Genomic DNA, 55,932 nt, shown 5'->3' on the forward strand with positions numbered 1-55,932 from the left:
GGCCGACCACCACCGCCACGTCGCCGCCGGCGGAGATCCGCCCGTCGGCCAGGATGGCGGCGAGGTCGGCCACCGCACCGCGCCGCACGTCGATGTGCAGCGGGGTGAGGATGGTCCGGGCTAGTAGCGGCACGCGATCTCCCGCGCCCGGGCCAGGTCGGCGTGGTTGTCGACCTCGACCCAGGAGACGTCGCCGATCGGCGCGGCCCGCACCTCGCCGCCCCGGTCGGCGAACTCCTGGTAGCCGTCCTCGTAGTAGAGGTTCGGGTCACGCCGCCAGGTCGCCTCCAGGGCGTCGGCCAGCGCGCCGGCCACCTGCGGCTCGATCAGCGTCGCGCCGATGTACTCGCCGTACGCCTCGCCCGGGTCCATGAGCTTGGTGATCCGGGTGAGCTGGCCGGCCGCGTCGAAGGTGGTCTTCATCTCCTCCTCGGCCAGCGCCTTGATGTTGTCGATGGCCAGCAGGATGCCCGGGCCCCGCTCGGCCAGCAGGGTCTTCTCCACGCTCACCGGGTGCACGGTGTCGCCGTTGACCAGCAGCACACCACGGGAGAAGTGCTCCCGGGCCAGCCAGAGCGAGTAGGCGTTGTTCCACTCCTCGGCCTTGTCGTTGTGCACGAGGGTGATCGTGACGCCGTACTTCTCCTCCAGCGCGGCCTGCCGCTGCCGGACGGCGTCCGCCGCGTAGCCGACCACGATCACGACCTCGGTCAGCCCGACCTCGGCGAGGTTGCGCAGCGCGATGTCGAGGATGGTGGTCTCCCCGTCGACCGGCACCAGGGCCTTGGGCAGGGTGTCGGTATACGGCCGCAGCCGGCGCCCCGCACCGGCGGCGAGCACCATCCCGATCATGCCGGCACCATCCTCTTCTCGACTCCGCTCCACTCGGTGGAGGATATCGTCGCGCCACCGGCGGCCGTGTTCAGCCCGGCAGGGCGGCCAGGTCGGCGAGCAGCTCCAGCCGTTCCCCGGCGGCGAGCACGGCCCACGGCGCGGCCGCCCGGCGGTCCGTCTCCTGCTCGATCGCGAGCCGCTCCGGCCCGGCCGGTAGCTCGACGACGCTCGCCGCCGTGTGCCCGGCGGCGGTCCACGCGGCCGCGTGCGCGTCGGCACGGTGGTAGCGCAGGGTGCCCAGCCGGTTGAGCAGCAGCACCCCGGGCGGGGTGCCGTCCGGCTCGTACGGCGGGGCCATGGTCGCGAAGGCGCCGGGCCCGGCCGGGACGGACGCGTGCGCCAGCACCCGGCCCAGCGCGGTGACCAGCCGCGCCACGCGCTCGTCGTGCCCCGCCCACAGTTCCTCGGTCACCTCGGCGTGCACCCCGAACAGCTCGGCCAGGAAGGCGAGCCCGCGCTCGGTGGCGCAGAAGCCGCCGTCCGGGAAGCGCTGGATCATCCCGTACGCGACCTGCTTGTCCAGCGCGCGCCGGCTGGCGGCCGGGTCCCGGTAGCGGGTCACCGCCGCGAAGCCCGGTGCGTCCACCGTGCCCCCCGGTGCGGCCAGGCGGGTGCGGAACTCCACCAGGAAGCCGGTGGCGGCCGGACCGCCGTACCGGGAACTCAGCTCCGCGCCGCCGCCGTCGCGGCCGGCGAGCATGCCCGCGACGAAGGTCCGGTCGACGGCCGGCGCGACCAGCCCCGCGAACCGGTGCGGCGGCAGCTCGACGCCGTCGGCCGAACCGGCTCGTGGCGCCGGAGGTCGCGCCGCGCCGCGACCGGGGACCGTCTCCCTCACAGACCGATCGAACGCAGGGCGGCGAAGCCGTTCTCGGCGATCCGCCGGATCAGCCCGTCGTTGACGTCGCGGTGCTCGTCGAGCAGGTCGACGTCCTGCTCCGCCAGCCAGCGGAACTCGGTGTGCTTGCCCTCCTCCAGCCGGGGCCGGCCCAGGTCGCCGTCCACCCGCACCAGGAAGTCGGTCTCCACCCGGGTCAGCCCGTCGTCGCCGGTGTAGCGGTATTCGCCGACCTGGCCGAGCACGTGCGAGACGGTCCACCCGGTCTCCTCGGTGACCTCCCGGCGCAGCGCGTCCTGCACCTCCTCGCCCGGCTCGAGGTGGCCGCCGACGATGTCCCAGCAGTTGGGGAAGAGGCGTCGCGCGGGGGACCGGCGCTGGATGAAGATGCGGCCGTCGTCGTCCACGATCAGCGCGCCGGCGCAGCGGAGGGGCTCGGTGGGCACCTCACGACAGTAGCGATCCCGCGCCGATCGTGGCGATGCCCGGTCTTGTCCCGTTCCGCATCGATGGCCCACCATGTCCGTACCGAGGCCGCCGTCCCACAGGGGTGATGCGTGATGCAGGTACGGGAAGCGATGTCCAACGAGGTTCTCGTGGTCGGCCCGGAGCACACGCTCCGCCAGGCGGCCCGGATGATGTCGGCCCGCCGGGTCGGGTCGGCGGTCGTGATCGACCCGGATTCCGAGGGGATCGGGATCATGACCGAACGCGACGTGCTCAACGCGATCGGGGCCGGGCTCGACCCGGACGTCGAACGCACCGGAGCGCACCTGACCTGGGACGTGGTCTACGCGGGCCCGGACTGGACGGTGGAGGAGGCGGCCGCGGCCATGGCCCGGGGCGGATTCCGCCACCTGGTGGTGCTCGACGGCCGGGAGGTGGCCGGCGTGATCTCGGTGCGCGACCTGATGCGGGTCTGGGCGCGGGAGCACAGCGCTCCCCGCGTCTGACACCGACCACGGAAAGGGCGATGGCCCGGCCGATACCGGCCGGGCCATCGTCGTGTCGTAGCGCCTTCGGTCAGGGGCCGACGAAGACCGCGGTGCCCCGCCAGTCCACGTTGTCGACGCCCGGGCCGCTGCGCACGGTGGCGGAGCCGGTCGGTGCGCCGTCCGACCACGCCATCGAGGAGAGGTTGCCGGTGCTGCGGGAGACGACGTAGAGGGTGTCGCCGTCGAGGAACAGGCCGTTCGTGTCGGCGAAGGCCGTCGTGCCGGTGACCGTGCTCCGCTCCGCACCGACGACGCCGGTGTCGGGCGCGAACCCGCGCCAGAACAGGGTGCTCTGGCCGGCCAGCGTGTAGTAGAGGCGCCCGGCGCTGTAGAACATGGCGGTCACGTTCGGCAGCTCGGCGGCGAAGTTGCCCGTCATGCCCGCGTAGGTCTGGCCCTCCGGCGCGGAGCCGGTGACGACCAGGTCCCACTTGGCGTCGTGGTACGGGTCGAGCTTCTTCGGGGTGCCGAAGCTCGTGCCGTCGAACGAGCGCTTGTAGAGGTCGCCGTTGACGCCGTAGAACAGGTCACCGCCCACCCAGAAGGCACCCTTGATCGTCGACCACCGGGTGTTGTCCGGGTTGGCCACCGAGCTGGCGTTGCCCACCGCGGTGGCGCCGTCGTACGACCGCTTGGTGATGCTGTCCACCGTGGTGGCCGGCGGCACCGGCGGGAGCTTGACGATCTCGATGCCCTGGACCAGCGGGTTCTCCACCACCCGACCGAAGTCGATGTCGACGTTGCCGTCGCTGGTGACCGCGAAGGCCCGCATGGTGCCCTTGTTGGTGGCGCCGATCGACGCGATCGGGTCGAAGTCGTTCAGCTTGAGCACGCCGTCGATGCTGATGTCGAACTTGCGCTTGCCGGCCGTGGCCGTGCCGGCGTACCGGTTGGCCAGGTAGAGCCGGACCTGGATCGGCGTGCCCGCCGGGACCGGGAAGTCCCACTGCATGTCCGGCGCGGTGGACTGGTCCCAGCGCTCGCTGTTGAACAGCGCGACCGGGGTGCCGGCCGGCACGGTGGCGTCGAGCGTCGCGTCGGTGGTGTAGGTGGTGACGGTGCTGCCCGTGTTGTGCAGGGTGCTCGGCACCGTGAGGCTGTCGGTGGCCCAGGCCGGGCCGCTCGGCGCGGCCAACTGGTCGCCACCCGCGTTGACCCGGTAGAGGACGTCCGCCGCGTCCGGCGTCGGCGCGGTCTTCACGATCTCGATGCCCTGGACGAGCGGGTTCTCCAGCACCCGGCCGAAGTCGATGTCGACCACGCCGTCACTGACCAGCGAGAAGGACCGCATGGTGCCGCGGTCCGTGCCGCCGGCACTGGCCACCGGGTCGAAGTCGTTCAGCTTGAGTACGCCGTCGATGCTGACGTCGAACTTGCGCTTGCCCACCGTGCCCGTGCCGGCCCACCGGTTGGCCAGGTAGAGGCGCACGTCGATCCGGGTGCCGGCCGCGACCGGGATGTCCCACTGCATGTCCGGGGCGGTCGCCTCGTCCCAGCGCTCGCTGTTGAACAGCGTCGCGGGGGTGCTCGCCGGCACCGTGGCGTCGAACGTCGCGTTGGTCGTGTAGGTCGACACGCTGTTGCCGGTGTTGTGGTGCGGGCTGGGCGCGGTGGGGGTGTCGCCGGCCCAGTCCGGGCCGCCGTCGGTCGCCGGGATGGCCGGACCGCCTGCGTTGACCCGGTAGAGGACCTCGGTCTGCGCCGCGCGGCCGGCCTGGTAGACGTCGCCGGGCAGGCCCTTGGTGCTGGTGGAGTGCGGGGCGGCGCCGCCGCTCAGCGGGAAGAAGGCGAGCCGCTTCCGCTGGTAGTCGAAGTTGCCGATGTACTCCTGGTCGCTGCCCAGCCAGAGGCCCTCCGGGGTCACCAGCATCTCGGTGACGCCGTAGCCGCGGGGGTGGCGGCCGGGGTTCCAGGACAGCGGCAGGCCGCTGGCCGGGTCGAGGGCCGCGATGCTGGCCCGCGGCACCGCGCCGGGGCCCGCCTTGTCGCGGGCGAGCGGGTTGTTCGACCAGCGGAAGTGACCGCCGGCGTAGACGGCCTCCTCGCTGATGCCGGTGGAGAGGAAGGTGTCGCCACCGCTGAAGTTGGTCCAGGTCGGCTGCTGCCCGTCACCGGTGGCGGCGGTCTCCCAGCGGGCCGCCGAGTCACAGAGCGTGCCCGGGTAGGACGCGCCGGTGGTCACCACGATGAAGTACTTGCCGCTCGGGGCGAACTGCACGTCCCGCACCCACGAGTCGAACGCGGTGTACTTGCAGGCTCCCGAGTAGCCGTCGGTGTTCCAGTCGGCGACGGTGGCCTCACTGTCGCCCAGGTTGATCCGGACGATCTGGTCGTGGACGACCCCGTTGGCCTTCTTGAAGTTGCCGATGACCACGAGGTGCTTGCCGTCCGGCGAGACGGCCAGCTTCTCCACACCGACACCGGCCGAGGCGCCGCCGTTGGTGCTGGTCCAGTTGTGGTGCTCGGTGAGCGCCACGGTGAGGTATTCGGTCACCGCGCCGGTGGTCGGGTTCAGCGAGGCCAGCCCGTTGCGGGTGGTCGTCGCGGTCACCGTGGTGAAGATGCCGCCCACCAGGAGCCGCCCGTCGACCAGGGCGATGTCGCTCACCGTGCCGTTGAACGCCGGGCCCTTGAAGCCGGCGACCGGCGTGCCGTCGGCGACGTTGAGCAGGGCGATCTTCCGGAAGTTGCTGTCGCCCACCTTGTTGAAGGTGCCGGCCAGGTAGACCGTGCCCGGCGTCGGCCCGGCGATGATCGCGGTCACCTCACCATCGAGCACCGGGGCGAAGGACTCGTCGAGCTTGCCGGTGGCCTTGTCGAAGGCCAGCACGCCCTTCCGGGTGACCTCCGTGGTCGAGGAGCCACGGTTCTGCGCCTTCGTGAACGAACCACCGACGATCACCTTGCTGCCGGCGTCGTAGATGGCCACGACGTTGCCGTCGTTGATGTTCGGCGTCTTGTCCGTCGGCACCTCGCTGACCAGCGTGGTGTGGTCCGGTGCGGGTGCGGCGAGCGCGGGTACGGGGGTGAAAAGGGTGGCGATGCCGAGCACGGCAGCGCCGAGGGCGGACACCGAGCGGTGTCTCAGGATCGAGGAAGGCACAGGCTGCTCCGGGGGAAACGTCGGAGGCGCTGCGGTGGCCGGTGCCGGCGCGAGGTGGGGCGCCGCACGGCCGACCGCAGACGTGAGAGCAATACCTTCTCGCATGGTGCCGTCGCCCGTCCACCCGGGACCGGGGTTTTTGACCGAGCAAACGCCCCAGGTCACACGAAAAGACGAGGGAAGATCATCGACCCGGTACGGAGGGTGGCGCCGAGGAGACACTGAGGTCCGGCGGTGGCGGGTTGAAGTACGGGTCGGTGGCCATCTCGCGGAACACCGCCTCGCTCTCCGGGTCGTTGCCGAAGGTGCTGTCGTACAGGGGTTTCGTGGTCTGCCGGGCGGCGAAGTAGACGGCCGCCTTGATCTGCGGGTGCTTCTTCAGGTACGGCCCGACCTCGCGCATCCAGTTGGCCCGCTGGCCGGGCCGCCCGTCCTGGGTGAGGCCGAACTCGCCGATCACCACCGGCCGCGGGTGCTTCTGCGCGAAGGCCATGAAGTGGTCCATGCGGTCGGTGAAGCTGTTCCACTCCGGGCCGGGGTAGACGTCGGCGCAGAGCCAGTCCACCTGGTCGTCGCCGGGGTAGTAGGCCGCGGCGTCGCGGTCGGGCTCGGCGAAGCCGTCCGCGTGCGGGCACCACACCCAGGCCGCGTTGGTGACGCCGACCTCGGTGAAGATGGCCCGGACGTGCTTCCACGCGGCGATGTAGTCCTCCGGCGAGTGCATGCTGGCGGCCAGGTTCGGCCGGTCCATCTCCCACCGGTAGCGCAGCAGCACCGGCACCCCGAACTCCTTGACGTCCGCGGCCCGCTGCCGGATCAGCGAGTCGTAGACGCCGCTGACCGTCGACCGGGTGTCGGTGCCCTGCCAGGAGATCATCTGGAGCTTCCCCTGGGACTGGAAGGCCCGCTCCGTGGCCCCCGGGAAGGCCTCGTTCCACTCGTGGAACATGTGCGCGATGGTCAGTTCGCCCCCGGCGGCACGGTTGAAGTCGTCGAACGCGGCCGCCCGGCCGGTGGCGTTGTGGAACTGCGGCTTGACCCAGGCGCCCACCCAGGCGCCCTTCTCCGGCAGCTCCGGCCCACGCCCGGTGGTGCGGACCGGAGCGGTCCGGGGCGTCACCGTGGGCGGAGGCGGAGCCACCGCCGTCGTCGTGTCCTCCGGCCGGTCGGTCGAGCCGAAGTCACAGCCCGCCGCCGCCGGAACGAGGCAGGCCAGAGCGAACACGGCCAGCATCGTCCGTCGTAACCGTCGTACCACCGCAACCTCTCCCCAGGATGGTCGCCGGCCCCACGGTCGTCGGCCCCGACGGACCCCGCGTCAGCGGGGTGGCACGCCGGGACGGGCGGGCGACCCCTGGCACTCTACCGGCGCCTCGGCCCTCACGAGGTGTAGCCGAGTTCCCTGAGCAGCGGCCCCGCCTCGGCGAGCACGTCCGCGAGGTCCTGTTCGGTCAGTCGCTGCCGCCAGCGGCCGACCGAGTTCGGCCGGGCCTTGGCGAACCGGGCGTGCAGCGCCTGCCGGCCCGCCGGGTCGCCGACCGCCAGGAAGTCGGCGACCACCTCGGCCGCCTCGGCCGGCCGGCTCACGATGTCCTCGTAGCGGAGATGCCGGACCCGCTCCGCGGGCACCTGGGCTAGCTGGGCCAGCGCGCTGCTGGTGAAACGGCGCCACATCCAGGCCGACCGGCCCAGGTCGGAGACCCGGCTGAACTCCTCGCGTCGCTCCGGCTCCACCCAGAACCGGGGCGCGGCGCCCCACGGCGTGCCGCCCCGGCCGCTCTTGCCGGTGCCCGTCGAGGCCGCGTTCAGCCACGGCTGCTCGGCGTGCGACACCGCCACGTCCCGGCCGTCCCGGTAGACGTGCAGGAAGACCGCGTCCGGGAAGACCTCGGTCAGGAACGGCACGATGAAGCAGTTCTCCGGGTCCTTCTCGGCGAACCGCAGGCCCCCGTGGCCCGAGGCGGCGAGCAGCGCACCGTAGTAGCCGCGGAAGTAGCGGGCCGCGCGCTGCGGGGTCCAGCTGCCCTCGTACACGCAGCGGGCCACGGCCTTCGTGAGCCGGGGCTCGAAGTGGTAGGACACGTCCGGCAGCGCCCCCACGCAGCTGCCCAGGAACGTGGTGCCGGAGCGGGGCGCGCCCAGGATGAAGATCGGCCGCTCGACCTTCAGGCTCAGCTTCCGGTTGGCGGCCTCCACCGGCCGCTCCAGCTCCCGGCGTTCCTTCCGGTCGGCCAGCAGGCCGACGGCGGCGAGCTTCGCGGCCTTCACGGTCGACAGGCCGGAGTGCGCGGAGAGGGGCGTGCTGCTGGTCATCGGGGTCCCATCGGTACGCAGGAACGGGTCAGGACTGGGCGGCCGGGTTCGCGCCGGCGCGGTTGCGGCCCCGCCGCAGCGTGCGCAGCGCGTCGAGGTGCAGGGTGGTCCGCAAGCGCCAGGCGCCGGCCAGGTACGCCGCCACGCCGCCGACGGCCACCAGGGCGACCACGGGCGTCGGGGCGTCGAGCAGGCGGGCCACCCCGAGCGGCAGGCCGAACGCGGCGACGGCCAGCGCCATCGCGGCCCGGGTGCCGGACCCGAACGGGTGCAGCCGCATCGACCACCAGAGCTGGGCCAGCGGCACCAGGTTGGTCACCAGGATCGAGACGGTCCAGGCCAGGGCCGCGCCGAGGATGCCGTACCGCGGGATGAGCAGGAGGTTGGCGACCACGTTGAGCACCGTGCCGGCCATCGCGTTGTAGAACGTCCACGCGGTCCGGCCGGCCATGTTCAGGACCATGTCGACCATGCCGCAGCCGGTGGCCACGAGCATGGTCAGCGCGAGCAGCACCACCACCCGGTGGCCGCCGCCGTAGCCGGACCCGAACAGAGCCAGCATCGGCGTGGCGAACGCCGCGAAGATCAGGTAGGCGGGCCAGGAGAGCAGCACCAGCCACCCGGTGGCGGCCTGGTAGAGCTGCCGTGCCTCGGCCCGGTCGTCGCGGGCGAACGCGGCGGCCAGCCGGTGCTGCACCGAGCTGGAGAGCGCGACGCTGGAGAGCTGGCCGAGCGCCAGGAACCGGGTCGCGGCCGTGTAGAGCGCCGCGTCGGCCGGCCCGCGCAGCGCGCTGAGCAGCACGATGTCGAGCCGCTGCACCACGATCGCGGCCAGGCTGCTGACCGCGCGCGGCCCGGTGAACCGCCAGAACGGCCCGACCAGCTCGCCCGCCGGCACCGGCCGGGCCACGTGCCGGCCGGCACGGCCGACCAGCCGGCCCAGCCAGGCCAGCGCGACCACCGCGGCGAGCAGGTAGGGCACCACCCACGCCAGCGGCAGCGCGACGGTGGCGGAGAGGCCGAGCCAGGCGGCCACCGCCACGGCCAGGAACTGCACCAGGGTGCGGCCGAGCCGTTCCACGGTGAGCAGCGGCCGCATCTGGCCGAAGCCACGGCAGGCGGCCAGCGCGTAGTCGTTCAGCGCGGCCAGCGGCACGAAGGCCAGCAGGACCCGCAGCGCGGTCACCGCGCCCGGGCCGGCCTCCGGCATGGTTGCCTCGGCCAGCGCCGGTGCGGCCAGCCAGCCGGCCAGGCCGAGCAGCACGCCGACCGCCAGCACCGGCAGCAGCCCGGCCAGGATCGTGCCACGGATCCGGTCCCGCTGATCGAGCGTCCGCTGCCGGCTGACGAAGTAGACGGTCCCCACGTCGGTGCCGAGCCGGGCCGCCGACGCGGCGATCATGAAGGCGCTGGTGGCGGCGAAGAACATGCCGGCCTCGCGGACCGACCAGCCCCGGGCGATGACGATGTTCAGCCCGAAGCCGGCCACCGCGGCCAGGCCCACCCCGACCAGGTTGGCGAAGCCCTGCCGGGCCGCGCCGCCCAGGCCCGCGCCGGCTCCCGCCCCGCCCGGGGGTGCGGTCAGCGTCGGGGTGCCGGCGTCCGCCCGGGTCACCGCCGCCACGACGGCACGCGTCCCCACCAGGTGGCCAGCCGCTCGTCGTACGGGGCGAAATGGTCCTCCAGCCGGGTCCGCAGCTCGGCCGACATGGGCGAGCGGGACCGCGAGTTGTGCTTGCCGAAGGCGATGTCCGCCCAGCGGGGCAGGCCGAGGAAGTCGCAGACCGCGTCGAAGGACGGCCGCGGATCGGCGAAGAAGTCGTCGCTGTCGATCACGTGCAGCCGCTCCCGGCCGACCAGCGCCTCCAGCCGCTCCACCTGCTCGATGTAGCGCCCGCGGGCCAGGTAGGCGTTGTGCTGCAGGTGGTGGCTCGCGTACGTCGGGTCGGCGGTCATCCGCTCCCGCTCACCGGCCGTCCGCTCCTCCTCCAGCGCCAGCGCCCGCTCGAAGTCCGGCTCGGTCTCGTAGCCCCGGGCCAGCTCGTGCGAGTGCGCCGAGTAGGCCCGCTCCACCGGGTCGCGCAGCAGCACCAGCAGCTTCACCGAGGGCAGGTCCTGGGCGATCCGCTGCGCCGCCAGCGGGTGGAACATGTAGTAGGGGCTCGACTCGCCGGTGATCCCGCGGACGCCGACCTGCGCCTTCACCGCCTCCGCCTTGCCGGTGGTGGGGAAGTGCCCCAGGTACCAGCTCATCCCCCGGTGGTAGTCCATGTCGAAGTAGTGCACGCCCTTGTGGTAGGCGGGTGGCAGCACCCCGGGGTGCTGCGAGAGCGTCTTGAACAGCGAGGTGGTGCCGCAGCGCTGCGCCCCCACGATCAGGAATCCCGGCACCATCCGCGACCCGGCGGTCAACCGACCGACCGTCCGGCTCACCGACTTCACCGCGCGGAGCGCCTGCTCCTTGGCCAGCGTCACGTCCCCACTCCTCACTCTCACCGGGCCCGACGGGCCAGGTGCTCCTCCACGGCGGGCAGCAGCCAGGTGTCGACGTGCCCCAGTCGCGCACCCGCCTCCGCCTGCCGGTCCCGCAGATAGCGTGCCGCCAGTTCCACCAGGTAGAGCACGGCGACCAGGTCGGCGCCCCGGCCGGCGGAGTCGAACGGCGCCAGGCTCCGGTCCGCGCCGGTGATCAGCGCCCGCGCGGCCTCGGTCGGCTCCACCCCGTCGTTGCCGATCGCGGTCTGCACCGCCCGGTGCAGCGCGTCATAGCCGACCGGCACGTCCGCCTCGAACCGCTCCCAGTCCCAGACCAGCACCCGGCCGTCGGCCAGCGCGGCGCTGTTGCCGCCGTTCCAGTCACCGTGCCAGGCGCCGAACGCCACCGTCGGGTCCAGGTCCGCGACAGTCTTGAGCACCGTGCGCAGCCGCCCGGCCTCCGGGCGTGCGCCGAGCGCGTCCACCGCGTCGGCCAGCCGGGCCGCGTGGTCACTTCCGGCCCAGGACCGCCGGCGTACGCCCAGACAGCCGGCGACCGCCACCATGGCCGCCCGCTCGGCCGCCTCGGCGGCGGTCGGGGTGGCCCGGGGCAGCCGCACCGGCAGCGCCTCCTGCACCAGCAGCGCGTGCCCGTGCCAGTCGCCGTGGTGGCGTACCCCGGCCACGGCGACCGGGCCGAGCGGCAGGTCGGCGAGCCGGCGCAGCGCGGCGGCCTCCGCGTCGACCAGCGCGCGGGTCAGCGGGTCGACGCCGAGCTTCGCGTACCCGAGGGCCCGGCCGTCCGGGGCGAGCAGTTGCAGCACCGGCTTGCGGTTCGCCCGGGCCGGCCCGATGTGCAGGCTGACCAGCGTCGGCTCGCCCAGCACCTCGGCCAGGTACGCGTCCAGGCCACCGCCCGTCACCACCAGCCGGTCGCGGAACACCACCGGCCCCAGCCCGAGCCGGAACGCGGTGGCCAGACCCTGCCGGACCAGCTTCGCCTTGCGGCCGACCGCCTCGGTGGAGTGCCGGACGGCGCTCGCCGCGGCGCGGCCGGAGCCGGTCGGCACCAGCAGCCGGGGGCGGGACGCCGAGGGCACCACCACCCAGCCGGCACCGCCCCGGCGCAGGGCGGGTTCCGCCGGCTCAGGCCAGATCAACCCGGCCAGCTCACCGAGGTAGGCGGAGCGGCCGTCGCCGTCCGGAGGTACGCGGAACACCATCAGTTGTTACCGGCTGCTTCCAGTCGGGCCCGCAGCCCGGCCACGGTGCCCCGCGGTGGCGCCGGCGCGAGCGCCCGGCGGAGCCGGTCGTTGCGGGCGAGCAGGGCGACCGAGATCAGACCGTAGGCGAGGGTGGCTTCCAGTGCCCCGTAGGTGAACTGGAAGAAGAGCATGAGGATGAGCACGAGACTGCCGGCGATCCCGATGGCGCTGTGGTCGCGCCGGTAGCGCCAGAGGCAGAAGAGGAAGAAGCCGTTGTAGGCGATCGCGCCGACGTAGCCCTGGCCGACCAGCAGCGCCCAGAGCTGGCCGTTGCTGCCCAGCTCCCGGTTGCCGCACTGCTTGCAGTCGTCGGACTTGCCGATGGCGATCGACCGGTTGCTGCCGATCAGCGCCCGGTTGCCGCCGTAGCCGAGGATCGGTGAGTGGTTGGCCGCGGTGACCGCGCCCTCGGAGAGGGTGGTGCGGATGTCGTCGCTGTGCCCGTTCTGCAGTCGCTCGTCGAAGGTGCGGCCCAGTGGTGTGGCGACGATCAGCACCCCGATCAGCCCGACCGCCAGAGCGAGCCCGCCGAGCACCACCATCCGGCCGCGCAGGGCGAGCCGGACGGCCACGTAGACCGCGGAGATGCCCAGACCGATCCAGAGGCCGCGATTGAGCGAGTAGATGATCGGGAAGATCGCGGCCAGCGCGATCGCCACGCCGGCCAGCCGGCGCAGCGGCTTGCCCAGCACCACCCAGCCGACGATCAGCCAGATGAGCAGGATCGCCGTGTTCTCGCCCCACGAGTTCGTGTAGGTGAACGGCGCGGACGGCCGGGGCGAGCTGGCCTCGCCCTCGAGCACCTGCTGGACCTGGGCGAACTTGACGTCCATGAGCGAGGCGACGAAGGGCTGGCTGGCGATCGAGTGCGGCAGGATGAACCGCAGCGGCGCGACGAAGCCGAGGGTCGGGAAGAGCGAGCCGAGCCAGCCGCCGATCACCACGACCACGCCCATGAACCCGAAGAGCCGGACGATCCGGCGCCGCGACAGCTCCCGCTCGCCGAGGTTGTAGACGTAGAGCATGACCACGGTCATGCTGACGAAGTTGGCCAGCCGGATGGCCCAGCCGATGTACCGGCCGCCGCCGCCCGGCGGCAGCGTGTTCGGTGCGGTGAGGCCGAGCATCGCGGCGGAGAGCACCAGCCAGAGCAGCAGGACCAGCCAGATCCCGAAGCCCGGTGGCACCCGGACCGGGCCCCGGCGGACCATCTGCACGAGCATCGGCACCGCGAAGATGACGAAGACGAAGCTGGACACCCCGAGCGCCCACCACAGCGGGTAGAGCACGAAGAGCGCGATCAGCGGCCACGCCGTGGGCAACCGCAGTGACCAGCCCTTCGGCCGCACCACGGCCGGCGCGAGCCGGGCCCCGGCGGGCGGCGGGACCGCCGCGTCGACCGGGGCCGACCCGCGCGCCGGGCGGGGCGGGGTGACGGTGCTCATTTCACGCTGACCTTGGCGGTGGTCGGCGCGTAGATCACCCAGGCGTTGCCCGGCTGCGGGTGCAGGAGGTCGCCGCCGGTGTCGGCGAGGGTGCAGACCATGCCCAGGCCCGGCTTCCGCCACCGGCCCTTCGCGCTGGACGGCCCGGAGACCGCGACCACCGCGCCCTCGCCGAAGACGTTCGCCGACGGGAGTGACCGCGGCGACGGGTTCCGGACGTCGAGCGTCCGGTATTCCATGGTCAGCACGATCACCGAGGCGGCGGTCACCGTGGCGGTGCCGACCTTGCCAACCCAATGCGACTTCTGCTGGTCGTACCGCCAGACCATGGGCGGGCCGCCGGAGACGGCGATCGACAGTTCGGTGGCCGGGACGAGGTCCCGCGCGGCCAGCGCGGCGCCGTCAGTGGCGTGGTCGAGGGGCGGCGTCGGCGGTTGGCCACCCTTCGGCGCGGCCTTGAGCAGCGCGGCCGTCGAGGTGTAGCCGTCGTCGATGGCGTCGCCGTCGTCCGGGGTGACCCCGGCCAGCCCGGACTTCTCGAACTGGCTGAGGAAGCCGGTGGGGCCGCCGGCGTAGCCGACGACCGGGCGCAGCACGGCGACCGACCGGATGTCGACCGGGCGGATCTCGGTGACCGGGCCGACCTTGGCGGCGTCGCGGGAGTGGAACACCGCGGTCAGGTGCAGCGTGTCCGACTCGGCGAACTCGGCGTAGACAAGATCGGCCGCGTCCAGCCCGGCGGGCGTCGTCGAGGAACTCACCCGCAGCGGCACGGCGACCGCCTGGCGGCCGGCCAGCGGCGCCGCGCTCACCGGCGCGCCGGTCAGCGGGCCGGCCGGCAGGCTCGGGGTCGGGCTCGGCGGGGGCGTCGCCGGGGCGGTGCCCGGGTCGACCACGTCGACGCTGCCCGCCTCGGGCTGGGGCTCACTGCAGGCCGTGCCGAAGCCGACCACGAGGGCCGGGGCGAGGGCGGCGCGGAGCATCTGCCGACGGTTCACCCCAGGTCCTCGCCGGAGTCGAGGGCGTAGCTGCGGCCGTCGCCGTCGCCCCGGGACCGGTAGGTGCCACCGCTGCCGTTGACCGGCAGCGGCTTGCCCGGCGCCGGCGGCTTGACCGACGCCTTGCCCGGCGTGGGCGGCTTGGCCGACCCGCCGGAGGCGCCGGACGCGGACGGGTGCATCCGGGGCAGCACCATCGTGGACTCGGCGGACGGGCCGGGGCTCGGCCGGGGCTTCGGCCGGTTGGCCGGGGCCGCCGGGCGGGCGGCGGCGGGGCCCGGAGCGGGCAGGCGCGGGGCCAGCACGGCGCCGATCACCGGGGCGTTGACCTGCTCGAACTGCTGGAGCGCCGCGGTGATCTCACCGCTGCGGGTCCGCCCGGTCTCGGCCACGACGATCACCGCGTCGACGTGCCGGCCCAGTGCCTGGGCCTCCACGGCGAGGGTCGGCTGGGCGGTCTCGATGATGACGTGGTCGAAGCGCGCGGACAGCTCGTGCAGGATCTCCAGCAGGCCGGAGACCGGCAGCTCGACCTCGGCGTCCAGGTCGCCCGGGACGAGCACCCGGAGCTGGCCGAGGCCTGGCAGCGGGGCCAGCGCCTTCAGCGCCGGCACGTCCCGGCGGAGCACCGAGGCGAGGCTGTGCCGCCCCTCGGCCACCCCGGTGATGCCGCTCAGTGCCGAGTCCGGCTTGGTGGTGATCAGGGCGACCTGCTGGCCGGTGCGGGCGTACGCGGCGGCCAGGTTGGCCGCGACGAACCCGGCGGCGTTGCCGGCCGAGCCGTCGCAGAGCAGCAGCTGGCGGCCACGGCCGGCCTGCACCGGCTCGGGCACCGCGGAGAGCAGCACGTTGCGCAGGCGGCCCAGCTCGCGGGAGATCTTGTGGGTGGCCGGCAGCACCGCCAGCGACGGGGTGCGCGCGGGCAGCTCCAGCAGCAGCGGCAGGCCGACCCGGTCGGCGATGTCGCGCCCGCGGCGGATGCGGGTGTCGAGCCGGTCCAGCACCAGCGCCAGGACGATGCCGAGCAGCAGGCCGGCGCCCATGCCGCTGGCCAGGTTCAAGGTGCGGTTCGGCGAGCTGGGGCTCTCCGGCAGCCGGGCGTCCGAGATGATCTCGCCGGGGTCGCTCTCGGTGGAGAGCAGCGGGCTGAGCCGGTTGTTCAGCGAGGTGAGCTGATTGGTCAGCACGTTCCGGTCGGCCTCGGCACGCTCCCGCTCGGGGCTGTTGGCCGGCGCCGCGGCGATCCGCCCGGCGACCGCGCTGAGCTGCTTGTTCACCTCGCTGATCTGCTGCTTCAGCGCGGTGGTCTCGTTCTCCAGCGCCTTCTGCGCGGTCGCCTTGCGCAGATCGAGGTACGCCTGCGCGAAGGCGTGCGACCCGGACTGCGCCTGGGCGGGGCTGTCCGCCTCGTAGGCCACCTGGAGGATCTGGCTGTTCGGCGGGACGGTGACCGTCACCGACTTCACCAGCTGGTCGGCCCCGGTGCCGACCTTCATGAGGCCCTTGGCCCGCTCGGCCACGACCAGCGAACGGACCACCTGCGCCTCGGTGTCGAGGTTCACCTTGGCGTTCGGGTTGCTCTCCGCGCCGGCGCTGAGCGGGCGGACCAGCAGCGAGGTGTTCGACGTGTAGCGCGCGTGCTGCAGCTGGCTCACCGCCAGGCCGCCGGCCAGGCCGAGGACCGCGGCGAGGAGCAGGATCCACCAACGGCGGCGCAGCCAGCCCAGGTAGGCCATGAGGGCAAGACCGTCGGAGTCGCTCTCGGCCAAATGGGGTGAGGGCATCAGAGTCTGTCGCTCCCTTTCGACCGAGCCGGGCAGTCCACGGCGCAGCTGGACCTGACCGTGACCTTGAGTGTCCCCGATCCGAACGATGAGGGAAAGTCTGCTCACGTTCCGGTAAGCCTGCCCAGGTGTAGGCAGCCCGCGTAGATATGGCCGATCGGCGCTGGCCATTCGGCGGGTTTCCCGGTGTCGGGCCCGACCTGCCCCCGGGATCGGCGTCGCCGTCGATCCTCGTGCGGAGCGGTGACGGAATCCTGACACATGACGGCCGGCGCGGTAGGCCCGGCCCGCCGCGGTGGGCGTACCCCGGCTGACCTCGGTCGTCGCGCGTCCCGCCGGATCCCGTGCAGAGGATTCCCGGGGTGACCCGACCGGTCGGTGGGGATCCGTCCAACGGCCCCTTCAGTTGTCCACCCCCGCGCCAGTAGGTTGTCATGGCGCGTCCGAGGGTCATTCGCGAAAATCCGGACGCGGTCGCGGCGTACGGGGAGGAACAATCTGGTGAGCGGGTCAATCGACGACTCGGGGCAGGTCCTGCTGGTCGGCTCCAGTGGTGGGCATCTCGCCCAGCTCCTGGCGCTGGAGCCGTGGTACCGGGAGCGCCGTCGGGCGTGGGTCACCTTCGACACCCCGGACGCCCGGTCGCTGCTCGACGGCGAGGACGTGGTCTGGGCCCACCACCCCACCACCCGCAACGTCCGCAACCTGGTCCGCAACGCCTTCCTCGCGCTGAAGGTGATCCGCCGGCGCCGGGTCGACGCCGTGGTCACCACCGGCGCCGGGGTCGCCCTGCCGTTCGTGGTCGCCGCCCGGCTGCGCCGGATCCCGACGGTCTACATCGAGGTCTACGACCGCATCGACAGCGCGACCCTGACCGCCCGGCTCTGCCGTCCCTTCCTCTCCGCGATGCTCGTGCAGTGGGAGGAGCAGCGCCGCATGTACCCGGAGGCGACCGTCGTGGGGAACCTGCTGTGACCTTCGAACCGCCCCGGCAGCGTGACCGGCGGACCGTCCCCTACGTGCTGGTCGTCGTCGGGACCGACGTGCACCGGTTCGACCGGCTGGTGGGCTGGCTGGAGCGCTGGCACGCCGACCGGCCGGGCGTCCGGCTCGTCCTCCAGTACGGCCACAGCCGCCCGCCGGCGCTGCCCGAGGCCACCCCGTTCCTCGGCCACGAGGAGCTCCAGCGGGCGATGGCCGAGGCGACGCTCGTGGTGAGCCACGGCGGCCCGGCCACCATCACCGAGGCCCGGCGCACCGGCCACCTGCCGATCGTGGTGCCCCGCGACCCGACCCACGACGAGCACGTCGACAACCACCAGCAGCTCTTCTCCCGGCGGCTGGGCGCGGCCGGCATGGTCCGGCTCTGCGAGTCCGAGGCCGAACTGGTCGCGGCCCTCGACGAGGGGCTGGCCGACCCGGCCCGGTTCGTCCTGGCCGCCGACCCGGGCCGGCCCGATCCGCGCGCCGAGGCGGTGGCCCGGGTCGGCGCGGTGATCGACGACCTGGTGGCCCGCCGGGTCCGCCAGCGCGCCGGCGGGCGGCGCGGGTGAGCGCCGCGGAGTCGGCCGAGCCCCGCGTCCTCTTCGTCGGCGGCCTCGGCCGCAGCGGCTCGACCCTGCTGGAGCTGCTGCTGGCACAGAGTGCCGACGTGTGCGCGGTCGGTGAGGTGGTGCACCTCTGGGAGCGGGCGCTGGGCGCCGACGAGCGGTGCGGCTGCGGCGAACGGTTCACCGCGTGCCCGTTCTGGCAGCGGGTCGGTGAGCACGCGTTCGGCGGCTGGTCCGCCGTCGACCGGGACGACGTGCTGGCGCTCAAGGACCGGGTCGACCGCACCCGGCACATCCCCCGGCTGGCGAAGAACTCGCTCTCCCCGGAGCAGCTCGCCGACGTCCGCCGCTACGCCGACCTCTACACCCGCATCTACCGGGCCGCCCTCGCGGCGACCGGCGCCCGGGTGGTGGTCGACTCCAGCAAGCACGCCTCGCTCGCCTTCGCCCTGCGCTGGGCCGAGGGGCTCGACCTGCGGGTGCTGCACCTGGTCCGGGACAGCCGGGCGGTGGCGTACTCGTGGGGTAAGCAGGTGCGCCGGCCCGAGGTGGTCGACGGCGAGGACTTCATGCCGACCTTCTCGCCGTTCGAGGTGAGCAAGCTGTGGACCGCGCAGAACGCCGCGTTCCACCTGCTCGCCGCCCGGGCGCAGGTGCTGCGGCTGCGCTACGAGGACTTCACCGCCGACCCGGCCGGCACGGTCCGCCGGCTGCGCGAGTTCGCCGGCCTGCCGGACGACCCCGAGGCGCTGCGCATCCTGACGGATCCGCCCGCCTCTCCGTTCCGGGCGCACAGCATCGCGGGCAACCCGCTGCGGTTCAGTGGTGGGCCGCTGACCGTGCGGCGGGACGAGGCGTGGCGGAGCCGCCTGCCGCGCCGCAGCCGGGCCGTGGTCAGCCTGGCCACGCTCCCCTTCCGAGTCCGCTACGGCTACCTGGGCCAGCGGGGATCCGACGAGTCCGTGGAGAAAGCATGAGTGGGCCGAGCATCTCGGTCGTCGTACCGACGCGGGACCGTCCGGAGCTGCTGCGCGCGGCGCTCGACGCGATCCTCAGCCAGGCGCACCCCGGCCTCATCGAGGCCATCGTGGTCTACGACCAGTCCGAGCCGGACCGGTCGCTGGAGATGGACCGGGGCGACCGGCGGGTCCGGGTCATCACCAACACCCGCAGCCCGGGGCTGGCCGGGGCGCGCAACACCGGCATCGAGGCGGCCACCGGCGACCTTGTCGCGTTCTGCGACGACGATGACGAGTGGCTGCCGGGCAAGCTCGCCGCCCAGCTCGGCGCGCTCGACGTGCACCCCGACGGGGCGCTGGTCAGCTGCGGCATCCGGGTCAGCTACGACGACCGCACGGTGGACCGCTCGCTGGACCGGTCGCGGGTGTCGCTGGAGGCGCTGCTCCGCGACCGGCTCACCGAGCTGCACCCGTCGACCTTCCTGATCCGCCGGGCCGCCCTGCTCGACGCCATCGGGCTCGTCGACGAGCAGATCCCGGGCAGCTACGCGGAGGACTACGAGTTCCTGCTCCGGGCCGCCCGGTACGCCCCGCTGGTCAACGTGGAGAGCCCGTACGTGCTGGTCCGCTGGCACAAGCGGTCGTACTTCGCGCAGCGCTGGGAGACCATCTCGACGGCGTTGCAGTGGCTGCTGCGCCGCTACCCGGAGTTCGCCACGGTGCCGCACGGCGAGGCCCGGGTGGCCGGCCAGATCGCCTTCGCCCAGGCGGCCATGGGCAACCGGCGGGACGCCGTGCGGTGGGCCCGGCGCACCCTCGCCCGCAACCCGCGGGAGCCGCGCGCCTACCTGGCGCTGGCGGTGGCGAGCCGCGCCGTGCAGGCCGACCGCGTGCTGCGCACGCTGCACAAGCGTGGCCGGGGCATCTGAGCCGTACGCGACGGGCGGGCGACCAGCCGGTCGCCCGCCCGTTTCCGTGCGCGGGGTCAGGCCACGCAGAAGGACTTCCACGCCTGGATGCTCGGCTGGTCGAGCAGCCGGAAGTCGCCCTGGCTGACCACCTGGTTGTAGTACGCGACGAACTCCGGCCGCTGACCGTTGAGGTAGCCGGTCATCGAGCGGATCCAGTTGGCCCGCCCGCTGCCCGAGTCGCCCGGCACCAGGTCACTGCCGGTCTCCGCGACGCCCCAGGGCTTGCCCAGCGCCTTGGACTTGCTGATCATCTCGCCGTAGATCTCCTGCGGCGAGGCGTACCGCTTCCACTTGGCGCCCCAGTTGTAGCAGTCCCAACCGAGCGTCTCGATGACGTCGCCACCCGGATAGAAGGAGTCGAAGCTGCGCCCGGACTTCGGGTCGAGCGTCCAGCACATCAGGATCAGCGTGTTGATCAGCTTGGGGTTGTTCGCCCGGTTCGCCAGCCCGGCGACCCGCTTCCAGGCCGTCCGGTACGCCGCCGTGGTGAACGCGCCGCGCTCCACGTCGTCCTCGGGCTCGTGGAAGTAGGACCAGTACACGTTGTGGTCGCGCGGGATCGAGGCGAACCAGGAGGCGAGCCGGGAGTCGTACTTGCCGGAGTTGATCTCCTGCGGGGAGGCCTTGAAGGAGACCACCACGGTCCGGTCCACCACGTCGGCCCGGCTGCCGTTCCAGGCCGGCGGCAGGCCGGGGAAGAAGACGCGGGCCATCCGCAGCTTGCCGAAGGTGCGGTCGGAGCGGCTCAAGGCCTGCCCGAAGGTCTCCCCGTTCTGCACGCCGATCGACGCGCCGGGCAGGGTCAGCCGGGTGCCGGCGAAGCCGGGCACCGAGCCGGCGGAGGTCGACGGCGACACGGAGGGCTTGCCGCCGAGGCCCTGTTCGGCGCTCGGCGTGGCGGCGCCGGGCGAGGTCGCGGCGCTGGGGCCGGCCGACTGCGCCGGTCCGCCGGTCCGCGGCGTCCCGCCGGCCTGCGGGGTCTCGTCGGGACGGAGGGTCGCCACGGCGACGCCGCCGCCCGCGACGGCGAGCACGAGGGCCGTGGCGAGGGCGACCCGCCAGCGCCGGCGGGAACCCCCGGGCGGCGTCGGGGTCGGCGCGACCGGCGGAGGCGGCGGCTGGTCGGCGCCACCGGCGCCGGGCCGCACCCGCGGCTCGGCCCGGACCCCGTCCGGCGGCGGCCCGGGCAGCGTGGCGGTCGCCGTCGGCGCGCCCTCGGCCCAACCGGCCTCCGGGCCCGGGCCGGCCGGCGGCCCCCAGCCGCCCGGCCCGGCCTGCGGCATCGGGCCCGCCGGTCCGTCCTGCGGCGTCCAGCCGCCGGCGCCTCCGGCGTGCGGACCCCAGCCCGCGTCATCACCCTGTGGCGCCCAGCCGGCGTCCGCGCCCTGCGGCGCCCAGTCGTCGGGACCGCCGTGCGCGGTCCAGTCGTCGTCCGTGCCCTGGGCCCAGCCGCCGTCCCCGGGTGCGTCGGGATGTCCGGGCGGGCCGGCCTGCCGCGGCGGGCCGGCGTAGCCACGGTCGGCACCGGCCCACCGGGGATCGGGGTCGGCGTGACCCGCGCCCGGCCCGCTCTCCGGCCAGGGCAGGCCGGGCCGGGCCTCGGCCGGTGGCACCGGCGGCGCGGCCTCGGGCCAGGGCAGGGCGCCCCCGCCCTGCTGGCGCGGGACGTCCTGCCCCGGCCAGAGGCCGGTCGGCTGTCCGAAGGCGTTGTGCTGGTCTCGCTCGGCCGGCATGACCCTCCCTGGCTGGCGGTGGCCCGTCTCTCGGGGCTCAGGTCGGACGTGCATTCCGACCGACGATAGCCTCCGTTCACCTGGGCCGTGCGTACCGCAACACTCAGCCGAACGCCCCACCCGGGGTGTCGGTAACGGTCGAAGCGGGCATCTCGACCCCGGTGCGCGCGATCGCGTCGAGCAGCCGGTCGGCCAGCTCGGGGCGGCAGACCAGCAGGTCGGGCAGGCGCGGGTCGGCCCGGTTGTAACGCAGCAGCGACCCGTCGATCCGGGACGCGTGCATTCCGGCGCCCAGGGCCACCGCCACCGGGGCGGCGCTGTCCCACTCGTATTGGCCGCCCGCGTGGACGTACGCGTCGACCTCGCCGGTCACCACGGCGCACACCTTGACCCCGGCGGAGCCCATGGGGACGGCCTGCGCGCCGAGCAGCTCGACGAGCTCGCCGACGAACGCCGGTGGGCGGCTGCGGCTCACCGCGATCCGGATCGGCCCGTCGACCGCCTTCGGGGTCGGGCAGGCGGTGCCGAGGATGAGCTGGTCACCGTCCACCGTGGTCCGCGCCGGCATGCCCACGGCACCGGCGACCAGGGCGCCGTCCGGCGCGGCGGAGCGCTGCCAGAGCGCCACGTGCACGGCCCAGTCGTCCCGCCCGGCCTCGGAGAACTCCCGGGTGCCGTCCAGCGGGTCGATGATCCAGACGCGGTCGGCGTCGTGCCGGGGCGCCCGCTCGCCGTCCGCCCAGGCCCGGCGCGAGTCGGCCTCCTCCTCGGAGAGCACCGCGTCCGCCGGCCGCCAGCGGGCCAGCGCCGCGGTCATCAGCTCGTGCGACGCGCGGTCGCCGGCGTCCTTGAGCGCCTTCGGGTCGGCGAAGCCCTGCCGGTCCCGCAGCGCGGTGAGCGCCTCGCCCGCACGGCCGGCCAGCCACTGCGCGAACTGCTGGTCGTCGAGCCGTCCGGCCTCGTCCTCGGTCACGAGCCTCACCACCTGTCTCCCCGGGTCTGCCGCGACCCGCAATCCTTCGGCGGCCGGTGGTCCCGGCGCCAGCTTCCGGTCGGATGGTAGACAGCCGTGAACTCGGCTCGGATCCGCGTCGCCCCTGGTGGACGGACCGGCCGCCCGCATGTTGAACTTCGCGTGTATGGCGGTCGTACCCGGCGGGCCAGGCCCTAGGCTCGTGCGCATGACCGCCGAGCAGCTGATCTCCTTCGCCCGTGGCGCTCCCTCGTTGGACATCGTCGATGTCGAGGGGCTCAAGGCCGCCGCCGTCCGCGCCTTCGACGCCGACCCCGCCGGGATCACGGCGTACGGCACCTCCGTCGGTTACCCGCCCCTGCGGAAGTGGATCGCGGAGAAGCACGGCGTCGAGGCCGACCAGGTGCTGATCACCAACGGCTCGCTCCAGGCCGACGCGTTCCTGTTCGACCACCTGGTCCGCCGGGGCGACGCCGTGGTGGTCGAGCGCCCGACGTACGACCGGACGCTGCTCAACCTGCAGCAGATGGGCGGCGAGATCCACGGCGTGACGATCCAGCCGGACGGTCTGGACACCGCCGAGCTGCGCAAGCTGCTGGAGTCGGGCGTCCGGCCCCGGCTGGCCCACGTCATCCCGAACTACCAGAACCCGGCCGGCGTGACCCTCTCCCTGGAGAAGCGTCGCGAGCTGCTCGACCTGGCCGCCGAGTACGGATTCACGATCTTCGAGGACGACCCGTACGCGGACATCCGCTTCCGGGGCGAGCCGCTGCCCTCGATGCTGTCGATGGACAGCCGGGGTGTCGTGGTGCACGCCTCCAGCTTCACCAAGACGGTCTGCCCGGGCGTCCGGGTCGGCTACCTGGTCGGCCCCGCGGACGTGATCGCGACGATCGCCAAGCGGGCCACCAACCTCTACATCTCGCCCGGCATGGTCTCCGAGGCGATCGTGCACCAGTTCTGCGTGTCGGGCGAGATCGAGCGGTCGATCCACACGGTGCGGAGCGCGCTCGGCGAGCGCGCCGTGGTGCTGGCCGAGTCGCTGCGCCGGCACATCCCCGAGGCGCGGTTCGTGGAGCCGGACGGCGGCTACTTCCTCTGGGTCGAGCTGCCCGAGGACGTGGACGTCGACCGGCTGGCCCCGGCGGCGGCCGAGCGCGGCGTCGCGGTGGTCAAGGGCAGCGACTTCATGATCGACGGCGGCCGGCACGCGCTCCGGCTGGCCTTCTCCGCGGTGACGGCCGACCGCATCGACGAGGGCGTCCGCCGGCTGGCCGAAGCGATGGCGGCCGTCCGAGGCTAGTCTTCTGTCGGGTTTCCGACAGAATGGCGATACCGGCCGGTCCGGCTCTCCCGCTGGGCCGGCCGGCGGCCCACAATGCTGCGAGCGCCGCTCACCTTTCCTCGGTGACCGGTCCGCCGACCGGGGAGCCACGGGCCACCCCCGTCCGGGCCGCCGGCGCGCACAGCACAACTCCCGCCCCCAATGGGTGCCGGGTGGGCCGTGTCGCCCCTCACCCCCCTGACGCGGCCGGCCCGCCCGGCGCCGTCACCCGCCCCCGGGCGGGCGTGACGCGGGTCGCAGCCCGGCCGGCCGCCCCGCGCTCGCCCGCGCTGCACCCCGTCCCGATCGGCGTAACCTGCAAGCCGCAGCTTCGTGGAGAGGGGGCGAGATGACGGACCGGGTGGCACGCGACCGCAGCGCCGGGCAGAACGGCGACCGGGCACCCAGACCACGGGCCTGGGCGGCCCCGGTACGCGCCATGTCGCGCATCCTCAACGCCGACGGCACCCCGCGCACGACCCAGCCGGCCGACGCGGGGCGGAGCGGCATCGTCAACTGCGGCCTCTACGTCGACGGCGAGCGCCGGCCCGGCGAGTGGCACTACGCCGAAGCCCTGGCCGCCGCCCGCGAGGAGCGGAACGGCTTCGTCTGGCTCGGCCTGCACGAGCCGGAGCTGGAGGAGATGACGGCGATCGCGGCCACCTTCGGCCTGCACGAGCTGGCCGTGGAGGACGCGGTCAAGGCCCAGCAGCGGCCCAAGCTGGAGCGCTTCGGCGACGTCGCCTTCCTGGTGCTGCGCACCGCCCGCTACTGCGAGCACACCGAGCTGACCGAGAACTCCGAGGTGGTGGAGACCGGCCAGGTGATGCTCTTCATCGGGCCGAACTTCCTGATCAGCGTCCGGCACGGGGACGCCTGCCGGCTGTCGCCGGTCCGGGCCGACCTGGAGGCGAAACGGGACCTGCTGGAGCACGGCCCGTGGGCCGTCGCGTACGCGGTCACCGACCGGGTGGTGGACCTCTACCTGGAGGTGGCCGACCGGCTGGAGGACGACCTCGACGTGCTGGAGGCGGACGTCTTCGACCGGCAGGGCAGCGGGCGGATCCAGCGGATCTACCAGATGAAGCGGGAGCTGGTGGAGTTCAAGCGGGCCGTGGTGCCGTTGCAGCGCCCGCTGCTCACCCTCACCTCGCAGGTCAACCGGGAGGTGCCGCAGGAGGTGCGGCGCTACTTCCGGGACGTGCAGGACCACCTCAGCCGCACCGTCGAGCAGGTGAACTCCTACGACGACCTGCTCAACTCGATCCTCCAGGCGCGGCTGGCCCAGGTCACCGTCGACCAGAACAACGACATGCGCAAGATCGCGGCCTGGGCGGCGATCGGTGCGGTGTGGACCGCCATCGCGGGCATCTACGGCATGAATTTCAAGTACATGCCGGAGCTGGGCTGGACGTACGGCTACCCGGGCGTGTGGGCGCTCATGCTCATCTCGTCGTTCACGCTCTACCGGCTGTTCCGCCGCAACGGCTGGCTCTGACCCCGCAGACGGAAGCGCCGGCCGCGTGGGGCGTACCCCCGCGCGCCGGCGCTTTCCGGTGACCGTCGGGTCAGCGGCGACCGCTGGACTTGGCGGTGCTCCGGCCGTTCTGCGTGGCCTTGGTGACGTCGTCCGCCGGGCGGCCGGAGACGTCCCGGGCGCCCTCGGCGACCGAGGGGACCTTGTCGGTCGGCTGGATCACCGGCTGGCTGCTCGACGTGGCGGTCGAGGCGCTGCCGCTGCCGGCCACCGCCGAACTGCCGGCGCCGGTCGGGCCGGCCTGGGTGACCTTCGCGGTCGCGTCGGGGGTCTCCACCACGATGGTGTCCACGTCCTCCCGCATCGGGTCCAGCTTGCCGGTCGGGTCGTACTCGGCCCATTCCTGCTGCTCGCGGCGACGGCGCATGGCCATCGCACCGGCCAGGCCGGCGACGGTCCCGGCGACCAGCAGGCCGGTCGTCATGCCGCGCGACCTCTTCTGCTTCTTCTTCGCGGCCTTCATGTTCTTCGCCTTCACCTTCTTGCTCATGGCGGCCTGCTTGGCGGTGGCGGCCTTCCGGCTGGTCAAGGCCTTGCCGGCGGCCTCGGCCTGGGCATTGCGCATCGCCATGAGCAGCGGCGCGAGTGCGGCGACCGTCGATGCGACACCGCTCGACGCCCGGTCCCGGACGACGATCGCGGTGGGCCCGACGGCGCCCCGGGCTGCCTGGACCCGCGGGCCGACCGAGGCGCCGGCACCCTTCGCCGCGTGCGTGGCGGCCTGCCTCAGGTGACCGATGCCCTGGTTCAGCTCCGCCCTCGCGAGCTGCCCCTGGGTCTTGCGCCGCCCGATTCCAAACACGGTCCCACCTCCTGGGAGTTGTTCCTCCGTCATCCTCCACCTTCGGATGCCTCCGCATGGCCAGATCGGGCACATGGGAGGATCCGCATGGAACTGACCAACGAGTGAGGAGTACCCGTGGCCGAGGCTGTCTACGCCACCTTGCACACCAACGCTGGCCCGATCCGGTTGGAGCTCTTCCCGAACCACGCGCCGAAGACCGTCCGCAACTTCGTGGAACTGGCCGAGGGCACCCGGGAGTACATCGACCCGCGCACCGGCCAGCCGGGCAGCGGGCCGTACTACGACGGCACCATCTCGCACCGCGTGATCAGCGGCTTCATGATCCAGATGGGTGACCCGACCGGCACCGGTCGCGGTGGCCCGGGCTACAAGTTCGGCGACGAGTTCCACCCGGAGCTGCGCTTCGACCGGCCGTACCTGCTGGCGATGGCGAACGCCGGGCCGGGCACCAACGGCTCGCAGTTCTTCATCACGGTGGGCCCGACGCCGCACCTGAACAACCGGCACACCATCTTCGGGCAGGTCGCGGACGAGCAGTCGGCGAAGGTCGTGGACTCGATCGCCAACACCCCGACCGGCCCGAGCGACCGGCCGCTCCAGGACGTGGTCATCGAGCGCGTCGAGATCGAGCGCAAGCCGGCCTGAGCGTCGCGCGGGTACCTTTGCTCGCATGACTGAGCGCTCCGGGCAGGCAGGCGACGCCACCGGCGGGCCGGCGCCGACCACTCCGGTCTGCTACCGGCACCCCGGCCGGGAGACGTACGTCCGGTGCACGCGCTGTGACCGGCCGATCTGCCCGGAGTGCATGCGGGACGCCTCCGTGGGCCACCAGTGCCCGGAGTGCGTCAGCGAGGGACGCCGCAGCGTGCGGCCGGCGCGTACCGCCTTCGGGGGCGGTGCCGCCGGCCGCCAGGGCTACGTCACCAAGACCCTGATCGCACTGAATGTGCTGGTCATGGTCCTTTCCATCGCCTCCGACCGGGGCGGGGACGCCGCCGCCGGGGGGTCCGGCTTCGGCGGCCTCATGGGCGGCTCGACGCCGCTGACCAACTGGGGCGCCGTGCTGGGCTACGCCCCGTACGTTGCCTTCGGCGAGCCGCACGGCGTCGCCGCCGGTGAGTGGTACCGGCTGGCCACCGCGATGTTCCTGCACTACGGCCTGGTGCACCTGCTGCTCAACATGTGGGCGCTCTGGGTGCTGGGGCGCAACCTCGAGGCGGTGCTCGGCCCGCTGCGGTTCCTGGCGCTCTACCTGATCGCCGGGCTCGGCGGCAACGTCGCCGTCTACCTGTTCAGCGCCCCCAACCAGCCCGCCGTCGGGGCGTCGACGGCCATCTTCGGCCTGTTCGCCGCGATCTTCGTGATCCTGCGCCGGCTGGGCCGGGACACGTCGGCCATCGTGCCGATCCTCGTGATCAACCTGATCTTCACGTTCACCGTGCCGGGCATCTCGGTGGCCGGGCACCTCGGCGGCCTCGTGGTCGGGGCGCTGATGGCCCTGGTCCTGGCGTACGCCCCGCGGATGCGGCGCACCGCCTTCCAGGTCGCCGGCGGGACGATCCTGCTGGTGGCGCTGCTCGGGCTGATCCTCGTCCGCACGGCCACGCTGACCGGCTGACCAGGCGCGGCGGGCTCAGCGCGGGCGGCGGGCTCAGCGCGCGGTGGCGCGGGCGGCCTCCAACGCGGCGGCGACCTCCTCGGGCGGCGCGTCCAGGTCGTAGCGGCCGAACAGGTGCAGCGACTCGCCCGCGTCGATCTCCAGCGTCTCGGCGGTGAGCCCGCGCCGGGTACGCCGCTCCACCCGGATCGCCTCCACGGCCGCCCAGGGCAGCCGCCGGCGGCGGGCGTAGCCCTGGATCACGGTGATCCCCTCCCCGTCGGCGGCCAGCCGGACCGGCGCGACCAGGTCGCGCAGCGCCCAGCCGAGCAGCGCGACCGCGGCCAGGCCGGCGAGCACCAGCTGGATCCGGTCCTCGCCCGCGAACAGCAGGCCCAGCGCCACCAGGACGAGCGCGCCGAGCGCCTTGACCGCCGGCAGCACCGGCGGGACCCGCCACTGCCGGGCCGGGGGTGGAGTCACGGTCCCAGCATGCCAGCCGGACGGCCCCCGGACCGGGGGGAGGACGACCGGCCGGGTCAGCACGTAGGATCGGGGCAAGCCAAGTTACCGGGGAGTAGTCATGAGTGACGCGGTCATCGTCGGTGCGGTACGGACCCCGGTCGGGCGGCGCAAGGGCAGCCTCGCCGGTGTGCACCCGGTCGACCTCTCGGCGCACGTGCTGCGTGCCCTCGCCGAGCGGACCGGCATCGACCCCGGCGACGTCGACGACGTGGTGTGGGGCTGCGTGTCGCAGGTCGGCGAGCAGTCGTGGAACGTGGCGCGCAACGCCGTCCTCGCCGCGGGCTGGCCCGAGTCGGTCCCCGGCACCACGCTCGACCGCCAGTGCGGGTCCAGCCAGCAGGCGCTGCACTTCGCCGCCGCCACCGTCCTCTCCGGCCAGGCCGACCTCGTCGTGGCCGGGGGCGTCGAGTCGATGACCCGGGTGCCGATGGGCTCCAGCGTGGCCGGCGGGATGCCGTTCAGCCCGGCGATCCTCGAGCGCTACCGCGGCGTCGAGGGCGTCGCCGCGGACAGCCCGCTCCCGTTCAACCAGGGCGTCGGCGCCGAGCTGATCGCCCAGCGGTGGCGCTTCTCGCGCACCCAGCTCGACGAGTTCGCGCTGGCCAGCCACGAGAAGGTGGCCGCCGCACAGGACGCCGGGGCGTTCGACCCGGAGCTCGCGCCGGTGGCGCTGGCCGACGGCGCCAAGTTCAGCGCCGACGAGGGCATCCGGCGGGACACCTCGCTGGCCAAGCTCGGCGAGCTGGCCACCCCGTTCAAGGCCGACGGCGTGGTCACCGCCGGCTCCGCGTCACAGATCTCCGACGGTGCCGCGGCGCTCGCGGTCACCACCAGCGAGTGGGCCAGCCGGCACGGCCTCCGTCCGCTGGCCCGGGTGCACACCGCCGTGGTCGCGGCCGACGACCCGGTCACGATGCTCACCGCTCCCATCCCGGCCACCGCGAAGGCGCTGCGCCGCGCGGGGCTGGGCATCGAGGAGATCGGGGTGTACGAGGTGAACGAGGCGTTCGCCCCGGTGCCGCTGGCCTGGCTGGCGGAGACCGAGGCCGACCCGGAGCGGCTGAACCCGCGTGGTGGGGCGATCGCGCTCGGCCACCCGCTCGGCGGCTCCGGCGCCCGGATCATGACCACGATGCTCCAGCACATGCGCGACAACGGGATCCGCTACGGGCTTCAGACCATGTGCGAGGGCGGCGGCATGGCCAACGCCACCATCGTCGAGCTGCTCTGAAATCGCTGGCCGCCGTCCCGGCCAGCGCCTAGCGTCCCGACCGTGACGACACCCGACTGGTCCGATCCGCTGTGGCGGGACGCCGCGCTGGCCTGGGTCGGTGACGCGCTGGGCCGGCACGGCCGCCGGGTGACCGGCCCGGTCGAGCCCCGGGTCCGCCCCTGGTCGCTCGTCTGGCGGGTGCCCACCGACGCCGGCCCGGTCTGGTTCAAGGCCAACAACGCGGGCACCCGCTTCGAGGCGGCACTCCTGGCCGAGCTGGCCCGGCTCGCTCCGGGGGCGGTGCTCGACCCGCTCGCCGTGGACCCCGTGCGCGGCTGGTCGCTGCTGCCCGACGGCGGTCCGAGCCTGCGCGACGTGCTCGCCGGGGACCTGACGCGCTGGGAGCGGGTGCTGCCCGCGTACGCGGCGGTGCAGATCGCCGTCGCGCCGCGGGTCGACCGGCTGCTCGCCGCGGGGGTGCCCGATCACCGGCCGGAGCTGATGCCGGCACTCCTGGACGGCCTGCTCGACGACTCCGGCGCCCTGCTGCTCGGCGAGCCGGACGGGCTGACCCCGGAACTGCACGCACGGCTGCGGGCGTACCGGCCGGAGTTCGCCGCGATCTGCCGGCGGCTGGCCGAGTTCGGGGTTCCGGCCAGCGTGCAGCACGACGACCTGCACGACGGGAACGTCTTCGTCACCGACGCCGGCTACCGCTTCTTCGACTGGGGGGACGCCTCGGTGGCCCACCCGTTCGCCACCCTGCTGGTGACGCTCAACTCGGTGGCGCACGGCGCCGGGCTGGCGCCGGGCGACCCGGTGCTGGGCCGGCTGCGGGACGCCTACCTGGAGGCGTGGACCGACCGGCACGACCGGGCCGCCCTGCGGGAGGCCGCCGGGCTGGCCATGACGGTCGCCACGGTCAGCCGGTCACTGTCCTGGCGGCGCGCCCTGGCCACGCCCGATCCGGCCCGGTCCGAGTACGCGGCCGCCGTGCCCGGCTGGCTCGGCGAACTCTTCGCCGCCCCGCCGGGCTGACCGGACGGGCCGGGCGGAGCGGAATGTCGCACCGCAGGTGCGATTTGCACGGGTGGAAGTTCCAGAAATCGGGAGTGACCCATATCACCCCTGCTCACCTGCTCGTTGCATCTTGCATGGACGTGTTCTCGCGAACGTTCCTTCCGGCCGCCGCCGAGACCGGCCTGGCGACCCAGACCGTCAGCCGGCACATGCCGGTCTTCCGCCGGTGCGTCGGCTCCGGCGACGCGACCATCCTGGTCACCCGCTGCAGCCGCCCGGACCACCCGATCGGCGGCGACTACCTCATGCTGCTCACCCACCGCCGCCTGGTGGTCACCCGGCAGACCCGGGTGCTGCACCGGCTGCGCCTGCACCTCAACACCGAACTGCGCGAGCTGAGCAACGTCACCTGGAGCCCCGACCCCCGGTCGCACAGCCTGGAGCTGGCGGCGACCGCGATCGACGGGGTCCGGGAGCGCTTCCTCATCCGCACCCACCACCCGAAGCAGGTGTGGCAGCTCGACGCCCTGCTCAACCACGCCTTCCGGACCCGGCTCCGGACGCCCGCGGAGCGGCTGGTCGCCACCATCGGCCAGCCGCCGGCCGGCGCCCGCACGGCCGTGCTCCGTCCCGCGACGGTCCGCTGACCGGCTCCTTACCGAACCCGAACATTCCGCCGGCCACCCGGGCGGCCCCCGGTCGGTAATCATGGGCCGGTGACCGCCGACGCCGCACCGCGCGGGCTCGTCCTCGTGGTGGAGGACGAGCCGGCCATCGCCGACCTGGTCCGGCTCTACCTGAGCCGGGACGGGTTCGGCGTACACCTGGAACGGGACGGGGCGGCCGGGCTGGCCGCCGCGCGGCGGCTGCGCCCGGTGGCCTGCGTGCTCGACATCGCACTGCCCGGCCTGGCCGGCACCGAGATCTGCCGGCGGCTGCGCGAGGCCGGCGACTGGACACCGGTCATCTTCCTCACCGCCCGCGACGACGAGGTCGACCGGATCGTCGGCCTGGAACTGGGCGCCGACGACTATGTGACGAAGCCGTTCAGCCCGCGCGAACTCGTCGCCCGGGTCCGGGCGGTGCTGCGCCGGGCCGCCGGCGCGCCCGCCACGGCCGAGCGGCCCCGGGTGGTCGGCGCGGTCACCCTCGACCCGGCCCGCCGCACGGTCACCGCCGGCGGCGCCCCGGTGCAGCTCACCTCCACCGAGTTCGACCTGCTCGCGCACCTGATGGCCCGGCCCGGCCGGGTCTTCACCCGGGAGGAACTGCTGGCCGGCGTCTGGGGGTACGCGGCACACGCCGGCACCCGGACGGTCGACGTGCACGTGGCGCAGGTCCGGGCGAAGCTCGGCCCGGCCAGCGTGATCCGTACCCACCGCGGCGTCGGGTACGCGGCCGATGCCTGAACAGCCCACCGTCGCGCTGCCGGTCATCGGGTCCGGCCCTCCGGCCCCGCCCCGGCGGCGGCGGTTCGCGCACACGCTGACCGCCCGCGCGGTGCTGGTCACCTGCGCGGTGGCGCTGGTGTCGGTGCTGGTCACCGCGCTGGTCGCGGTGCCCCTGGCGGTGCGCGGGGCGGAGCGGCGCGACCAGGAGGCGCTGGCCGCCCAGGCGCGGCTGGCCGCCGAGGTGCTCCGGGTCCGCGCGGCGCGCCAGCGGGACAATGCCGGGGACCGGCTCATCCGCCAGCTCCGCCAGCAGCAGATCGAGGTGTACCTGGTCCGGGCCGGCCAGGCCGACCACGCCGGCCTGCCCCCGCAGGTGGTGAAGCGGGTGGCGGCCGGCCGGGACTTCTCCGGCCGGCGCCTGGTCGGCGGCGAACGCGCCCTGGTCGAGGGGCGGGCGCTGCCCGGCGGGGACGCCGTCGTGCTGGCCCGACCGACCCGCAACGGACCGTGGCGGCAGGTGCTGCTCAGCCTCTGGTTGCCGATGCTCGCCGGGCTCGCCGCCGGGGTGGCCGCCGGCCTCCTGCTGGCGCGCCGGCTGGCGCGGCCGATCCGGACCGCGGCCACCGCCGCCGCCCGGCTGCGGGCCGGGGACCGGGCGGTGCGGGTGCCCGTCGAGCCGCCGGACGAGGTGGCCGACCTGGCGTACGCGCTGAACGGGCTCGCCGCCGCGCTGGCCACCAGCGAGGGGCGGCAGCGCGAGTTCCTGCTCTCGGTCTCGCACGAGCTGCGTACCCCGCTCACCGCCATCCGCGGCTACGCCGAGGCGCTGGCCGACGGGGTCATCGAGGCCGAGGCGGTGCCGGCGACCGGGCGGACGGTGCTCGCGGAGTCCGAGCACCTGGACCGGCTGGTCAGCGATCTGCTGGCGCTGGCCCGGCTGGAAGCCGCCGACTTCCCGCTGGAACCCGGGCCGGTCGACCTGACCCGGCTCGCCGCCGACGCGGCACGCACCTGGTCCGACCGGTGCGCGGCGGTCGGCGTGCCGTTCCGGGTGGAGGCGCCCGACGGGCCGGTGCCCGCGTACACCGATCCGGGGCGGATCCGGCAGGTGGTGGACGGGCTGCTGGAGAACGCGCTGCGGGTCGTACCCCCGGGGGCGCCGGTGGTGCTCGCGGTGCGGGCGGCCGGGGCGGACCCGGCCGCGGGCGGCTTCGTCGAGGTCCGGGACGGCGGACCGGGCTTCACCGACGACGACCTGGCGGTGGCGTTCGAGCGCGGTGCGCTGCACCAGCGGTACCGGGGGGTGCGCAAGGTGGGCAGCGGCCTCGGGCTGGCGCTCGCCGCCGGGCTGGTCCGGCGGCTCGGCGGCGAGATCACGGCCGGGCACGCCCCGGAGGGCGGCGCGGCCTTCACCGTCCGGCTGCCCGGTGATCCTTACCTGACCCGAACATCGGCCTGACGATCCGCTCGCGGCGGCGGGGGAGGCTGACGGCACCACGGACGAGAGGAACACTGATGGCACGTCAGGGAATCGTCACCGGCGTCACCGCGCTGCTCGCGGCGGCCGCGCTCGGGCTCGCCGGCTGCGGCCCGGCCGAGGTCGCCCAGGACTCGGCGAAGGAGACCGCCGTCGAGGTGGCCGCCGCCCTGGGTGCGGACGGCCAGGCGCTGGCCGCGCTCGGCGTCGACGCCGACGAGTTGGACGTCGACCCCGTCGCCGCCCCGGCGCCCTCGGCCTCCGGCACGCCCGGCGAGCAGGCCGGCCCGCGGGGCAAGCGGGGCGAGCAGGCGCAGGAGTGGCGCAAGCGGCACCGCGCCCGGGTGCTGCTGCGCAAGAACACCCTGCACGGCGAGGTCGTGGTGCAGACGAAGGACGGCGGCACGAAGACCGTCGCCGTGCAGCGCGGCCAGGTGACCGCCGTCGACGCGAAGTCGATGACCGTGAAGTCGACCGACGGCTTCACCATGACCTGGACCTTCGACGAGAAGATCCGGGTGGTCGAGCGGCGCGCCACCGTGCAGTCGAGCGACATCAAGGTCGGCACGACGGTCGGCGTGGCCGGCGCGAAGGACGGCGACACGTCCGTCGCCCGCCTCGTCGTCGTACCCCTCAAGCAGCGCTGAACGGAGGGCCCCCGGCGTTGTGCCGGGGGCCCTCCCACTTCTCAGTAGACGCGTGAGCCGATGAAGTCGTCGTGGCCGTAGCCGACCGGGTTCGGGTAGGACCGGGACTCGAAGGACCACTGCTGGCGGGCGCTGGTCGAGCACGCCGCCAGCCGCAGCCGCGGCGTGGTGAGCCAGGGGTTGTCGAAGCCGACGCAGAGGTTGGTCGCGCCGGCCGGCTTGAGCTGGTTGCCGGCGAAGACGAACTTCTGGTTGGCCCCGCCGTGGCAGTCGTGGATGTTGACCGTGGTGCCGGCGGTCAGGTTGCCGCCGCTCACGTCGAGACAGCGGTCGTGGGAGAGCTCGGAGTGCAGCGACTGCCGGGCCGGGTCGTACCAGAAGCCCTGGTTGCGGCCGCCGTGGCAGGCGTACGACTGCTGCGTCGTGCCGTTGCGGGAGTCGTAGCCCCGGCCGTCCACACAGGTCCCGGTGGCGACGTTGCGGAGCTGCCGGAACTCCAGCAGCCCGTCGACCAGCACGCCCTGCCCGGTGCTGGCGGGGTCGACGCAGGTGGCCCGCTGGGCGCCCGCGTTCCAGAACTGGGTGACGCACTGGGCGAACATGCCGTGCCCGCGGTAGTTGGGGTGGAAGGACTGCCGCGCCGCGTTCTCGTCCCAGACCCCGATCTCGATGTAGAGGCCGCGGACCGAGGTGTTGTCGGTGCACACCTCGTGGCCGTGGAAGAGCCGGCTGGCGTCCAGGTAGCGGGTGCCGGTGTCGGCGGCGGCCGCGCGCAGCGCCGACTCGAACATGGGCACCGCCTTGTTGCGGGCGAACGCCATGTCGGCCAGGTAGAGCAGGCAGCCGCCGGAGTACCAGCCGGGGAAGTTCGGGTTGTCCTCGACGTCCGGGCTGCCCGGGCTCGGGTACGACATGAGCACCAGTTCGTAGTCCGAGCGCAGGTAGCCGGCGCCGGTCATGGTCTGCCGGATCGAGGTCAGCGCCGCCTCGACCGCCTGCCGGCTGCCGTCGGTGCGGATCGTCCACTGGTCGGTGTAGGTGGGCCAGCACGCGCCCTGGAAGAAGACCCGGCGGATCGCGCAGTCGGTGGCCACCGGCCCGAACTGGATGGTGCCGTCGCCGTTCGCACCGACCACCACCCAGATCAGCCGGACGTGCGTGTTGCGCGCTTTGATCGCCAACTGGTCGCCCTGGTTCAGCTCGTTGTGCTGGGTCGGCCCGCCGGCGATCAGGTTCCACGGGGTCGCCCCCGAGCAGGCCAGGTTGTACTTCTGGTCGGCCGGGATGCCGGTGCGGAACACCGCCTGGTCGTACGAGCGGTCGCACCAGTTTCCGTCCTGGTGGGTGCCGGGCACGTAGTTGCCGACGCCCTCACCGGAGATCTCGCTGTCGCCCATCGTGACCAGCGCGGTGCGCCGCTGTTCGAGCGGGCGGATGTCGGGGGAGCCGTAGAGGGCGGTGGCCTCGGCGGCGCGGACGGTCTCCAGCGCGGCGGGGAGCGGCTGGACGACGGGCCGGTCGGCGGCGGCTGCGGGGGCAGCCGGTCCGAACAGCGCCGGCAGGGCGAGGGCGGCGGCGGACAGGACGGCCAGGGTGCGGCGTCGCGTCGTCCGTGCGCGCCTGGCGGGGGTACCAGACATCGACGCACTCCTTTCGCCTCAATCGCGGGATGTCGATTGAGTTACCAGAAGGTAACCGCCGCGTGACCGGATGTGAATACGTCTCGGAAACGTTGCGGGCGGGTGCGGAAGGGAACTTCTCCGGCAGAACGGGCGGGCGTGCGCCGGGGGCGTCCGCGAAGGCCGGGCGGGCAGTGGTGACCTCGGCGACCAGCCGGGTTAGGCTAGGCCCCGACTTGCCGTCGCCACCGTGGAGAACCCGTGAAGCTCTCGATCCTCATGCCGGTCTACAACGAGGAAGAACGCATTGCGGATGCCCTCAAGCAGGCATTGGCGGTGGACTACCCGTGCGAGATCGAGCTCGTCGTCGTCGACGACGGCAGCCGCGACGGCACCGGCGAGGTGCTCGGCCGGGTGGACGACGCCCGGCTGCGGGTGATCACCCACCAGCGCAACGCCGGTAAGGGCGCGGCGATCAAGACCGCCGTCGACAACGCCGAGGGTGAGTACATGGTCATCCTCGACGCCGACCTCGAGTACGACCCGCAGGACATCCCGCGGCTGCTCGAGCCGGTGCTCGACGGGCGGGCGACGGTGGTCTACGGCAACCGGACCTTCGGCAGCCACAGCTCCTACAGCTTCTGGTACGTGATGGGCAACAAGGGCGTGACGCTCGCCGCCAACGTGCTCTACAACTCGTACATCGGCGACCTGGAGACCTGCTTCAAGCTGATGCCGCTGGAGCTCTACCGCTCGCTCCAGGTCCGCTCGCGCGGCTTCGGCATGGAGGCCGAGGTCACCGGCAAGCTGCTCCGCCAGCGCATCCGCCCCTACGAGGTCCCGATCAGCTACCGCGCCCGGGGCCGCGAGGAGGGCAAGAAGATCACCTGGAAGGACGGCGTCGAGGCGATCTGGATCCTGGCCCGCGAGCGCGCCCGGCGCCACCCGGTCGGCCCCGCCGCCCGCTGACGCCCCACGCACGACACGGGACCCCGCACCCCGGCCAGGCCGGTGTGGCGGGGTCCCGTCGTTTCGCCGGTCAGGCGGCGGCCCGGGCCGGGGTGAGGAACGCGTCGACCGAGCGGCGCAGGCCGGCCGCGTCCAGGCCGTGCCAGCGATCGTGGTCCTCGGGCGTGCCGTAGCGGCGCAGCTCCGACCGGCCCACCCCCAGGGAGAGCAGCCGGTGCGGCCGGTCGGCCAGCGCGGCGCCCACCACCCGGGCCGAGGTGCCCGCCAGGTACGGCTCGACCAGGATCACCTCGGTGCCGGCGAGGGCCCGCAGCCCGGCCGTGTCGAACGGGCGTGGCCGGTGGGTCCAGGCCACCGTGACCGGCCGGTCGGCCACCGCCGCGAGCGCCGTGTCCAGCACCGGCCCGACCGCCACCAGCAGCGGCGCACCCGGCCCGGCGTTCCGCAGCACCCGCAGGTCACCCGACCCGGGGTACGCCCGCGCGTTGGTCTGCGTGGACAGCCGCAGGTACGCCGAGCCCTCCCCGCAGACCGCGTCCCGCAGCAGCCCCGGCACCTCGTCCGGGTGGCCCGGCACGTACACGGTCCAGTCGCGCAGGGTGTCGATCAGCGCCACGTCGGCCGGCGCGAGATGGGTCCGCCCCGCCGCCGCCCGGTCGTACGACGCGCCGACGCTGGCCAGCACCGCCCCGACCCCCTGGTGGTCGAGGTCCAGCTTGATCTGCTCGTACGCCCGCTCGACGAGGAACGGCGCGTAGCTGTGCACGATCGGCCGCTGCCCGGTCAGCGCCAGCCCGCCGGCCACGCCCACCATCAACTGCTCCCGGATGCCGACATTGACCACCCGGCCCGGGTAGCGCGCGGCGGCCGGGGCGAAGGCGGCCGCCGAGATGTCGGCGAGCACGACCGTGGTGCGGGGATCGGCCAGGACCTCCTCGGCCGTGGTCACGAAGACGTCGCGCATGCTCATGGTCACTCCCCGTCGGTGACGACCGCGACGACGACGTGCGGCCGGTGGTGGTGGTGCCCGGTCAGGGCGGTGTGCAGGGCCTCGTGGTCCCGGCCGTCGACGGTCGCGGCGGTCCACCCGTTGACGGTGAACCGGCTGGCCGCGCCGCCCGGCCAGCCGTGGCTCGCCGACCGGTTGTCCAGCACGATCGCGGTCAGGTTGCCGAGCCCGGTGGCGCCCGCGTAGGCGATCGCCTCGTGGTTCGAGCCCTCGTCCAGTTCGGCGTCGCCGAGCAGCACGTACACCCGGGGGCCGGTGCGACCCTGGGCCCGCAGCCCGAGCGCGGTGCCCACGCCCAGGCCGAGGCCGTGGCCGAGCGACCCGGAACCGATCTCCACGCCGGGCACCAGCAACCGGTCGGGGTGGTCGCCGAGCCGGCTCTCCGGGCCGCCCTGGTCGTCCAACCAGGCCACCGGGATGAAGCCCTTGGCGGCGAGCAGCGCGTAGTAACCGGCGACCGCGTGTCCCTTCGAGAGCAGGAAGCGATCACGGTCCGGGTCGTCCAGGGTCGCCGGGGTGATCCGGAGCACCCGGTCGTAGAGCACCTGGAGCACGTCCAGCGTCGAATACACGTTGGCGCCGAACTCGCGGCCGGCGCGTACCCGGTCGAGCAGTGCCCTCAGGACCGCGGGCTCGGTGGCGGTTGTCGTCGTCATGCGGATAGCCTCGGAGTTGAAGCACACTTCAACTCAAGGCCCTGTGATGCACGAAGCAACCCTGACCATCGGCCAGCTCGCCGAGCGCAGCGGCGTGGCTCCCTCCGCGCTGCGCTACTACGAACGGCTCGGGCTGATCCGCGCCGAGCGGACCGGCGGCAACCAGCGTCGCTACGCCCGCACCGAGCTGCGCCGGGTGGCCTTCATCCGGATCTCCCAGCAGGTCGGCGTCTCGCTCGAGGAGATCCGGGAGGCGCTGGACTCGCTGCCCTCCGGGCGGACGCCCACCCCCGACGACTGGGCCGCCCTCTCCCGGGCCTGGCGGAGCCGCCTCGACGAGAAGATCCGGCTGCTCGGCAAGCTCCGCGACGACCTCGACGGCTGCATCGGCTGCGGCTGCCTGTCGTTGCAGCGCTGCACCCTCTACAACCCGGGCGACGCGCTCGCCGCCGAGGGCTCCGGCGCCCGGCTCATGCTCCCCCGCCCGGCACCGGACGCCGCCTGACCGCTCAGCGGACCAGCAGCACCTTGCCCACGTGGTCGCTGGTCTCCACCAGCCGGTGCGCGTCGGCGGCCTCGGCCATCCTCGCCCGGGCGTGGACGACCGGCCGGACCTTCCCCGACTCGACCAGCGGCCACACCTGCTCGCGGACACCCCGGACGATCTGCGCCTTCTCGGCCAGCGGGCGGGACCGCAGCGCGGTCGCGTGCACCGAGGCCCGCTTCGCCAGCAGCATGCCGAGGTCCAGCTCGCCCTTGCGGCCGCCCTGCATGCCGATCACCACCAGCCGGCCGCCGGTGGCCAGCGCCGCCACGTTCCCCGGCAGGTAGGCCGCGCCCACGATGTCCAGGATCACGTCGGCGCCCCGCCCGTCGGTGAACCGGCGCACCTCCTCGACGAAGTCCTGCTCCGCGTAGTCGATGGCGTGTGCCGCGCCCAGCTCGCGGAGCCGCTCGTGCTTCGCCGCCCGCGCGGTCACCACCACGGTCGCGCCGAGCGCCACCCCGAGCTGGACCGCGAAGGTGCCGATCCCGCTGCCGCCGCCGTGCACCAGCAACGTCTCGCCCTCGGCCAGCCGGGCCAGCTGCACGACGTTCGACCAGACCGTGCAGGCCACCTCGGGGAGCGCCGCCGCGTCGACCAGATCCACCCCCGCCGGGACCGGCAGCAACTGGCCGGCCGGCACGGCGACCCGCTCGGCGTACCCGCCGCCGGCCAGCAGCGCGCAGACCTCGTCGCCGACCGACCAGCCGGTCACCTCCGGCCCGACCGCGGCCACCACCCCGGCACACTCCAGACCGGGGTACGCCGGCGCGCCCGGGGGCGGTGGGTACTGCCCCTGCCGTTGCAGCAGGTCGGCCCGGTTCACCGCACTGGAACACACCTCGACCACCACCTCGCCCGGGCCGGGCTCCGGGTCGGGCACCGCGGCCCAGACGAGAGCCTCGGGGCCACCGGGTTTCGGGATCGTGATCGCGTGCATGCCCCAGTCTTACCCGATCCGGCCCGCCGTCCACGCCCGGGCCAGAATCTCGTCCACCGTCTCCTCCGGGGTCTGCGCCGAGGTGTCCAGCCAGAGCCCGATCCGTGGCGTGGTGGCCCGGAGGTCGGCGTCCAGGTCGGCCACCGGCCAGTCGCCGTACCCCTGCTTGGACCGGCCCCGCTCCCGGGCGGCGACCACGTCGGCGCGCGGCGCGAGCACCACCACGGCCAGCGGCCGGTGCCGGATCCGCTCGACCAGCGCCGGCAGCTCCGCACCGAGCACCACGTCCTGGAGTACGACGGTGAAGCCCGCGGCGGCGTACCGGTCGGCGGCCGACGCGGCGAGGTCGTAGCGGAGCCGGAGCTGCCGCCACGCCTCGTCGGTGAGGTCGGCGGTCAGCGCCGCCCGGCCGCTGACGATCATCCGGCGGAACACGTCGCCGCGCAGGTGCACCGCCCGCGGCAGCCGTCGCGCCAGCAGCTCGGCCACAGTGGACTTGCCGGCCGCCATGATTCCACTGATCAGCACCACCGCCGGGGTTTCCCACACGGGTGCATCCTGACAGCAGGGGTGGGACGGCGGCTCGCCGGTTTCACCGGCCGTGGCAGACTAGGCACGGCCGCGTACCCCGTCGGGGACGCGGCAGGGAGGGTTCGCCTAGTGGCCGATGGCGCTGGTCTTGAAAACCGGTAAGGCAGCGATGTCTTCGTGGGTTCGAATCCCACACCCTCCGCCCCTGACCGACAGGTCCGTCATCCCTCGTCGAGTAGCAGCCTGTCCGGACACCGGGTGCTTCCGGTTCGATTCGGGCCGCCGAGGGGGTATGAAGGGGCGCAGGACATTCGCGCGCACCCGGAAGGACCGTTTCGATGAGCCTGGAACGACCGATCGCCCCGGACCCGTACGAGCTGCTGCCGACGGTGCCGTCGTTCAACCTGACCAGCGACGACGTGCACAACGGCGAGCCGATGGACGCCCGGTACGCGCACGGCAGCGCCGGCGGCGAGAACGTCTCCCCGCATCTGGCCTGGTCGGGCTTCCCGGACGAGACCAAGAGCTTCGTGGTCACCTGCTTCGACCCGGACGCGCCGACCGGCAGCGGCTTCTGGCACTGGGTGCTGGTGGACGTGCCCGCCTCGGTCACCGAGCTGCCGACCGGGGCCGCGGAGAGCGACCTCGGCGGCGCCTTCAGCATCCGCAACGACTACGGCGACACCGGCTACGGCGGCGCCGCCCCGCCGGCCGGCGACCGGCCCCACCGGTACGTCTTCGCGGTGCACGCGGTGGACGTGGAGCGGCTCGACGTGGGCAAGGGGGCCAGCCCGGCGTACGTCGGCTTCAACCTGGCCTTCCACACCCTGGCCCGGGCGGTCATCCGCCCGACCTACCAGATCAAGGAGTGAGGCGACGGGGCCTCCGCGCCCGCGGAGGCCCCGGCCCGGTCAGCCCGGGACGCGGGCGACCGCGAAGACCGACTGGCCGAACGGCGGCCGGACGCGCTGCTCGGCGGCCTTGGTGGCCGGGAGGACCAGGGTGTCGTAGACCTTCACCATGGGCCCCTCCTTCGGCATCAGCCGGAAGACCTTGGTGGCCATGAAGTAGCCGATCAGGCCGAGCGCGTTCGCGTAGTGGATCTTCTCGACGGTGAGGCCGGCCTCGGTCATCGCCGCGGCCAGCGTCTTCTTCGTGTAGCGCCGGACGTGGCCGGTGGCGATGTCGGCCGGGCTCATGGCGAACTGGAACGCGGGCACGATGATGATCACCGCGCCGCCGGGGCGGACCAGGTCGCGCATGCTGCGCAGCGCGCCCACGTGGTCGTCGATGTGCTCCAGCACGTTGTACGACACGGCCGCGCTGTAGTCGCCGCGCTCGGAGTGCGGCAGCAGCATCTGCCGGACCTCGATGCCCGGGTGGTCGGCCAGCCGCTCCTTGAGCCGGACCAGGCGGTCCGGGTCCGCCTCGGTGGCGGTGATGCGGGGGATGTGCGCGGACCACTCGAGGACGTAGTCGCCCAGCCCGCTGCCGATCTCGATGGGGTTGTCACCGAGGTAGGGCACGGCGAGCTCGACGAACCAGCGACGGTGGTTGACCGCCGTCGCGAGCCCTTCGAGCACCTCCGACTGGACGCGCTGATCCCCAGTGATTTCTGCCATGCGTCGATTCCTCACGATATGACTGACCCGCGCCTGGACCGACAGAGTCAACCATCCGGATGGACGGCGGGGGAATCGGGGCACCGGGGGTGGCCGAATTGTGGTCGGGGGTGGGCACGTGATCGGCGGTAGGCGAACCCGGCACATAGTACGCCAGTACCCAGAAACATGTCACGGCCCTGCCATACCCTGACTACGCTCTGAATTGTCATGACTACTCCTGAATCGGACGCCGCCCCGGGTGGTGCCGCCGAGGACGGGCCCGACGAGGGCGGACGACCGGGGCAGGGCAGGTGGGTCGACGCCGTCGCCGTGCTCAGTTTCGTGCTGCTCGCCTTCTGGATCACCGCCCGCCTCTGGCTGGACCCGGCCAACGGGGTGCGGGACAACCGCACCGATCAGGCGCAGTTCGAGTGGATGATGGCGCACGGTGCGCGCGTCGTGACCGATTTCGCCTATCCCTTCACGTCGGACCGGATGAATGTGCCGGACGGCGTCAATCTGATGGCGAATACGTCCGTATTATCCATTTCGCTGCCAATGACGCCGGTCACCGTCCTGTTCGGGCCCCGCTGGTCATTCCTGCTCTTTCTCACCCTCGGAATGGCCGCTACCGGCGCGGCCTGGTATTTCGTCCTCTCCCGGGTGCTCATCGGTGCTCGCGGCCCGGCCTGGCTGGGCGCCGGCTTCTGTGCGTTCGCGCCGGCCATGCTCTCGCACGCCAACGCCCACCCGAACATCGTCAGCCAGTTCGTGGTGCCGCTGCTGGTCTGGCGGACGCTGCGCCTCGCCGAGCCGGGCCGCTGGCTGCGCAACGGTGTGCTGCTCGGCCTGCTGATCGTCTGGCAGGCCTTCCTCAACCTCGAGATCCTGCTGATGACCGCCATCGGCCTGGGCGTCGTGGTGCTGGCGCTCGCCCTCGGCAGGCCCGAACTGCGTGCGGCCGCCCGGCCCTTCGTCGCCGGGCTCGCCGTGGCCGCCGTGCTCTCCGGGGTGCTGCTGGCGTACCCGCTTTCCGTCCAGTTCTTCGGCCCCGGCGCCTACCAGGGGCTCTCCACGTTGATCCGGGGCTACCGCACCGACCTGGCCTCCTACGTCGCCTGGTCCCGGGAGTCCCTGGCCGGTGACGCGCGGGGCAGCGTCTGGCTGGCCAAGAACGCCACCGAGGAGAACGCCTTCTTCGGCTGGCCACTCGCCGTGCTGGCGGTCGCGCTGGTCTGGTGGCTGCGCCGCAACGTCGTGGTGCTCGGCCTGGCCGCCGTCGGCGCGGTCTTCGTGCTGTTCTCGCTCGGCCGCGAGATCCGCTTCGACGGGCGGGACACCGGCATCCCCGGCCCCTGGGCGGCGCTGGAGCACCTGCCGATCCTGCACTCGGTGGTGCCCACCCGGTGGTCGCTGGCGCTCACCCCGATCGTGGGCGTCCTGCTCGCCCTCGGCGCCGAGCACGTACGGCGGCTGGCCCGGCGGCACCCCGGCGCCCGGCGCCAGATCCGGTTCGCCACCGCCACGGTGCTCACCATGGCGCTGCTGCCGCTCCTGCCGACCCCGCTGCCCGCGGTGCGCCTCGACCCCACCCCGAGCTTCGTCACCTCCGGCGCCTGGCGGCCCTACGTGGCCGGCGGCCGCAGCATCGTCACGCTCCCGCTGCCCGACACCACGTACGCCGTCCCGCTGCGCTGGTCCGCCGAGACCCGGCTGGACATGCCGCTGGCCCGCGGCTACTTCCTCTATCCGGACACCCGGCCCGGCGCGGGCCGGGTCGCCCTCTTCACCGCACCGCCCCGTCCCACCAGCACCTTCTTCACCACCATCCGGCAGACCGACGCGGTGCCGCCGATCACCCCGCAGGACCGGGTGGCCGCCGTGGACGACCTGCGGTACTGGCGGGCGGGCGCGGTGGTTCTCGATCCGCGGCTGCGGCAGGCCGGCTCGCTGTACCGGGGAATGACCGAGCTGACCGGGATCACACCGAGATTCACCGGCGGGGTCTGGCTCTGGGACGTGCGCCCACTGGTCGACTGACCGGGACGGCGGCCGGTCAGGCCTGGCGGACGCAGCAGCCCTGGCAGATCTTCGGCCGGGGCAGGGTGAAGGCGAGGCAGCAGGTGCGCCGCTGCACGGTGGGTTCGCCCGCGGGGCCGGGCACCAGCTCGACCAGGTCGCTCAGGTCGAGCGCGTCCAGCAGCGTGGTGATGGTCGCGGTGGAGGAGCCGGGGAGCGCGTCCGAGGCACGCAGGATGCCGTGCGCGATGCCGGAGGCGACCGAGCCGAGAAGGGTACGGGTGCCGATCCGGACCTCGCCCTGGATGGCCTCGATCAGCGGCGCGAAGTGGGCGTCGAGCAGCGTGGCGCGCAGCGCGTCGAGCAGCGCGGCCTCGTCGGCGACCACCCGGACGCCGGGGCCGCCGGCCAGCGCCAGCGGGTCACCGGGAAGCACCGCGACCGTGGTCGAGCTGCGCAGGCCGAGGGTCAGCAGCTGGTGGTGGTCCTCGAAGTGGACCAGCACGTCGGCCGGGTCGAGCAGCGGCACCCGCCGGGCCGAGGCCCAGCCGAGCACGGCCGGCAGCGCCGTCCAGTAGCTGTAGGACTTCCAGGCCAGCGCGGCGCAGGCGTGCGGGGTGCCACCCCAGCGCCGGCCCGCCGCGCGCAGGAACTCGGGGAGCAGGGTGCCGTCGACCAGCCGGGTCGCCGGGGTCCAGTGCGGCGAGCCGTCGGTCACCAGCAGGCCGGGCGCGAGGCCAGGCAGGTCGTCGGTGCCGAACATGGCGCGCAGGGTCGCCGTGACCGGGGCGAACGGGGTGGCGACGTCCCACCCCGGCATCACCGCAGTCACCTGGTCGTCCCCTGTCTGGTCGCCCCACCGGCCGCCGCGTGTCGCCGGCTCGGACTAAGGCTAGCCTAACCACAGCTTCCCGGTGGAGGGAAGTGGCCCGGTGGGCTCGGGAGAGAGGTCCGGCTCACTCCGTCGCCCGTCGCGTACTACCCGGCGCGATGGGCGGAAAACGCCGCCGAGCGGGGCGGCAGGCGGCGCAAGCATCGACGGGCGCCGCTGAATTGTCAAGGCGAGTGTCGAATACGAGGCAGTTTCCGTACACGTTCGGCCACCGAACGTGAAAATGGTCTTCCCGCGTACGAGGAAGCCGATGACGACCTCACCCATCGAGCGTGCCGCCGACTCGTTCGCGGCCGAACTCGCCCGGCACCGCACCGGCCGCGGGCTGTCCAAGAAGCAGTTGGCCACGCTGATGGGCTTCGACCCGTCGTACGTGAGCCACGTCGAGGGGCGCCGGCACCGGCCCACCGAGGACTTCGCCCGCCGCGCCGAGGCCGTCCTGGAGGCCAGCGGCGCGATCTGGCAGCGCTTCCGGGAGTACGACGAGCTGCGGCACGGTCGCTCCGGCGGAGCGCACCGGGACCCGCCCGTGCCCGGGCAGTGGCTGCCGCCGGGCACCGGGCTGGTGGTGGAGCGCGAGACCGCGACCCTCACGTACACCGGCGACGGCTACCACTGCGCGATCCGGCGCGAGCTGTACAACGCCGGCACCGAGCCGGTCACCCGCTACCTGGTCCGGGTCGCCGTCGACCGCTACCCCAACGACCCCGGCCGCTCCAACCGGCACCACCGGGAGCACCCGCTCACCTTCGCCGAGCTGCAACTCACCGCCTACCGGGACGACGGGGGCACGCGGGAGCCGATGCACTGGCGGGCCAAGCACGACCGGGACGCGTTCAAAGAGATCTGGCTGCTCTTCGAGAACGACGAGGGCCGCTTCCCGCTCTACCCCGGCGACCGGGTCACCATCGAGTACGCGTACCGCGTCGGGCGGGACAAGTGGGGCCCCTGGTTCCAGCGCGCCGTACGCCTGCCCACCCGGCACCTCGCCGTGCGCCTCGACCTCCCCGCCGACCTCGACCCCAAGGTGTGGGGTGCCGAGACCTCCCTCTCCGCCGAGGAGGGGCCGCTGCGTACCCCGATCCTGCGGGGCGACGACGGCGGCCGGGCGATCTTCGAGTGGGCGACCGACGACCCGCCGCTGAACGCCCGCTACCGGATGCAGTGGCGGTTCCGGAGCCAGCCTCCCGACGCCGAGCCCGACGGCCCGGCCCCCGGCACCCGCATCCGGGCCAGCGACCGGATGCGCGCCGTCGGCATCGTGCAGCGCGGTGACGACCTGCTCCGGCAGCCCGCCCGCCAGTTCGACCTCCCGCGCGAGGAACAACTCGCCCGGGACGTGGTCGACCGCCTCTCCGGCCTGCTGGTCCGCCTCGACGAGCTGCACCCGTTCAGCAAGGGGGTCGGCATCGCCGCGCCGCAGCTCGGGCTCGGCTGGGCCGCCGCCCTGGTCCGCCCCGCCGATCGGGCCGCCGAACCCGTCGTCCTGCTCAACCCCAGGGTGGTGGACAGCTCCCGGGAAACCGACGAGCAGTACGAGGGCTGCCTCTCCTTCTTCGACCACCGCGGCCTGGTGCCCCGGCCGCTGCGGATCGACGTCGAGCACGCCCAGTGGGACGGCAGCCGCGTCATCACCTCCTTCGAGTACGCCATGGCGCGGCTGGTCGCCCACGAGATCGACCACCTGGAGGGCCGCCTCTACGCCGACCGGATGGCCCCCGGCGTGCCGCTGGTGCCGGTCGAGGAATACCGGGAGAGCGGCACACCCTGGCGCTACTGACCCGCACGAACTCCGGTACGCGGGCCGGTTGCCGGCCCGGCCCGCGCACCGGTGAACGGGGGCCGGGTCGCGTGCCCCAGGGGGCAGGGGCACGCGACCCGGCTCGGGGGGAGCAAGGTCTACAGGTTGCCGAAGGTGTCGTAGCGGATGTTGTCCGGCGGCACGTCGTCGGCGGCCAGCGCGCGCAGCGTCGCCCGGACCATCGCCGCCGAGCCGGAGACGTAGCAGTCGTGCGTGGTCCACGGCCCGTAGCGGGTGACCACGTCGGAGATGGCACCGACTTCGCCGTCGAAGTCCGGGTCGTCGCTGCACGCCGGGGTCACCGACAGCCACGGGTGGGCGGCCACCAGCTTCTCCAGGCCGGGCAGCCCGTACAGGTCCGCCGGCCGCCGGGCCCCGTAGAAGACGTGCACCCAGCGGGTCCGGTTGACCCGGGTCAGCTCCTCCACCAGCGCCTTGATCGGGGCCAGCCCAACCCCGCCCGCCACGCAGAGGATGTCCCGGGTCGAGGCCCGGTCCAGGGTCATCGAACCCATCGGCGCGGCCACCCGCAGGAGGTCGCCCGGCCTGGTCCGGCGGACCAGCGCCCCGGACAACCAGCCCGCCGCCCCGGCCGGCGTCCGCACGTGGAACTCCAGCACGTTCTCCTCGTTGGGGGCGTTCGCCACCGAGTACGTCCGCCACACCCGCGGGTGGTAGCGGGGCGCCTCGACGCTGACGTACTGGCCGGCCTGCCAGGTCATCGGGTGCTGGAGGGCGCGCACCGTCAGCACCGCCGTGTCCGGGCCGTGCCGCTCGTGGGTGAGCACCTCGGCGTGCCAGAACGGCGGGTCGTCGTCGGCCGCCGCGCCCGCCAGCATCCGCTCGGTGATGCTCGCGTACGCCTCCCGCCACGCCTGGTCGTACTCCAGGTTCCAGCCGTCCCCCGCGGTGCTGCGCAGCGCGTCCAGCAGGGCGACGCCCATGGTCGCGTAGTGGCTCGCCTCGACGTGGAACTTCCGATGGTCCCGGCCCAGCGCGCGCAGGTACTCGTCGAAGCTCTCCGGGTCGTCCACCGTCTGGGTGGCCGTGACGATCGCCTCCAGGATCCGGTCACCCTGGCCGTTCATCTGCACCGGGAAGAGGCCGCGCAGCGCCGGGTCGAGGAGGAACAGGCGGGCGTAGAAGTGACCGCTGAGCCGCTCCCGGTCCTCCTCGACAAGGGTCCAGCTCTCCTTCAGCAACCGCGCGAAGTTCTCCACAGGGCACGCTCCTTCTCCGGACGGGCGGATCGGCCCCCACAGAATCTCCACGGAGCGTGCCGGCCGGTCGCACAGAATGTGCGATCGGCTCACCTGGCCGTCGGGACGTGCCGACCGCCCCCCGGGTGCGGCACAGTGGTCCGGTGACGGTTGACGAGCTGACCCGTCCGGTCTCCCGCCGGACCCTGGGCACCGAGACGCTGCTCGTGCTCGGCCTCTCCCTCGGCCAGTCGGCCGTGTACGCCCTGGTCTCGCTGGTCGCCAAGCTGACCGCCACGGGCGGGCTGTCGAAGCAGACCGCCGCGCTGAACACCTCCGCGTCGGCCCGGCCGTATCTCGACCTGACGTACCAGCTGCTCGGGATCCTGTTCGCGCTGCTGCCGGTGCTGCTCGCCGTACACCTGCTGGCGCGCGACCCCGGCGACCCGGCGCGGGCGCTCGGCGCCGACCTCACCCGGCCCGGGCCGGACCTCCTCCGGGGCGCGGGGCTGGCCGCGCTGATCGGCCTGCCCGGTCTGGCCCTGTTCTGGGCGGCCGCCCAGCTCGGGATCAACGCCACCCTCGTCCCGGCCGCCCTGCCGCCCCTCTGGTGGGCGGTGCCGGTGCTCATCCTCGCCGCCGTGCAGAACGCCGTGCTGGAGGAGGTGATCGTGGTCGGCTACCTGGTCACCCGGCTGCGGCAGCTCCAGTGGCGGCTCGGCGCCGTGCTCGCGGCGAGCGCCGTGCTGCGCGGTTCCTACCACCTCTACCAGGGCTTCGGCGCGTTCCTCGGCAACGCCGTGATGGGCGTGATCTTCGGCCTGTTCTACCTGCGCACCCGGCGGGTCGGGCCGCTGATCGTCGCGCACACCCTGCTCGACGTGGTCGCCTTTGTCGGCTACGCCCTTCTCCCGAAGTCCTGGTTCGGCTGGCTCTGACGCGGGCCCCGGTCGCCAGCTCGCGGGAGGTGGCGGTGTCTCCGGGTGCCGGACCGCGCCACCTCGCCGAGCTGGAGTGGATCAGCGGCGGGCCGGGCGGTAGAGGCTGGTGGCGCGGGCGGCCAGGCGTTCGGCCGCGGTCGTGTCTCCCGTTGCCGCGGCCAGCGCCGCCGCACCGGGGAGCAGCCGCGCGGCCAGCCGGAGGGCCAGCCAGCCGGCGGCCTGCGCGACCAGCGGGGTGGCCAGCCGCCAGGCCGCCTCGGCTGCCCGGGACAACGACCCCTCCGCCGGAGCGCCGGCCGAGCGCAGCCCATCCAGCGCGGCGCGGGCCGTGGCGGCGTCCGGGTGCACCTGGGTCAGCACCAGCAGCTCGACCACGCGGTCCGGATGCGCCGGGTCCCGGCCATAGACGGCGGCCAGGTGCAGCACCAGATTGGCCTGGGTCCAGAGCACCGCCGTGAGCTCCGCCACCGGCGCGAACAGGCCGGCGCCTGCCGCGAGCGCGCCACCCGCACCGGCCAGCCGGACGAACCGCCGGGTCACCAGCCGGGCCAGCCCGTCGGCGTCGGCGTCGGGATAGGCGTCGCGGGTCCGCTGTACCCAGGTGGCGGCGCGCGGACCGAGGGCGTCCACCGCGGCGAGGGCCAGCAGCTCGGGTGCGAAGCCAGGGTGATCGAGTACGCGGGCCGTGGCCTCCCGCCAGCCCTGGCTCTCCACCCGCCGGTCGGCCTGCATGGCCGTCACGGGAACGACCTCCCGGGCGGGTGTTGGTGGGGTGGCGGGGTTCGCCGGGCCCGGCTCCGCTTCGGCTGTCGGATTCGGTTGGCCGGCCTGCCCGACCGGGACCTCGGCGGCAGCCAGTTCCGCCCGTCCCTGCGATGTGCCCGGCCTGGCCGGGGTCGACGCGGCATCCGGCCTGGCCAGGGTCGGCGCGGCATCCGGATCCTCCGAGCTCACTGCGGCAACCTGGCTGGACCGGGTCTGCGCGGGATCCGGCGCGGCCGGGGTCTGTGTGCGATCCGGCTCGGCTCGGGCCTGAGTGGGATCCGCCTCGGCCGGCGTCTGGGCGGGATCCGGCTCGGCGGGATTCCGCTCGGCGGGACGGTCGTCCGCGGCCTGACCGAGGGCGGGCTCGGCGACGTCCGGCTGGACGGCGGCCGGGGTGGCGGACGCCCGGCGGGCCGGTGTCCGCTTCGCCGCCGCCTTCTTCGCCGGGGTGGCCGTCGCGCTCTTCCGCGCCCGGCCGGTCCGCGCCGGCGTGCCGGTCTCCGTCGCTGCCTCGGCCGGCTGCACCGTGCCGGGCTCGGGTGCGGCCGCGCCCGACGTCGGGGCCTCGGCGGGCGGCACCGGAGCCGTGGCGGCGGACTTCTGTGCCGCCGCAGTCCGCTTCTTCGCCGGGGCGGCCTTCTTCGGCGCCGGCGCACGGCGGGTCCGCTTCGGGGCCTCCTCGATCACCGCCTCATCGGCGGGGGCGGTGGCCGGTGGCGGTGCGACGGCCGGCGTACCCCGGTCGGTGGCGGCGACGACGCTGGCCGGCGTGCCCGGATCGGCGGCGGTCTCCGCGGGCGGACGCTGGTGTGGGGTTGCTGGCGCGCCGGCAGCGAGCGGGGTGGCCTGCGCCGGGTCGGGTGGCTGGAACAGGACGACAGGCGCGGTCCGCGGCCGCGGTGGCATGTCGTCCGCCACCTCGGCCGGAGCGGGCTCGGGCGTGGGTGGCGGCGTGAAAGTCGGACGTGGGGAGCGGCTCCGCCGGGCCTGGGCGGCGGGCTCGCGACGGGGCGGATCGCTCGGCGGCTGCTCCTGCATATCGATGGAGCGTAGACCCGAGCGTGACCTGGCACACGGCGAAAACGCTGGGGGTGGGGCCTTCCCGGTAGTCGCTTTGCCCCGGGTGGGTACGGACCTGTATCCTCGGGCGCGGTGGTCTCCGGGCCACCAGGGAGACTTCGCCTAGTCTGGTCTATGGCGCCGCACTGCTAATGCGGTTGGGGTCTTAAAGCCCCTCCCGGGTTCGAATCCCGGAGTCTCCGCGCAAAAGCCGGTGTGTAGACTGGCCGAGCAGCAAGCGCCCGTAGCTCAATGGATAGAGCATCTGACTACGGATCAGAAGGTTAGGGGTTCGAGTCCCTTCGGGCGCACAGTGCAGGAGAAAGCCCCCGACCAGCCAGAATGGCAAGGTCGGGGGCTTTCCGTATCTGCCGGGATCAGCGCCTGGACGCTCGTGGGAGCCATGCTGGGAGCCACGACGCTCTCAGCCGGCCTCGGTTGCGCAGCCGTCCTGGTTGCAGTCGGTGGCATGTGAGCGGCCGTGGGCGCACTCCCATGCCGGCCAGTGTTTATGTGATCATGCCGGAGGTCTTCGCCCGGCCGGCGGGCACCGGACGCTTCGGGATGGCCTCGGTGCAGCTTCCCGGACCCGGGATCCGCACCGCATGCGTCGACACGCGGCACCTCACGGTCTGGCACACTGCGGCGATGCTGACGTTTGATCGACTCTTTGCGTCGCATGTCGCCACCGGACTGGCCCGTCAAATGGCGCTAGGCGACCTGATCGGCGAGCGCGGCTGGCAACTCGACCTGACCAGCGGCATCGTGATGTTCGGCGACGACCTGCGGTATCGCATCCAGCTCCTCGGTACGGAGAGCCACGACGACGGCAGCTGGCTGTGGGCATGGGCCAACGAGGCGAGCAATCTGCCACCAGCGCTGCTGCATCTGTGCGGCTGGCTCCGCGAGTACGGTCATCGCCACGGAGTTGCCGAGCTCACCGAGCCCACGTTCGCGCTTCAGCGCGTCGACGGTCACCGCCTCGCCCTGCTGGCCTCCGGCCTGACCGGCCGGTGTTACTACCGCGGCCCGTTTCCCGGCGGCGCGGTCTTCTTTCACCTCGACGACGCCCCGCCGCAGATCACCGCACCGATCCGGCCGGAGCGCGCGCTAAGCATTCTGAGCGAGGTCATTCAGGGCTTTCCGGTGGACCACCGCATCGCCGTGGAGTCGTTCCTGCACCAGCAGTCCTGGCGCCTCGACCCGACACCCACATCGGTGACCGCGCACCATACCGGCGGCTCCACCTTGCGCGTCGACTTCGACGCCCTAGGCCGTGTCAGCAATATGTCCGGCACAGTCAGCCCGTAGCAGGCCCGTCCCAGGATGTGCGGACTCACGGCGGAGATGGGCTTGAGCCAGAGGAGCGGCACGCGCAGGGGTGGGTTTACCCAGCGACCTTCCGGCCACTTCAGAGCAGCGCGATCTGACCGGGCAGTTCGGGCGGACCGGACAGCACTGCGCGAAGCTTGTTGATCTGCGGGAACTCACTCACTCCCGCCTCGCCCCATAGGCTCCGCCATTCCGAGTCGTGGCCGAGGACCCGGTCAAGTGCCTCGACCGCCAGCTGTGGCAGGTCGTCGTCCAGGTCAAGGGATTCACCAGCAAGCAGGAAGTCCGGCGCGTACGGCGAGGTTATCGGCTCTCCGCCGGGCATCTGAGACGCCACGATTGCCGCTGCGGCGATGGCCGAGGCGGCATCGTCATGGTCGAGGTACCCGGTGTCGAGTGCTGCCGTTGTCAGGGCGGCGCGAACCATTGCCGGCCGGGCAGGCGGATCGGCATCGTGGAGGTCACCGCACCAGTCGGCGGCGCTGTCGTTGTCGAACGGACCGTCATCCCAGGCGCCCATGTGCTCCTCCACGTTCCCGGTGATCGGATCATGGAGCCGAGCGAGGGCGGACGCAAGGGCGCGAGGGTTCTTGGCCGTACAGGCATCGGTACAGCCAAGCCGATCGACAGGCGTGCCGATCTTCGTCGGGAGCAGAAGGCCATGCTCCTGCCGGCGATCACCGGCAGCCTCCCGCTCGGCCCGCTGCAGAGCCCGATGACCACGCAGCACCTCGACCAGTCCGGCCGGCAAGGCCACAGCCCGCTCGGACCCGTCCGTCTTCACTGCCCCGAACCGGAGTCGTCCGCCGGGCGCGCAGCAGGTGAGGGCCGTTTCGTGAAACCGATCTTGACCGCTCACGACGCATCGCCGGCCGCCAGTCCTGCTTCGAGTGCGGCCAGGAAGTCCAGCAACTGACGCCGCGCGGCGTCGTCGGGCGTGCGATGGTTCAGGAATGTCGACGTGACGCGGTGCGAGCGGTCCTTGACCACCTCGATCAGCTCGGCGAGTTGTAGCCGAGCCTCGACCACCGCGGTCGACCCCACCTGGCGGCACCACGCCTCGACGACGGCGGGATCGGTAGAGACGGCGTCGATTCCGCAGCACTCGCGGACACACACCACCTCGCAGAAGGTGATGCACTCGCTCAGTGGCGATGGAATTTCGACCGACACGTCCGCCATCGCCGCTCCTTCCGAGAGCCGGCCGCAATGGTGCCGGGTAGCCGATGCTAGCGCCGTCACCGGAGACGTACTCCTGCGGATGTGGTGGCCACCGGGGCCGGATCGGCCGGCGACCGCGTGGGCGCATCGCCAGACCCCGCCGGACCGTCAGATGTCCTGCGCCGGTCGACGGCAGAAGCTGCGGTTTCGGTTGATCTCGACACCTGGTCGGCCGGGTAGCGTCACCGCTCCGCGAAGATCGTGAGAGGGATGCGACGTTGATGATGCGACGGGTCGGGCTCGGCGTGGTGGTTGTGGCGGCGCTGCTCGCCGCTTCGGCGTGTGGCGACGCCTCCGAGATGCCGGCCACGCCCACCGCTGCGGAGTGGAGTGCCTCCGCGGAGTCGCTCGCCCCCACGCCGACGGCGGCGCCGGCGGCCACACCGAGCCGCGCACCCGAGCCCTCGCCGACCCCACGATCCTCCAAGGCCGCGCGGTCCTCGACCGCTCCCGCACCGGCGCCCACAACCAAGAAGGCCACACAAGCGGCCACCACGAGCAACAAGGCGGCCTGCACCGCCGTCAAGGGTCCGCTGGAAAAGGCCATCGCCGGCCTGGCCGCGTTGGTCATCATCGCCGGTAGTGCCACGTCGGAGACGGAGGTCGCCGCCGCCCGGACGGAGACGATCACGCGGCTGGTCGACCTCGAGGCGGTGGCGAACAAGGTTGCCGCCGAGCAGACCGACCGCACGCTGCGGAGCAACTTCAGGGCGCTGGCCGTGGCCGCAGACCGGAAGTACGCCTACATCCGCGCAGTCAGGCCCTTCGATGTGGAAGGGCTCGTGAGCGTGGCGAGCGACACCAGCGCCCTGGAAAGCGCGGTCAACAAGCTCGAGCCGGCCTGTGGCAAGTACTGGTAGCCGGACCCTGGTCAATCCGGATGGCGGTGATCGCTGACGGCTGTCCGCTCGAACTTGCCGGCGACCGCGTGCGCGGTGTCGGTGACCTCTCCCGTCTCCAGGAGCTGCTTGAGCCTGCGCAGGTTCGCCGCCACCTCGGCGGCGGGCGGCTTCCCGATCAGCGTCAGGGCGATGCGGCCCAGTGCTCCGAAGGGTGTCCTCAGCACCTCGTGGACCTCGGTCCGGTCCGGTTCCGGCCCCGGGCCGAACCGTACCGTCCACTGGGTGCGCATCCCGGCCGGAACGGTGGTCGCGTACCGCAGCAGCTCGTTCGCGCGCTCCTCGACGAGCCGGACCGTGGATCCCAGCCGGACGCCGAGCGGTCCCTGGATCGTCCAGCGGAATGTCGCCGGCCCGATCTGCTCACTGGCCACGACGTCGCCCAGGAAGCGGGGCAGGTTGTGGAAGTCGCGGTAGAAGTCGAAGACCTCCGTGACCCGGCGCTCGATCGTCACTCTCGCTTCAGCCGGGGGCGGTGAGCGCATGGCTGCCTCCCACAGATCTTCCCGTTCCAGCCCTGCTGCGACCCGGGCCGCTTGCCCGACGGCCCGTCCACTAAACCCGGGCTGACCGGGTGCCGCCCGCCAGGGCGGCACCCGCTCATCCCGCTTTCGAATTCACAGGCGCTCCGGTGTGCGGATGCCCAGCAGGTGCAGGCCCTGCCCGAGCACCCGCGCGGTCAGGTCACAGAGCACGAGCCGGCTCTCCCGGACCGGCTCGTCGGCCCGCAGTACCGGGCACCGCTCGTAGAACGCGCTGAACGCGGCGGCGAGCCGGGACAGATAGGCGGTCAGGTGGTGGAACTCCAGGTTCTCCGCCACCTCGCCGACCACCGCACCGAAGCCGACCAGCTCGAAGGCGAGAGCCCGCTCGGCCGGCTCGGCCAGCGAGATCGCCGCCTCCGGCCGGGCCGCCACCCCGGCCCGCCGGAAGATCGACCTGATCCGGGAGTACGCGTACTGGAGGTAGGGCGCGGTGTTGCCGTCCAGGGACAGCATCCGTTCCCAGTCGAGCACGTAGTCCTTGTGCCGGTCGCTCGACAGGTCGGCGTACTTGATCGCGCCGATGCCGACCGCCCGGCCGACCTCGGCCGCCTCCGTCTCGCCCAGCTCCGGGTTCCGCTCCCGGGCCAGCGCGGTGGCGCGGGCCACCGCCTCCTCCAGCAGCCCGACCAGCTTCACCGACCCGCCGGCCCGGCTGCGCAGCATCCGCCCGTCCGGCCCGAGGATCGAGCCGAACCCGACGTGCTCGGCCCGGGCCGGCGGGGCCAGCCAACCGGCCTGCGCGGCGGCGGCGTAGACCATCTCGAAGTGCCGCCGCTGCGGCAGCCCGACCACGTAGAGCAGCCGGGTCGCGCCCAGCGTGCCGGTCCGGTGCCGGATGGCCGCCAGGTCGGTCGCCGGGTAGCCGTACCCGCCGTCGGACTTGCGCACGATGAGGGGCAGCGGTTCACCGTCCCGGCCCACCGAGCCGGGCGGGAACACGCAGGCCGCCCCGTCGCTCTGGCGCAGCAGCCCGAGCCGGTCCAGTTCCTCCACCACCGGGCCGAGCAGGTCGTTGTAGCTGCTCTCGCCGTGGAAGTCCCGCTCGGTGAGGGTCACGTCGAGCAGGTCGTACACGGTCAGGAAGTAGCGTTCGGACTGCTCCACGAGCAGCCGCCACAGCCGCAGCGTCGCCGGGTCGCCGCCCTGCAACGCCACCACGCGCAGCCGGGACCGCTCCCGGAACGCCTCGTCCGCGTCGAACTTGGTCCGGGCCGCCTTGTAGAACGAGTCGAGGTCGCCCATCGACAGCTCCTGCGCCGCCTCGGCCTCGCCCAGGTCGACCAAATGCTCGATCAGCATGCCGAAGGGCGTGCCCCAGTCGCCCAGGTGGTTGGCCCGCAGCACCCGGTGCCCCAGCCACTCCAGCAGCCGGGCCGCCGCGTCCCCGATCACCGTCGAGCGCAGGTGCCCGACGTGCATCTCCTTCGCCACGTTCGGCGCCGAGTAGTCGACCACCACCGTCTCCGGCGCGCTGGTCGCCGGCACCCCGAGCCGCGGGTCGGTGGCCAGCGCCGAGACCAGCCCGGCCAGGGCGCCGTCGGCGACGGTCAGGTTG

At 73.4% G+C, this 55,932-nt stretch carries 53 protein-coding genes and 3 tRNA genes (2 of these 56 running past the window's edge); 26 read left to right on the top strand and 30 right to left on the bottom strand.

The window, feature by feature from the left end:
- From GA0070214_RS19025 to GA0070214_RS19040, 4 genes are all read right to left on the bottom strand, one after another.
- Positions 1–133 carry the 5' portion of an iron-containing alcohol dehydrogenase family protein gene (locus tag GA0070214_RS19025; protein ID WP_091265294.1) on the bottom strand. 935 nt of this gene lie to the left of the window's left edge, so the window shows 133 of its 1,068 coding nt (coding positions 1–133); it begins with the start codon at positions 131–133; the stop codon falls past the left edge of the window.
- On the bottom strand, positions 121–852 hold the full coding sequence (locus GA0070214_RS19030) for a phosphocholine cytidylyltransferase family protein (protein ID WP_091265297.1): 732 nt from the start codon (positions 850–852) through the stop codon (positions 121–123). The genes GA0070214_RS19025 and GA0070214_RS19030 overlap by 13 nt, the downstream gene beginning before the upstream one ends.
- A gap of 70 nt (positions 853–922) precedes the next feature.
- Positions 923–1,732 carry a hypothetical protein gene (locus GA0070214_RS19035; RefSeq protein WP_244167758.1) on the bottom strand — a complete coding sequence of 270 codons (810 nt, stop codon included), beginning with the start codon at positions 1,730–1,732 and terminating at the stop codon, positions 923–925.
- Positions 1,729–2,178, bottom strand: a complete 450-nt coding sequence (locus GA0070214_RS19040; RefSeq protein ID WP_167364289.1) for an NUDIX domain-containing protein — start codon at positions 2,176–2,178, stop codon at positions 1,729–1,731. Before GA0070214_RS19040 ends, GA0070214_RS19035 begins: the two co-directional genes overlap by 4 nt.
- A 114-nt stretch (positions 2,179–2,292) precedes the next feature.
- On the opposite strand from GA0070214_RS19040, the gene GA0070214_RS19045 reads away from it, so the two are divergent.
- On the top strand, positions 2,293–2,685 hold the full coding sequence (locus tag GA0070214_RS19045; RefSeq protein WP_091265300.1) for a CBS domain-containing protein: 393 nt from the start codon (positions 2,293–2,295) through the stop codon (positions 2,683–2,685).
- A 70-nt stretch (positions 2,686–2,755) separates the two neighbouring features.
- Here the strand turns inward: GA0070214_RS19045 and GA0070214_RS19050 are convergent, their stop codons facing one another.
- The 9 genes from GA0070214_RS19050 to GA0070214_RS19090 all read right to left on the bottom strand — a co-directional run bounded on the left by GA0070214_RS19050 (position 2,756) and on the right by GA0070214_RS19090 (position 16,110).
- A complete protein-coding gene (locus GA0070214_RS19050; protein ID WP_091265304.1) occupies positions 2,756–5,830 on the bottom strand; it encodes a malectin domain-containing carbohydrate-binding protein in 3,075 nt (1,024 codons plus the stop codon).
- Between the two features lie 184 nt (positions 5,831–6,014).
- Positions 6,015–7,064: a glycoside hydrolase family 26 protein gene (locus tag GA0070214_RS19055; RefSeq protein WP_091265311.1), complete on the bottom strand. Its 1,050-nt coding sequence runs from the start codon at positions 7,062–7,064 to the stop codon at positions 6,015–6,017.
- Positions 7,065–7,210: 146 nt separating this feature from the next.
- Positions 7,211–8,143: a sulfotransferase family protein gene (locus tag GA0070214_RS19060; RefSeq protein ID WP_091265315.1), complete on the bottom strand. Its 933-nt coding sequence runs from the start codon at positions 8,141–8,143 to the stop codon at positions 7,211–7,213.
- A 28-nt stretch (positions 8,144–8,171) separates the two neighbouring features.
- Positions 8,172–9,785, bottom strand: a complete 1,614-nt coding sequence (locus tag GA0070214_RS19065; protein WP_244167759.1) for an oligosaccharide flippase family protein — start codon at positions 9,783–9,785, stop codon at positions 8,172–8,174.
- On the bottom strand, positions 9,755–10,618 hold the full coding sequence (locus GA0070214_RS19070) for a sulfotransferase family protein (protein ID WP_091265324.1): 864 nt from the start codon (positions 10,616–10,618) through the stop codon (positions 9,755–9,757). The genes GA0070214_RS19065 and GA0070214_RS19070 overlap by 31 nt, the downstream gene beginning before the upstream one ends.
- Positions 10,619–10,635: 17 nt before the next feature.
- Positions 10,636–11,841, bottom strand: a complete 1,206-nt coding sequence (locus GA0070214_RS19075) for a hypothetical protein (protein ID WP_091265327.1) — start codon at positions 11,839–11,841, stop codon at positions 10,636–10,638.
- The gene (locus GA0070214_RS19080) at positions 11,841–13,328 is read right to left on the bottom strand and encodes an O-antigen ligase family protein (RefSeq protein ID WP_091265330.1); all 1,488 of its coding nucleotides are present in this window, start codon (positions 13,326–13,328) and stop codon (positions 11,841–11,843) included. The genes GA0070214_RS19075 and GA0070214_RS19080 overlap by 1 nt, the downstream gene beginning before the upstream one ends.
- Positions 13,325–14,326 (bottom strand): DUF3048 domain-containing protein, encoded by a 1,002-nt coding sequence (locus tag GA0070214_RS19085; protein WP_091265333.1) that lies wholly within the window; start codon positions 14,324–14,326, stop codon positions 13,325–13,327. The genes GA0070214_RS19080 and GA0070214_RS19085 overlap by 4 nt, the downstream gene beginning before the upstream one ends.
- The gene (locus GA0070214_RS19090; protein ID WP_091265336.1) at positions 14,323–16,110 is read right to left on the bottom strand and encodes a Wzz/FepE/Etk N-terminal domain-containing protein; all 1,788 of its coding nucleotides are present in this window, start codon (positions 16,108–16,110) and stop codon (positions 14,323–14,325) included. The genes GA0070214_RS19085 and GA0070214_RS19090 overlap by 4 nt, the downstream gene beginning before the upstream one ends.
- Before the next feature lie 498 nt (positions 16,111–16,608).
- On the opposite strand from GA0070214_RS19090, the gene GA0070214_RS19095 reads away from it, so the two are divergent.
- The 4 genes from GA0070214_RS19095 to GA0070214_RS19110 are packed head-to-tail and all read left to right on the top strand — an operon-like array spanning position 16,609 to position 19,548.
- Entirely contained in the window at positions 16,609–17,085 is a 477-nt protein-coding gene (locus GA0070214_RS19095; protein WP_091265599.1) for a glycosyltransferase family protein, read from the top strand.
- Positions 17,082–17,663 carry a glycosyltransferase gene (locus tag GA0070214_RS19100; protein ID WP_091265340.1) on the top strand — a complete coding sequence of 194 codons (582 nt, stop codon included), beginning with the start codon at positions 17,082–17,084 and terminating at the stop codon, positions 17,661–17,663. Before GA0070214_RS19095 ends, GA0070214_RS19100 begins: the two co-directional genes overlap by 4 nt.
- Positions 17,660–18,637 (top strand): sulfotransferase family protein, encoded by a 978-nt coding sequence (locus GA0070214_RS19105; RefSeq protein ID WP_091265343.1) that lies wholly within the window; start codon positions 17,660–17,662, stop codon positions 18,635–18,637. Before GA0070214_RS19100 ends, GA0070214_RS19105 begins: the two co-directional genes overlap by 4 nt.
- Positions 18,634–19,548: a glycosyltransferase family 2 protein gene (locus GA0070214_RS19110; protein WP_091265346.1), complete on the top strand. Its 915-nt coding sequence runs from the start codon at positions 18,634–18,636 to the stop codon at positions 19,546–19,548. The genes GA0070214_RS19105 and GA0070214_RS19110 overlap by 4 nt, the downstream gene beginning before the upstream one ends.
- Before the next feature lie 56 nt (positions 19,549–19,604).
- Here GA0070214_RS19110 and GA0070214_RS19115 read toward each other — a convergent pair whose 3' ends face one another.
- Positions 19,605–21,323 (bottom strand): glycoside hydrolase family 26 protein, encoded by a 1,719-nt coding sequence (locus tag GA0070214_RS19115; RefSeq protein WP_091265349.1) that lies wholly within the window; start codon positions 21,321–21,323, stop codon positions 19,605–19,607.
- Between the two features lie 103 nt (positions 21,324–21,426).
- Complete coding sequence (locus tag GA0070214_RS19120) at positions 21,427–22,305, bottom strand: 3'(2'),5'-bisphosphate nucleotidase CysQ (protein ID WP_091265602.1); 879 nt, start codon at positions 22,303–22,305, stop codon at positions 21,427–21,429.
- A gap of 199 nt (positions 22,306–22,504) precedes the next feature.
- Here GA0070214_RS19120 and GA0070214_RS19125 point away from each other — a divergent pair, with 199 nt between their 5' ends.
- Together GA0070214_RS19125 and corA are read left to right on the top strand one after the other, a co-directional pair.
- Positions 22,505–23,599 (top strand): aminotransferase-like domain-containing protein, encoded by a 1,095-nt coding sequence (locus GA0070214_RS19125; protein WP_091265352.1) that lies wholly within the window; start codon positions 22,505–22,507, stop codon positions 23,597–23,599.
- A 370-nt stretch (positions 23,600–23,969) separates the two neighbouring features.
- Positions 23,970–25,118, top strand: coding sequence for a magnesium/cobalt transporter CorA (gene corA / locus GA0070214_RS19130; RefSeq protein WP_091265355.1), 1,149 nt, complete (start codon positions 23,970–23,972; stop codon positions 25,116–25,118).
- A 70-nt stretch (positions 25,119–25,188) separates the two neighbouring features.
- On the opposite strand, the gene GA0070214_RS19135 is transcribed toward corA, so the two are convergent.
- Positions 25,189–25,992: a hypothetical protein gene (locus GA0070214_RS19135; protein ID WP_091265358.1), complete on the bottom strand. Its 804-nt coding sequence runs from the start codon at positions 25,990–25,992 to the stop codon at positions 25,189–25,191.
- Positions 25,993–26,076: 84 nt separating this feature from the next.
- On the opposite strand from GA0070214_RS19135, the gene GA0070214_RS19140 reads away from it, so the two are divergent.
- Together GA0070214_RS19140 and GA0070214_RS19145 are read left to right on the top strand one after the other, a co-directional pair.
- Positions 26,077–26,607, top strand: coding sequence for a peptidylprolyl isomerase (locus GA0070214_RS19140; protein ID WP_091265360.1), 531 nt, complete (start codon positions 26,077–26,079; stop codon positions 26,605–26,607).
- A gap of 25 nt (positions 26,608–26,632) precedes the next feature.
- Positions 26,633–27,580, top strand: a complete 948-nt coding sequence (locus GA0070214_RS19145) for a rhomboid family intramembrane serine protease (RefSeq protein ID WP_091265364.1) — start codon at positions 26,633–26,635, stop codon at positions 27,578–27,580.
- Between the two features lie 33 nt (positions 27,581–27,613).
- Here GA0070214_RS19145 and GA0070214_RS19150 read toward each other — a convergent pair whose 3' ends face one another.
- Complete coding sequence (locus GA0070214_RS19150) at positions 27,614–28,042, bottom strand: PH domain-containing protein (protein WP_091265606.1); 429 nt, start codon at positions 28,040–28,042, stop codon at positions 27,614–27,616.
- A gap of 100 nt (positions 28,043–28,142) precedes the next feature.
- Here GA0070214_RS19150 and GA0070214_RS19155 point away from each other — a divergent pair, with 100 nt between their 5' ends.
- From GA0070214_RS19155 to GA0070214_RS19180, 6 genes are all read left to right on the top strand, one after another.
- Entirely contained in the window at positions 28,143–29,315 is a 1,173-nt protein-coding gene (locus GA0070214_RS19155) for a thiolase family protein (protein WP_091265367.1), read from the top strand.
- A gap of 42 nt (positions 29,316–29,357) precedes the next feature.
- Positions 29,358–30,335 (top strand): phosphotransferase, encoded by a 978-nt coding sequence (locus tag GA0070214_RS19160; RefSeq protein ID WP_091265376.1) that lies wholly within the window; start codon positions 29,358–29,360, stop codon positions 30,333–30,335.
- Between the two features lie 116 nt (positions 30,336–30,451).
- On the top strand, positions 30,452–30,964 hold the full coding sequence (locus GA0070214_RS19165) for a hypothetical protein (protein ID WP_091265379.1): 513 nt from the start codon (positions 30,452–30,454) through the stop codon (positions 30,962–30,964).
- A gap of 69 nt (positions 30,965–31,033) precedes the next feature.
- Positions 31,034–31,726 carry a response regulator transcription factor gene (locus GA0070214_RS19170; protein WP_091265383.1) on the top strand — a complete coding sequence of 231 codons (693 nt, stop codon included), beginning with the start codon at positions 31,034–31,036 and terminating at the stop codon, positions 31,724–31,726.
- Positions 31,719–33,167: a sensor histidine kinase gene (locus GA0070214_RS19175; protein WP_091265386.1), complete on the top strand. Its 1,449-nt coding sequence runs from the start codon at positions 31,719–31,721 to the stop codon at positions 33,165–33,167. Before GA0070214_RS19170 ends, GA0070214_RS19175 begins: the two co-directional genes overlap by 8 nt.
- A 56-nt stretch (positions 33,168–33,223) precedes the next feature.
- Positions 33,224–33,832 carry a hypothetical protein gene (locus GA0070214_RS19180; RefSeq protein WP_091265389.1) on the top strand — a complete coding sequence of 203 codons (609 nt, stop codon included), beginning with the start codon at positions 33,224–33,226 and terminating at the stop codon, positions 33,830–33,832.
- Positions 33,833–33,873: 41 nt separating this feature from the next.
- Here the strand turns inward: GA0070214_RS19180 and GA0070214_RS19185 are convergent, their stop codons facing one another.
- Positions 33,874–35,472, bottom strand: a complete 1,599-nt coding sequence (locus tag GA0070214_RS19185; protein WP_091265393.1) for a ricin-type beta-trefoil lectin domain protein — start codon at positions 35,470–35,472, stop codon at positions 33,874–33,876.
- 240 nt (positions 35,473–35,712) lie between these two features.
- Between GA0070214_RS19185 and GA0070214_RS19190 the strand changes: the two genes are divergently transcribed.
- On the top strand, positions 35,713–36,420 hold the full coding sequence (locus GA0070214_RS19190) for a glycosyltransferase family 2 protein (protein ID WP_091265396.1): 708 nt from the start codon (positions 35,713–35,715) through the stop codon (positions 36,418–36,420).
- Positions 36,421–36,490: 70 nt separating this feature from the next.
- Here GA0070214_RS19190 and GA0070214_RS19195 read toward each other — a convergent pair whose 3' ends face one another.
- The gene (locus tag GA0070214_RS19195) at positions 36,491–37,384 is read right to left on the bottom strand and encodes a transketolase family protein (RefSeq protein WP_091265609.1); all 894 of its coding nucleotides are present in this window, start codon (positions 37,382–37,384) and stop codon (positions 36,491–36,493) included.
- Positions 37,385–37,392: 8 nt separating this feature from the next.
- Positions 37,393–38,085, bottom strand: a complete 693-nt coding sequence (locus tag GA0070214_RS19200; RefSeq protein ID WP_091265399.1) for a transketolase — start codon at positions 38,083–38,085, stop codon at positions 37,393–37,395.
- 46 nt (positions 38,086–38,131) lie between these two features.
- Between GA0070214_RS19200 and soxR the strand changes: the two genes are divergently transcribed.
- Positions 38,132–38,590, top strand: a complete 459-nt coding sequence (gene soxR, locus GA0070214_RS19205; RefSeq protein ID WP_091265404.1) for a redox-sensitive transcriptional activator SoxR — start codon at positions 38,132–38,134, stop codon at positions 38,588–38,590.
- A gap of 4 nt (positions 38,591–38,594) precedes the next feature.
- Here the strand turns inward: soxR and GA0070214_RS19210 are convergent, their stop codons facing one another.
- A complete protein-coding gene (locus tag GA0070214_RS19210; RefSeq protein ID WP_091265407.1) occupies positions 38,595–39,569 on the bottom strand; it encodes an NAD(P)H-quinone oxidoreductase in 975 nt (324 codons plus the stop codon).
- A gap of 9 nt (positions 39,570–39,578) precedes the next feature.
- On the bottom strand, positions 39,579–40,118 hold the full coding sequence (locus GA0070214_RS19215) for an AAA family ATPase (RefSeq protein ID WP_208602818.1): 540 nt from the start codon (positions 40,116–40,118) through the stop codon (positions 39,579–39,581).
- Positions 40,119–40,215: 97 nt separating this feature from the next.
- Here GA0070214_RS19215 and GA0070214_RS19220 point away from each other — a divergent pair.
- Positions 40,216–40,302 (top strand) — tRNA-Ser (locus tag GA0070214_RS19220).
- 136 nt (positions 40,303–40,438) lie between these two features.
- The gene (locus GA0070214_RS19225; RefSeq protein WP_091265411.1) at positions 40,439–40,972 is read left to right on the top strand and encodes a YbhB/YbcL family Raf kinase inhibitor-like protein; all 534 of its coding nucleotides are present in this window, start codon (positions 40,439–40,441) and stop codon (positions 40,970–40,972) included.
- Positions 40,973–41,011: 39 nt separating this feature from the next.
- Here GA0070214_RS19225 and GA0070214_RS19230 read toward each other — a convergent pair whose 3' ends face one another.
- Positions 41,012–41,722: a class I SAM-dependent methyltransferase gene (locus GA0070214_RS19230; RefSeq protein ID WP_091265414.1), complete on the bottom strand. Its 711-nt coding sequence runs from the start codon at positions 41,720–41,722 to the stop codon at positions 41,012–41,014.
- A 210-nt stretch (positions 41,723–41,932) separates the two neighbouring features.
- On the opposite strand from GA0070214_RS19230, the gene GA0070214_RS19235 reads away from it, so the two are divergent.
- Complete coding sequence (locus tag GA0070214_RS19235; RefSeq protein WP_091265417.1) at positions 41,933–43,744, top strand: glycosyltransferase family protein; 1,812 nt, start codon at positions 41,933–41,935, stop codon at positions 43,742–43,744.
- Positions 43,745–43,760: 16 nt separating this feature from the next.
- On the opposite strand, the gene GA0070214_RS19240 is transcribed toward GA0070214_RS19235, so the two are convergent.
- Positions 43,761–44,543, bottom strand: a complete 783-nt coding sequence (locus GA0070214_RS19240; protein WP_091265614.1) for a hypothetical protein — start codon at positions 44,541–44,543, stop codon at positions 43,761–43,763.
- Positions 44,544–44,865: 322 nt separating this feature from the next.
- On the opposite strand from GA0070214_RS19240, the gene GA0070214_RS19245 reads away from it, so the two are divergent.
- Complete coding sequence (locus GA0070214_RS19245) at positions 44,866–46,395, top strand: peptide deformylase (RefSeq protein WP_091265421.1); 1,530 nt, start codon at positions 44,866–44,868, stop codon at positions 46,393–46,395.
- 119 nt (positions 46,396–46,514) lie between these two features.
- Here the strand turns inward: GA0070214_RS19245 and GA0070214_RS19250 are convergent, their stop codons facing one another.
- The gene (locus tag GA0070214_RS19250) at positions 46,515–47,636 is read right to left on the bottom strand and encodes a globin domain-containing protein (protein WP_091265425.1); all 1,122 of its coding nucleotides are present in this window, start codon (positions 47,634–47,636) and stop codon (positions 46,515–46,517) included.
- Between the two features lie 143 nt (positions 47,637–47,779).
- Between GA0070214_RS19250 and GA0070214_RS19255 the strand changes: the two genes are divergently transcribed.
- A complete protein-coding gene (locus GA0070214_RS19255; RefSeq protein WP_091265617.1) occupies positions 47,780–48,553 on the top strand; it encodes a CPBP family intramembrane glutamic endopeptidase in 774 nt (257 codons plus the stop codon).
- Between the two features lie 81 nt (positions 48,554–48,634).
- Here the strand turns inward: GA0070214_RS19255 and GA0070214_RS32520 are convergent, their stop codons facing one another.
- On the bottom strand, positions 48,635–50,227 hold the full coding sequence (locus GA0070214_RS32520; protein ID WP_244167760.1) for a hypothetical protein: 1,593 nt from the start codon (positions 50,225–50,227) through the stop codon (positions 48,635–48,637).
- A gap of 265 nt (positions 50,228–50,492) precedes the next feature.
- On the opposite strand from GA0070214_RS32520, the gene GA0070214_RS19265 reads away from it, so the two are divergent.
- The 3 genes from GA0070214_RS19265 to GA0070214_RS19275 all read left to right on the top strand — a co-directional run bounded on the left by GA0070214_RS19265 (position 50,493) and on the right by GA0070214_RS19275 (position 51,691).
- A tRNA-Ser gene (locus GA0070214_RS19265) sits at positions 50,493–50,583 on the top strand.
- A 35-nt stretch (positions 50,584–50,618) separates the two neighbouring features.
- Positions 50,619–50,691, top strand: a tRNA-Arg gene (locus GA0070214_RS19270).
- A gap of 184 nt (positions 50,692–50,875) precedes the next feature.
- Entirely contained in the window at positions 50,876–51,691 is an 816-nt protein-coding gene (locus tag GA0070214_RS19275; RefSeq protein WP_244167761.1) for a DUF6882 domain-containing protein, read from the top strand.
- Between the two features lie 100 nt (positions 51,692–51,791).
- Here the strand turns inward: GA0070214_RS19275 and GA0070214_RS32930 are convergent, their stop codons facing one another.
- Together GA0070214_RS32930 and GA0070214_RS19285 are read right to left on the bottom strand one after the other, a co-directional pair.
- Complete coding sequence (locus GA0070214_RS32930) at positions 51,792–52,496, bottom strand: DUF4259 domain-containing protein (RefSeq protein ID WP_341845075.1); 705 nt, start codon at positions 52,494–52,496, stop codon at positions 51,792–51,794.
- A gap of 71 nt (positions 52,497–52,567) precedes the next feature.
- Complete coding sequence (locus tag GA0070214_RS19285) at positions 52,568–52,894, bottom strand: DUF6331 family protein (protein ID WP_091265429.1); 327 nt, start codon at positions 52,892–52,894, stop codon at positions 52,568–52,570.
- A 260-nt stretch (positions 52,895–53,154) separates the two neighbouring features.
- Here GA0070214_RS19285 and GA0070214_RS19290 point away from each other — a divergent pair, with 260 nt between their 5' ends.
- Positions 53,155–53,793, top strand: a complete 639-nt coding sequence (locus tag GA0070214_RS19290) for a hypothetical protein (RefSeq protein WP_091265432.1) — start codon at positions 53,155–53,157, stop codon at positions 53,791–53,793.
- Between the two features lie 11 nt (positions 53,794–53,804).
- On the opposite strand, the gene GA0070214_RS19295 is transcribed toward GA0070214_RS19290, so the two are convergent.
- Complete coding sequence (locus GA0070214_RS19295; RefSeq protein ID WP_167364290.1) at positions 53,805–54,287, bottom strand: SRPBCC family protein; 483 nt, start codon at positions 54,285–54,287, stop codon at positions 53,805–53,807.
- Positions 54,288–54,449: 162 nt separating this feature from the next.
- On the bottom strand, positions 54,450–55,932 hold the 3' portion of the coding sequence (argS, locus tag GA0070214_RS19300; protein ID WP_091265626.1) for an arginine--tRNA ligase. Its footprint extends 236 nt past the window's final position; only the last 1,483 of its 1,719 coding nucleotides appear in the window; its start codon lies off the right edge, out of view — the gene reads right to left on this strand; the stop codon is at positions 54,450–54,452.

This window comes from Micromonospora chaiyaphumensis, assembly GCF_900091435.1.
In the GTDB taxonomy this organism is placed as follows: domain Bacteria; phylum Actinomycetota; class Actinomycetes; order Mycobacteriales; family Micromonosporaceae; genus Micromonospora; species Micromonospora chaiyaphumensis.

Coding starts and splice junctions, on each gene's coding strand:
- GA0070214_RS19165 (WP_091265379.1), top strand. CDS start 30,452: ATGGACGTGTTCTCGCGAACGTTCCTTCCGGCCGCCGCCGAGACCGGC.
- GA0070214_RS19235 (WP_091265417.1), top strand. CDS start 41,933: ATGACTACTCCTGAATCGGACGCCGCCCCGGGTGGTGCCGCCGAGGAC.
- GA0070214_RS19115 (WP_091265349.1), bottom strand. CDS start 21,323: ATGCCGGCCGAGCGAGACCAGCACAACGCCTTCGGACAGCCGACCGGC.
- soxR (WP_091265404.1), top strand. CDS start 38,132: ATGCACGAAGCAACCCTGACCATCGGCCAGCTCGCCGAGCGCAGCGGC.
- GA0070214_RS19225 (WP_091265411.1), top strand. CDS start 40,439: ATGAGCCTGGAACGACCGATCGCCCCGGACCCGTACGAGCTGCTGCCG.
- GA0070214_RS19175 (WP_091265386.1), top strand. CDS start 31,719: ATGCCTGAACAGCCCACCGTCGCGCTGCCGGTCATCGGGTCCGGCCCT.
- GA0070214_RS19055 (WP_091265311.1), bottom strand. CDS start 7,064: ATGCTGGCCGTGTTCGCTCTGGCCTGCCTCGTTCCGGCGGCGGCGGGC.
- GA0070214_RS19195 (WP_091265609.1), bottom strand. CDS start 37,384: ATGCGCGACGTCTTCGTGACCACGGCCGAGGAGGTCCTGGCCGATCCC.
- GA0070214_RS19230 (WP_091265414.1), bottom strand. CDS start 41,722: ATGGCAGAAATCACTGGGGATCAGCGCGTCCAGTCGGAGGTGCTCGAA.
- GA0070214_RS19135 (WP_091265358.1), bottom strand. CDS start 25,992: ATGACGGAGGAACAACTCCCAGGAGGTGGGACCGTGTTTGGAATCGGG.
- GA0070214_RS19240 (WP_091265614.1), bottom strand. CDS start 44,543: ATGCCGGGGTGGGACGTCGCCACCCCGTTCGCCCCGGTCACGGCGACC.
- GA0070214_RS32520 (WP_244167760.1), bottom strand. CDS start 50,227: ATGCCACCGCGGCCGCGGACCGCGCCTGTCGTCCTGTTCCAGCCACCC.
- GA0070214_RS19060 (WP_091265315.1), bottom strand. CDS start 8,143: ATGACCAGCAGCACGCCCCTCTCCGCGCACTCCGGCCTGTCGACCGTG.
- GA0070214_RS19030 (WP_091265297.1), bottom strand. CDS start 852: ATGATCGGGATGGTGCTCGCCGCCGGTGCGGGGCGCCGGCTGCGGCCG.
- GA0070214_RS19275 (WP_244167761.1), top strand. CDS start 50,876: ATGCCGGCCAGTGTTTATGTGATCATGCCGGAGGTCTTCGCCCGGCCG.
- GA0070214_RS19125 (WP_091265352.1), top strand. CDS start 22,505: ATGACCGCCGAGCAGCTGATCTCCTTCGCCCGTGGCGCTCCCTCGTTG.
- GA0070214_RS19045 (WP_091265300.1), top strand. CDS start 2,293: ATGCAGGTACGGGAAGCGATGTCCAACGAGGTTCTCGTGGTCGGCCCG.
- GA0070214_RS19090 (WP_091265336.1), bottom strand. CDS start 16,110: ATGCCCTCACCCCATTTGGCCGAGAGCGACTCCGACGGTCTTGCCCTC.
- GA0070214_RS19210 (WP_091265407.1), bottom strand. CDS start 39,569: ATGCACGCGATCACGATCCCGAAACCCGGTGGCCCCGAGGCTCTCGTC.
- GA0070214_RS19080 (WP_091265330.1), bottom strand. CDS start 13,328: ATGAGCACCGTCACCCCGCCCCGCCCGGCGCGCGGGTCGGCCCCGGTC.
- GA0070214_RS19180 (WP_091265389.1), top strand. CDS start 33,224: ATGGCACGTCAGGGAATCGTCACCGGCGTCACCGCGCTGCTCGCGGCG.
- GA0070214_RS19185 (WP_091265393.1), bottom strand. CDS start 35,472: ATGTCTGGTACCCCCGCCAGGCGCGCACGGACGACGCGACGCCGCACC.
- GA0070214_RS19285 (WP_091265429.1), bottom strand. CDS start 52,894: ATGGCGGACGTGTCGGTCGAAATTCCATCGCCACTGAGCGAGTGCATC.
- GA0070214_RS19110 (WP_091265346.1), top strand. CDS start 18,634: ATGAGTGGGCCGAGCATCTCGGTCGTCGTACCGACGCGGGACCGTCCG.
- GA0070214_RS19245 (WP_091265421.1), top strand. CDS start 44,866: ATGACGACCTCACCCATCGAGCGTGCCGCCGACTCGTTCGCGGCCGAA.
- GA0070214_RS19075 (WP_091265327.1), bottom strand. CDS start 11,841: ATGGTGTTCCGCGTACCTCCGGACGGCGACGGCCGCTCCGCCTACCTC.
- corA (WP_091265355.1), top strand. CDS start 23,970: ATGACGGACCGGGTGGCACGCGACCGCAGCGCCGGGCAGAACGGCGAC.
- GA0070214_RS19145 (WP_091265364.1), top strand. CDS start 26,633: ATGACTGAGCGCTCCGGGCAGGCAGGCGACGCCACCGGCGGGCCGGCG.
- GA0070214_RS19200 (WP_091265399.1), bottom strand. CDS start 38,085: ATGACGACGACAACCGCCACCGAGCCCGCGGTCCTGAGGGCACTGCTC.
- GA0070214_RS19155 (WP_091265367.1), top strand. CDS start 28,143: ATGAGTGACGCGGTCATCGTCGGTGCGGTACGGACCCCGGTCGGGCGG.
- GA0070214_RS19290 (WP_091265432.1), top strand. CDS start 53,155: ATGATGCGACGGGTCGGGCTCGGCGTGGTGGTTGTGGCGGCGCTGCTC.